Source organism: Bradyrhizobium oligotrophicum, assembly GCF_051168495.1.
Lineage (GTDB): Bacteria > Pseudomonadota > Alphaproteobacteria > Rhizobiales > Xanthobacteraceae > Bradyrhizobium > Bradyrhizobium oligotrophicum_A.
In genome coordinates this window covers 112,521-168,024 of sequence record NZ_JBNPVB010000006.1, presented here as the reverse complement: position 1 = coordinate 168,024, position 55,504 = coordinate 112,521, and the positions used below count along the sequence as shown (strand labels likewise).

53 protein-coding genes and 1 riboswitch (2 of these 54 only partly in view) are annotated in these 55,504 nt (G+C 66.6%); of the genes, 19 read left to right on the top strand and 34 right to left on the bottom strand.

What is annotated here, in order from left to right:
• From ACQR1B_RS14315 to ACQR1B_RS14305, 3 genes are all read right to left on the bottom strand, one after another.
• Positions 1-544, bottom strand: the 5' portion of a protein-coding gene (locus ACQR1B_RS14315; RefSeq protein WP_434833041.1) for a 2-hydroxychromene-2-carboxylate isomerase. 65 nt of this gene lie to the left of the window's left edge; only the first 544 of its 609 coding nucleotides appear in the window; it begins with the start codon at positions 542-544; its stop codon lies beyond the left edge, outside the window.
• A gap of 314 nt (positions 545-858) precedes the next feature.
• Complete coding sequence (locus ACQR1B_RS14310) at positions 859-2,169, bottom strand: MATE family efflux transporter (protein WP_434833137.1); 1,311 nt, start codon at positions 2,167-2,169, stop codon at positions 859-861.
• A 145-nt stretch (positions 2,170-2,314) separates the two neighbouring features.
• Positions 2,315-2,887, bottom strand: coding sequence for a DUF2239 family protein (locus ACQR1B_RS14305; RefSeq protein WP_434833136.1), 573 nt, complete (start codon positions 2,885-2,887; stop codon positions 2,315-2,317).
• A 179-nt stretch (positions 2,888-3,066) separates the two neighbouring features.
• Here ACQR1B_RS14305 and ACQR1B_RS14300 point away from each other — a divergent pair, with 179 nt between their 5' ends.
• The gene (locus tag ACQR1B_RS14300; protein WP_434833040.1) at positions 3,067-3,732 is read left to right on the top strand and encodes a glutathione S-transferase family protein; all 666 of its coding nucleotides are present in this window, start codon (positions 3,067-3,069) and stop codon (positions 3,730-3,732) included.
• 3 nt (positions 3,733-3,735) lie between these two features.
• On the opposite strand, the gene ACQR1B_RS14295 is transcribed toward ACQR1B_RS14300, so the two are convergent.
• Both ACQR1B_RS14295 and ggt read right to left on the bottom strand, forming a co-directional pair.
• Entirely contained in the window at positions 3,736-5,142 is a 1,407-nt protein-coding gene (locus ACQR1B_RS14295) for a serine hydrolase domain-containing protein (RefSeq protein WP_434833039.1), read from the bottom strand.
• A gap of 185 nt (positions 5,143-5,327) precedes the next feature.
• The gene (gene ggt / locus ACQR1B_RS14290) at positions 5,328-7,034 is read right to left on the bottom strand and encodes a gamma-glutamyltransferase (protein WP_434833038.1); all 1,707 of its coding nucleotides are present in this window, start codon (positions 7,032-7,034) and stop codon (positions 5,328-5,330) included.
• Between the two features lie 170 nt (positions 7,035-7,204).
• Here ggt and ACQR1B_RS14285 point away from each other — a divergent pair, with 170 nt between their 5' ends.
• The gene (locus ACQR1B_RS14285; RefSeq protein WP_434833037.1) at positions 7,205-8,608 is read left to right on the top strand and encodes an MFS transporter; all 1,404 of its coding nucleotides are present in this window, start codon (positions 7,205-7,207) and stop codon (positions 8,606-8,608) included.
• A gap of 37 nt (positions 8,609-8,645) precedes the next feature.
• On the opposite strand, the gene purH is transcribed toward ACQR1B_RS14285, so the two are convergent.
• The 3 genes from purH to ACQR1B_RS14270 all read right to left on the bottom strand — a co-directional run bounded on the left by purH (position 8,646) and on the right by ACQR1B_RS14270 (position 13,723).
• Positions 8,646-10,238, bottom strand: coding sequence for a bifunctional phosphoribosylaminoimidazolecarboxamide formyltransferase/IMP cyclohydrolase (gene purH, locus ACQR1B_RS14280; protein WP_434833036.1), 1,593 nt, complete (start codon positions 10,236-10,238; stop codon positions 8,646-8,648).
• 36 nt (positions 10,239-10,274) lie between these two features.
• A riboswitch (ZMP/ZTP riboswitch) is annotated at positions 10,275-10,355 on the bottom strand.
• Between the two features lie 55 nt (positions 10,356-10,410).
• On the bottom strand, positions 10,411-12,102 hold the full coding sequence (locus tag ACQR1B_RS14275; RefSeq protein WP_434833035.1) for a heparinase II/III family protein: 1,692 nt from the start codon (positions 12,100-12,102) through the stop codon (positions 10,411-10,413).
• 268 nt (positions 12,103-12,370) lie between these two features.
• A complete protein-coding gene (locus tag ACQR1B_RS14270) occupies positions 12,371-13,723 on the bottom strand; it encodes an RsmB/NOP family class I SAM-dependent RNA methyltransferase (protein ID WP_434833034.1) in 1,353 nt (450 codons plus the stop codon).
• A gap of 196 nt (positions 13,724-13,919) precedes the next feature.
• On the opposite strand from ACQR1B_RS14270, the gene ACQR1B_RS14265 reads away from it, so the two are divergent.
• On the top strand, positions 13,920-14,174 hold the full coding sequence (locus tag ACQR1B_RS14265; RefSeq protein WP_434833033.1) for a DUF1674 domain-containing protein: 255 nt from the start codon (positions 13,920-13,922) through the stop codon (positions 14,172-14,174).
• 30 nt (positions 14,175-14,204) lie between these two features.
• On the opposite strand, the gene cysN is transcribed toward ACQR1B_RS14265, so the two are convergent.
• The 6 genes from cysN to acs all read right to left on the bottom strand — a co-directional run bounded on the left by cysN (position 14,205) and on the right by acs (position 23,032).
• A complete protein-coding gene (gene cysN / locus ACQR1B_RS14260) occupies positions 14,205-16,100 on the bottom strand; it encodes a sulfate adenylyltransferase subunit CysN (protein ID WP_434833032.1) in 1,896 nt (631 codons plus the stop codon).
• The gene (gene cysD, locus ACQR1B_RS14255) at positions 16,100-17,068 is read right to left on the bottom strand and encodes a sulfate adenylyltransferase subunit CysD (RefSeq protein ID WP_434833031.1); all 969 of its coding nucleotides are present in this window, start codon (positions 17,066-17,068) and stop codon (positions 16,100-16,102) included. The genes cysN and cysD overlap by 1 nt, the downstream gene beginning before the upstream one ends.
• Positions 17,065-18,081, bottom strand: a complete 1,017-nt coding sequence (locus ACQR1B_RS14250) for a sulfotransferase family protein (RefSeq protein ID WP_434833030.1) — start codon at positions 18,079-18,081, stop codon at positions 17,065-17,067. Before ACQR1B_RS14250 ends, cysD begins: the two co-directional genes overlap by 4 nt.
• A 100-nt stretch (positions 18,082-18,181) precedes the next feature.
• Positions 18,182-20,212 carry a methyl-accepting chemotaxis protein gene (locus ACQR1B_RS14245; protein ID WP_434833029.1) on the bottom strand — a complete coding sequence of 677 codons (2,031 nt, stop codon included), beginning with the start codon at positions 20,210-20,212 and terminating at the stop codon, positions 18,182-18,184.
• Between the two features lie 153 nt (positions 20,213-20,365).
• Positions 20,366-20,833, bottom strand: a complete 468-nt coding sequence (locus ACQR1B_RS14240; RefSeq protein WP_434833135.1) for a L,D-transpeptidase — start codon at positions 20,831-20,833, stop codon at positions 20,366-20,368.
• 252 nt (positions 20,834-21,085) lie between these two features.
• Positions 21,086-23,032 (bottom strand): acetate--CoA ligase, encoded by a 1,947-nt coding sequence (acs, locus tag ACQR1B_RS14235; RefSeq protein ID WP_434833028.1) that lies wholly within the window; start codon positions 23,030-23,032, stop codon positions 21,086-21,088.
• 370 nt (positions 23,033-23,402) lie between these two features.
• Between acs and ACQR1B_RS14230 the strand changes: the two genes are divergently transcribed.
• Positions 23,403-24,590 (top strand): DNA topoisomerase IB, encoded by a 1,188-nt coding sequence (locus ACQR1B_RS14230; RefSeq protein WP_434833027.1) that lies wholly within the window; start codon positions 23,403-23,405, stop codon positions 24,588-24,590.
• Between the two features lie 12 nt (positions 24,591-24,602).
• Here the strand turns inward: ACQR1B_RS14230 and ACQR1B_RS14225 are convergent, their stop codons facing one another.
• Positions 24,603-24,986 (bottom strand): hypothetical protein, encoded by a 384-nt coding sequence (locus tag ACQR1B_RS14225; protein ID WP_434833026.1) that lies wholly within the window; start codon positions 24,984-24,986, stop codon positions 24,603-24,605.
• 476 nt (positions 24,987-25,462) lie between these two features.
• Between ACQR1B_RS14225 and ACQR1B_RS14220 the strand changes: the two genes are divergently transcribed.
• The 3 genes from ACQR1B_RS14220 (at position 25,463) to ACQR1B_RS14210 (ending at position 27,651) form a co-directional block, all read left to right on the top strand.
• Positions 25,463-26,017: a fasciclin domain-containing protein gene (locus ACQR1B_RS14220; RefSeq protein ID WP_434833025.1), complete on the top strand. Its 555-nt coding sequence runs from the start codon at positions 25,463-25,465 to the stop codon at positions 26,015-26,017.
• 207 nt (positions 26,018-26,224) lie between these two features.
• The gene (locus ACQR1B_RS14215; RefSeq protein WP_434833024.1) at positions 26,225-26,854 is read left to right on the top strand and encodes a cytochrome b/b6 domain-containing protein; all 630 of its coding nucleotides are present in this window, start codon (positions 26,225-26,227) and stop codon (positions 26,852-26,854) included.
• Positions 26,855-26,868: 14 nt separating this feature from the next.
• Positions 26,869-27,651 carry a molybdopterin-binding protein gene (locus ACQR1B_RS14210; RefSeq protein WP_434833023.1) on the top strand — a complete coding sequence of 261 codons (783 nt, stop codon included), beginning with the start codon at positions 26,869-26,871 and terminating at the stop codon, positions 27,649-27,651.
• A 386-nt stretch (positions 27,652-28,037) separates the two neighbouring features.
• Here ACQR1B_RS14210 and ACQR1B_RS14205 read toward each other — a convergent pair whose 3' ends face one another.
• The gene (locus tag ACQR1B_RS14205) at positions 28,038-29,228 is read right to left on the bottom strand and encodes a YbfB/YjiJ family MFS transporter (RefSeq protein ID WP_434833022.1); all 1,191 of its coding nucleotides are present in this window, start codon (positions 29,226-29,228) and stop codon (positions 28,038-28,040) included.
• Between the two features lie 277 nt (positions 29,229-29,505).
• Between ACQR1B_RS14205 and leuB the strand changes: the two genes are divergently transcribed.
• Positions 29,506-30,618, top strand: a complete 1,113-nt coding sequence (leuB, locus tag ACQR1B_RS14200; RefSeq protein ID WP_434833021.1) for a 3-isopropylmalate dehydrogenase — start codon at positions 29,506-29,508, stop codon at positions 30,616-30,618.
• Positions 30,619-30,688: 70 nt separating this feature from the next.
• Positions 30,689-30,820, top strand: a complete 132-nt coding sequence (locus tag ACQR1B_RS14195) for a hypothetical protein (protein ID WP_434833020.1) — start codon at positions 30,689-30,691, stop codon at positions 30,818-30,820.
• A gap of 780 nt (positions 30,821-31,600) precedes the next feature.
• Here ACQR1B_RS14195 and ACQR1B_RS14190 read toward each other — a convergent pair.
• Together ACQR1B_RS14190 and ACQR1B_RS14185 are read right to left on the bottom strand one after the other, a co-directional pair.
• Positions 31,601-31,987 carry a hypothetical protein gene (locus ACQR1B_RS14190; protein WP_434833134.1) on the bottom strand — a complete coding sequence of 129 codons (387 nt, stop codon included), beginning with the start codon at positions 31,985-31,987 and terminating at the stop codon, positions 31,601-31,603.
• A gap of 228 nt (positions 31,988-32,215) precedes the next feature.
• A complete protein-coding gene (locus ACQR1B_RS14185; protein ID WP_434833019.1) occupies positions 32,216-33,019 on the bottom strand; it encodes a hypothetical protein in 804 nt (267 codons plus the stop codon).
• 114 nt (positions 33,020-33,133) lie between these two features.
• On the opposite strand from ACQR1B_RS14185, the gene ACQR1B_RS14180 reads away from it, so the two are divergent.
• Entirely contained in the window at positions 33,134-34,168 is a 1,035-nt protein-coding gene (locus tag ACQR1B_RS14180; protein ID WP_434833018.1) for an aspartate-semialdehyde dehydrogenase, read from the top strand.
• Positions 34,169-34,314: 146 nt separating this feature from the next.
• Complete coding sequence (locus tag ACQR1B_RS14175) at positions 34,315-34,881, top strand: TIGR00645 family protein (RefSeq protein WP_434833017.1); 567 nt, start codon at positions 34,315-34,317, stop codon at positions 34,879-34,881.
• A gap of 74 nt (positions 34,882-34,955) precedes the next feature.
• Here ACQR1B_RS14175 and ACQR1B_RS14170 read toward each other — a convergent pair whose 3' ends face one another.
• Positions 34,956-35,600: a carbonic anhydrase gene (locus ACQR1B_RS14170; protein WP_434833016.1), complete on the bottom strand. Its 645-nt coding sequence runs from the start codon at positions 35,598-35,600 to the stop codon at positions 34,956-34,958.
• Positions 35,601-35,702: 102 nt separating this feature from the next.
• On the opposite strand from ACQR1B_RS14170, the gene ACQR1B_RS14165 reads away from it, so the two are divergent.
• Positions 35,703-36,581, top strand: a complete 879-nt coding sequence (locus ACQR1B_RS14165) for an HpcH/HpaI aldolase/citrate lyase family protein (RefSeq protein ID WP_434833015.1) — start codon at positions 35,703-35,705, stop codon at positions 36,579-36,581.
• Positions 36,582-36,602: 21 nt separating this feature from the next.
• Here the strand turns inward: ACQR1B_RS14165 and ACQR1B_RS14160 are convergent, their stop codons facing one another.
• From ACQR1B_RS14160 to ACQR1B_RS14140, 5 genes are all read right to left on the bottom strand, one after another.
• Positions 36,603-36,974: a c-type cytochrome gene (locus tag ACQR1B_RS14160; RefSeq protein WP_434833014.1), complete on the bottom strand. Its 372-nt coding sequence runs from the start codon at positions 36,972-36,974 to the stop codon at positions 36,603-36,605.
• Positions 36,975-37,005: 31 nt separating this feature from the next.
• Positions 37,006-37,422 (bottom strand): hypothetical protein, encoded by a 417-nt coding sequence (locus ACQR1B_RS14155; RefSeq protein WP_434833013.1) that lies wholly within the window; start codon positions 37,420-37,422, stop codon positions 37,006-37,008.
• A 106-nt stretch (positions 37,423-37,528) separates the two neighbouring features.
• The gene (locus ACQR1B_RS14150; protein WP_434833012.1) at positions 37,529-38,332 is read right to left on the bottom strand and encodes a hypothetical protein; all 804 of its coding nucleotides are present in this window, start codon (positions 38,330-38,332) and stop codon (positions 37,529-37,531) included.
• 88 nt (positions 38,333-38,420) lie between these two features.
• Positions 38,421-39,023 carry a 3-isopropylmalate dehydratase small subunit gene (leuD, locus tag ACQR1B_RS14145; protein WP_434833011.1) on the bottom strand — a complete coding sequence of 201 codons (603 nt, stop codon included), beginning with the start codon at positions 39,021-39,023 and terminating at the stop codon, positions 38,421-38,423.
• Between the two features lie 93 nt (positions 39,024-39,116).
• Positions 39,117-39,515: a metallopeptidase family protein gene (locus ACQR1B_RS14140; RefSeq protein ID WP_434833010.1), complete on the bottom strand. Its 399-nt coding sequence runs from the start codon at positions 39,513-39,515 to the stop codon at positions 39,117-39,119.
• Positions 39,516-39,652: 137 nt separating this feature from the next.
• Between ACQR1B_RS14140 and ACQR1B_RS14135 the strand changes: the two genes are divergently transcribed.
• The 3 genes from ACQR1B_RS14135 (at position 39,653) to ACQR1B_RS14125 (ending at position 41,839) form a co-directional block, all read left to right on the top strand.
• The gene (locus tag ACQR1B_RS14135; protein WP_434833133.1) at positions 39,653-39,967 is read left to right on the top strand and encodes a hypothetical protein; all 315 of its coding nucleotides are present in this window, start codon (positions 39,653-39,655) and stop codon (positions 39,965-39,967) included.
• Between the two features lie 259 nt (positions 39,968-40,226).
• A complete protein-coding gene (locus tag ACQR1B_RS14130; RefSeq protein ID WP_434833009.1) occupies positions 40,227-40,514 on the top strand; it encodes a hypothetical protein in 288 nt (95 codons plus the stop codon).
• Between the two features lie 665 nt (positions 40,515-41,179).
• Positions 41,180-41,839 (top strand): hypothetical protein, encoded by a 660-nt coding sequence (locus ACQR1B_RS14125; protein ID WP_434833008.1) that lies wholly within the window; start codon positions 41,180-41,182, stop codon positions 41,837-41,839.
• A gap of 84 nt (positions 41,840-41,923) precedes the next feature.
• Here the strand turns inward: ACQR1B_RS14125 and ACQR1B_RS14120 are convergent, their stop codons facing one another.
• The 7 genes from ACQR1B_RS14120 to ffh form a co-directional block, all read right to left on the bottom strand.
• Positions 41,924-42,139: a hypothetical protein gene (locus ACQR1B_RS14120; RefSeq protein ID WP_434833007.1), complete on the bottom strand. Its 216-nt coding sequence runs from the start codon at positions 42,137-42,139 to the stop codon at positions 41,924-41,926.
• A 201-nt stretch (positions 42,140-42,340) separates the two neighbouring features.
• Positions 42,341-43,747 carry a 3-isopropylmalate dehydratase large subunit gene (leuC, locus tag ACQR1B_RS14115; RefSeq protein WP_434833006.1) on the bottom strand — a complete coding sequence of 469 codons (1,407 nt, stop codon included), beginning with the start codon at positions 43,745-43,747 and terminating at the stop codon, positions 42,341-42,343.
• 354 nt (positions 43,748-44,101) lie between these two features.
• On the bottom strand, positions 44,102-44,482 hold the full coding sequence (gene rplS / locus ACQR1B_RS14110) for a 50S ribosomal protein L19 (protein ID WP_434833005.1): 381 nt from the start codon (positions 44,480-44,482) through the stop codon (positions 44,102-44,104).
• 107 nt (positions 44,483-44,589) lie between these two features.
• Positions 44,590-45,363, bottom strand: a complete 774-nt coding sequence (trmD, locus tag ACQR1B_RS14105) for a tRNA (guanosine(37)-N1)-methyltransferase TrmD (protein WP_434833004.1) — start codon at positions 45,361-45,363, stop codon at positions 44,590-44,592.
• Between the two features lie 202 nt (positions 45,364-45,565).
• The gene (rimM, locus tag ACQR1B_RS14100) at positions 45,566-46,147 is read right to left on the bottom strand and encodes a ribosome maturation factor RimM (RefSeq protein WP_434833003.1); all 582 of its coding nucleotides are present in this window, start codon (positions 46,145-46,147) and stop codon (positions 45,566-45,568) included.
• 128 nt (positions 46,148-46,275) lie between these two features.
• A complete protein-coding gene (gene rpsP / locus ACQR1B_RS14095) occupies positions 46,276-46,608 on the bottom strand; it encodes a 30S ribosomal protein S16 (RefSeq protein WP_434833002.1) in 333 nt (110 codons plus the stop codon).
• Positions 46,609-46,778: 170 nt separating this feature from the next.
• A complete protein-coding gene (gene ffh, locus ACQR1B_RS14090) occupies positions 46,779-48,329 on the bottom strand; it encodes a signal recognition particle protein (protein WP_434833001.1) in 1,551 nt (516 codons plus the stop codon).
• Positions 48,330-48,734: 405 nt separating this feature from the next.
• On the opposite strand from ffh, the gene ACQR1B_RS14085 reads away from it, so the two are divergent.
• Positions 48,735-49,727, top strand: coding sequence for an MBL fold metallo-hydrolase (locus ACQR1B_RS14085; RefSeq protein ID WP_434833000.1), 993 nt, complete (start codon positions 48,735-48,737; stop codon positions 49,725-49,727).
• A 213-nt stretch (positions 49,728-49,940) separates the two neighbouring features.
• Here the strand turns inward: ACQR1B_RS14085 and ACQR1B_RS14080 are convergent, their stop codons facing one another.
• Positions 49,941-50,651: an SIMPL domain-containing protein gene (locus ACQR1B_RS14080; protein ID WP_434832999.1), complete on the bottom strand. Its 711-nt coding sequence runs from the start codon at positions 50,649-50,651 to the stop codon at positions 49,941-49,943.
• Between the two features lie 5 nt (positions 50,652-50,656).
• Positions 50,657-51,400: a GyrI-like domain-containing protein gene (locus ACQR1B_RS14075; RefSeq protein ID WP_434832998.1), complete on the bottom strand. Its 744-nt coding sequence runs from the start codon at positions 51,398-51,400 to the stop codon at positions 50,657-50,659.
• A gap of 169 nt (positions 51,401-51,569) precedes the next feature.
• Between ACQR1B_RS14075 and dapF the strand changes: the two genes are divergently transcribed.
• The gene (dapF, locus tag ACQR1B_RS14070; RefSeq protein ID WP_434832997.1) at positions 51,570-52,436 is read left to right on the top strand and encodes a diaminopimelate epimerase; all 867 of its coding nucleotides are present in this window, start codon (positions 51,570-51,572) and stop codon (positions 52,434-52,436) included.
• Complete coding sequence (gene mtaB, locus ACQR1B_RS14065; protein WP_434832996.1) at positions 52,433-53,794, top strand: tRNA (N(6)-L-threonylcarbamoyladenosine(37)-C(2))-methylthiotransferase MtaB; 1,362 nt, start codon at positions 52,433-52,435, stop codon at positions 53,792-53,794. The genes dapF and mtaB overlap by 4 nt, the downstream gene beginning before the upstream one ends.
• 52 nt (positions 53,795-53,846) lie before the next feature.
• On the opposite strand, the gene ACQR1B_RS14060 is transcribed toward mtaB, so the two are convergent.
• Positions 53,847-54,689 (bottom strand): RluA family pseudouridine synthase, encoded by an 843-nt coding sequence (locus ACQR1B_RS14060; protein WP_434832995.1) that lies wholly within the window; start codon positions 54,687-54,689, stop codon positions 53,847-53,849.
• 60 nt (positions 54,690-54,749) lie between these two features.
• On the opposite strand from ACQR1B_RS14060, the gene ftsY reads away from it, so the two are divergent.
• Positions 54,750-55,504: the 5' portion of a signal recognition particle-docking protein FtsY gene (gene ftsY / locus ACQR1B_RS14055; RefSeq protein ID WP_434832994.1), read on the top strand. Its footprint extends 193 nt past the window's final position; only the first 755 of its 948 coding nucleotides appear in the window; it begins with the start codon at positions 54,750-54,752; its stop codon lies off the right edge, out of view.

The following is a 55,504-nucleotide window of genomic DNA, read 5'->3' as shown; positions in this document are numbered from 1 at the left end:
CGACGAAGAAGGTCGGCGAGCCGAACGCGCCGCGCTCGACCGCGGCCTGCGTGTTCGCCACGAGCTTCGCCTTCACCTCGGGCTCCTGAGCCCGGGCGAACAGTCTGGCGCCGTCGAGCCCCGATGAGGTGATCGCGGCGACCGCGATTTCCGGATCGTCCATCTTCTTCGGCTCGCGCCACATGTGGTGGAACGCCGCGTCGACATATGTTTCGAACACGCCTTCGAGCTGGGCTGCGATTGCCGCGCGCATCAGGTTCAGGGTGTTGACGGGGAAGTGCGGGTTCCAGACCCAGGGCTGGACGTGATAGCGCTTCAGGAAGCGCTGGGTCTCGATCTCATGGAACTCGCGCTTGTTCTTGATGCCGGCGAAGGCTTCGGCCGGAGATCGGTTGTTGGTCGCCTTGAAGATGCCGCCGAGCAGCACCGGCACATAGTAGAACTGCACGCCGATGCGCTTGACGATGGCCGGGATCGCCTCATGGCTGAGAAACGCATTGGGGCTGCCGAAATCGAACATGAACTCTGGCGCGGGTCGGCTCATGGGCAGTCTCCTCGGACGTTTCGTGCATTGTGGTCCAGCGAACGTGCCGCGTCCAGAGCTTTATGATGATCATCATATTGCGCGGCGTGGTACCCGAAGATCGCAAGGGCGATATGACGATCCTGGTTTCTGCATTCGCCCGCACCTCGTCATGGCCGGGCTTGTCCCGGCCATCCACGTCGCCCGGCGCCCTTGGAACGACGTGGATGCCCGGGACAAGCCCCCGGCATGACGGAGAAACTGATTAGCAGGCGTTCGTGCCGGAATTTGCTTCATATCGTCATATGCGATGGCCCTGCCGCAGATCGGAGAGATCAGACCATCTTCAGCACCGTGCGTTTGCGCCAGACCAGCAGATAGTAGCTCATCTGCAGCAGCAGCATTGCCGTGAACGTGATCGGATAAGCGAGCCAGACGCCGTCGAGCCCGATGTCGCGGCTGAGCCAGGTGGCGGCCGGCACCTCGATGACGGCGATGCAGAAGGCCGAGATCGCAAGCGGCATCCACACCGTACCGGAAGCGCGCATCGCCGCGGAGAAAGTGGTCGATAGGCCGAACAGCACCGAGCTCCACAGCACGATGTGCAGCGAGCGCTGCGCCACCTCGATCACGGCGGGGTCGGTGATGAAGAAGCCCATCAGCGTGCGCGAGAACAGATAGCCGATCGCGACCAGGCCGCCGGTCAGCACCAGGTTCATCTCGACGCCGGTGCGGACGATGCGGCCGATCTGCTCCGGGTTGCCGCGGCCGATCGCCTGGGCGCCGAAGATCGAGACCGAGATGGCGATCGACAGCGCGGGAAACTGCGCATAGCTCAGCACCTGGTTGACGGCGCCATAGGCGGCCGTCGCATCCGAGCCGAAGCCGTTGACCAGCCCGATCAGCACCATCTCGGCGACGGACATCACGATCATGCCGATCGCGGCGGGAATGCCGAGCCGCAGCACCATGCGCAACAGCCGGGGATCGGGCTGCATTCCCCGCAGAAATGCTGCATCGAAGGCCAGCGGGTGCTTGCGCATCCGCAGATGGACATGGAGCAGGGCCAGCGTGACCAGCGTCGAGATGGCCGAAGCCCAGGCGGCGCTGGCGACGCCGAGCTGAGGTGCGCCGAGCCAGCCGCGAATGAACACCGGCGTCAGCACCAGCCCGAGCGCGGTCGACGCGGCGAGCGCTGCGAGCGGCGTGACGGTGTCGCCGACCGCGCGCATCTGCGACGACAGCATGATGTAGGCGAAGGTCAGCGGCATCGTGATCATCATGATGCGGGCGTAGCCGGTGGCGGCGTCGAGGATGTTGGCGGGCGTGGCGAGCGCGATCAGCAGCTCGCGGCAATAGAGGCCGCCGAGCGCGATCAGGCCGCCGAGCAGCAGGGTGATGGTCAGCGTCGTGCCGGCGATCGCCTTGACCTTCGCGGGCTCCTTCGCGCCCCAGGCCTGCCCGATCAGGACGCTAGCGCCCGAGCCGAGACCCATGACGAAGGCGATGAAGAAGAACATCGCGGGAAAGAACACCGACACCGCGGCCAGCGCGTCGACGCCGATCATCTGGCCGAGATAGACGTTGTTGATCGTGCCGAACAGCGATTGCAGGATGTTGCTCATCATCATCGGCGCGACGAACATCAGGAACGGTTTGCGGAACGGGGCGGGTGACGACACGGCATGATCCTGTCGGCCGCCCTTCGATCGAGGCGCGGCCGCTCTTGAAGGAATTGAAACGCGAGCGAACCGCGAACGGCCGCTCTCGCTGGCGCTTTCGAATCAGGTCTCAGTCCGCGCGGTGGCGATGGGCGAGCGCTACGGCATGGTCACGAATGTCGGCCGGCCAGTCCGCGACCCGCGCCGCGAAGCGCTCGAGGTCGCCGGCGAACAGTGCCCTCGACGCCTCCTCGAACTGCGGCAAATGGCCGCCGATCGCCGACATGAAATGATAGGCGGCGTCGCGTGCCTCACGGGCGCGGTCGTTGTCGCCGTTGGCGCGGCGGGCTTCGTGCACCAGCTTGCGCAACGCGACCGAGGCGCCGCCCGGCTGCGCATTCAGCCATTCCCAATGTTGCGGCAGCAGGGTCACCTCGCGAGCCACGACGCCGAGCTTCGGCCGGCCACGGCCGCGCGGCTCGCTCGCTGGCGGGTCCGCAGCCGCGCCGGCGTCCGCCGGCAGGCGCGCGACGATCTCCCGGTCACTGCCGCGCAAATCCAGGTCGATGGGGTGGCCGGTGCGATCGCTGAAGATCGTGATCGGCGCGGTGGTCGGAGCAGCATGTTTAAGCACGAGCGCGACCTTGGGCAGTGGCCCGGTGGCGATCCGGACATGGCCGGCGAAGGCTGTATAGGTATCCATATCCATGATCCCGCTGCAAGATACCCTAAATAAGCCCGGGTAAAAATCAATGTCAATATTACCCGGATAATATATTCGGACATGGATCGGGGCCGGCCGAACATTCCCGCACTCGCCGAAGTCATCATCCACTGCTACGCAGCGGCGGCGCCCACTCGATCCGCCTTTTCGGGGACTTCATGCTGACCGTTCACCACCTCAACAATTCCCGTTCGCAACGCGTGCTCTGGCTGCTCGAAGAACTCGGCGTGCCCTATGAGATCATCCGCTACGAGCGCCAGCCCGACATGCGTGCGCCGAAGGCGCTGCGCGCCATCCATCCGCTCGGCAAATCGCCGGTCATCACCGACAACGGCATCACGGTCGCTGAATCCGGCGCGATCGTCGAATATCTCGTCGAGACCTACGGCGACGGACGGCTGATCCCGCCGCCGAAGACGCCGGAGCGGCTGCGCTACTCCTATTGGCTGCACTACGCCGAGGGCTCGGCGATGCCGCTGCTGCTGCTGAAGCTGCTGTTCAACATCATGCCCAAGCGCGCGCCGTCGCTGCTTCGTCCGCTGGTGCGCAAGGTCTCGAACCAGGCGTTGACCACGCTGGTCAATCCGCAGCTCAAGCAGCACATGGCATTCTGGGAGAGCGAGTTGCAGACCAGCGAGTGGTTCGCCGGCAACGACTTCACGGCCGCCGACATCCAGATGAGCTTCCCGCTGCAGGCAGCCGCTGCACGTGGCGGATTGGAGCAAGGGCATCCGCGGGCGATGGACTGGCTTGCCCGCATCGAGGCGCGGTCGGCCTACAAGATCGCACTGCAGAAGGGCGGTCCGTATGAAGTGGGTCGCTGAGCGCTATTTCGCGGCGGTCGCGGGCTGCTCGGTCGCCGCGATCACCTCGCGCACCAGCCGGGCGACGCCTCTGATGTCGCCGTCCGGATCGATGGAATCGCCGAGCCGGACCACCACCATGCGCTGGCTCGGCATGATGACGAGCCGCTGGCCGAGCAGGCCGAAGGCGAAGAAGGCGTCAGCGGGAATTCCGGCGCGAGCACGGCCCAGCGCGTGCACGTGTTCGCTCCTGTTGGTCCACAGCCCCGCGCCATAGTCGGTGTCGAGCGTGGCGGTGGCCGACATCGCCACCCAGCCCTCGGGCAGGATGCGTCGGTCGCCGACGACGCCGTCGCCGAGATAGAGCAGCCCGAGCCGCGCCCAGTCGCGCGCGCTTGCCAGCATGTTGGCGTGGCCCTGGATCGTGCCGGTGCCGTCATATTGCAGCGTCACGTGGCGCATGCCGAGCGGGTTGAACAGCTCACGCCAGGCGAGCGCGATGGTCTGCTCCGGCCCGCCCGCGGCATCGCGGATGATGCGGGCCAGGATCTGCGTGCTCGCGCTCGAATAGGCCCAGCGCTGTCCGGGCGGTGAGATCAGCGGAGCATGCGTGGCAAAGGCCGCCATGTCGCGATGGATCTCCATCTGGCTCGACGCATCGAAGCCGGAATTGGTCTCGTCCAGCGCCAATCCCGATGTCATGCGCATCAGCTGCTCGATCGTGATGTCGTGACGCGGATCGGCCGCTTCGCGCCATTCCGCGACCGGGGCCGGAATCGAGGGACTGAGCTTGCCCTGCCGGGTCAGGATGCCGAGCAGGGCATTGGTGACCGTCTTGGTCATCGAGAAGCCGATCAGGGGCGTGTCGCGGCCGATGTTCTGAGCATAGCGCTCGGCGATGACCTGGCCGTCCTTCACCACGACCACGGCCTTGGTGCGCCGGAACGGCGGGCTTGCCGGTTCCTCGAAGGCATGATCGAGCGCGGCTTTCAGCGCAGGGTCGCGGGGCTCGGCCTGCTCCGGCTCGACAAAATCCGGCAAAGCAGGCGACGGCCCGGCGGCACGCAGAGCGCCGACGTTGCTGCGCGGCACGTAAGGCGGCTTCTGGCCCTGCATCGAGACACAGCCGAGGCCGTCATGGAACGCTGCGCGGCTGGCGTGCAGGCCGAGCAGCGACGCCTCGACCGTCCGCATGTCCTGCTCGACCCGATAGCGCATCACGGCGCGCAGGCGGCGCAGCCCGGGCCGCTCCATGGTCTCGGCAAATGTCGTTTGCGGATCGAAGCCGGAGACGAAGGTCTTGGCGCAGATCATCTGGGCCACCGCCGATGTCGCCGCGCGCAGGGCCCGGTCGGGCCGATAGGTGAGCCAGCCCGCCACGAGCAGACCCGCGAACACCAGGAGGCCGACCGAAAATCTTCGCAAGTTCACCAGAACGCCTGAAATCGTCTCGCAGGCGAGCCACGCTGCGCCCTGGGATCTTTCTAACCCGGCTTCGGCACCTCGCCAACGGAGGGAAGCGCTGGAACACGCCCGCCGGGCGGCGGCAAATCGTCATCCGGGGCAAGGACATCCCTCGTCCAAAGTATCCGCCCGCGCCGCATACCGGCGCGCGGTCAGCGTCCGGCCGCAGTCGCCCCCCTGCTGCGCGGATCGGGGGCACCGACCAGCCCATCCGGCGTCACCAGGATCGAGTTGGCCGAGGTCCGGCCCATCGGTTCCTCGATCTTGTGGCCCCGCGCACGCAGGCCGGTGAGCACGTCGTCGGCAAAACCCTTCTCGACCCGCACCTCGTCTGGCATCCATTGATGATGCAGGCGCGGGACGCTGACGGCCTGGCGGATGTCCATCTGATAGTCGAGCACGTTGACGACCACCTGCAGCACGGTCGAGATGATCCGGCTGCCGCCCGGCGAGCCCGTGACCAGCACGGGCTTGCCGTCCTTCAGCACGATGGTCGGCGACATCGACGACAACGGCCGCTTGCCCGGGCCCGGCAGATTGGCTTCGAAGCCGACCAGGCCGAAGGCGTTGGAGGCGCCCGGCGCGGCGGTGAAATCGTCGAGCTCGTTGTTGAGCAGCACGCCGGTGCCCTCCGCGACCAGGCCAACGCCGTAGGGAAAGTTCAGCGTGTAGGTGTTGCTGACGGCATTGCCGTCATTGTCGACCACCGAGAAATGCGTGGTGTTGCTGCCTTCGCGCAGCGGCTGGATGTTGAGGACGTCGCCGGCGCTGGTGGCGCGCGCGGGGTCGATGCTCGCACGCTGCCGGGTGGCGTAGTCCTTCGACAGCATGGCCCTGACGGGTGCATCGACGAAGGCGGGGTCGCCGAGATAGCGGGCGCGATCGGCATAGGCGCGCTTCATCGCCTCGATCAGCAGATGCAGCGACGCCGGTGAGCCCTGCTTGAACTCGGCGAGCGGAAAGCCCTCGAGGATGTTCAGCATCTCGATCAGCACGGTGCCGCCGGAGGACGGCAGCGGCATCGAGACGATGTCATGGCCGCGGTAGGTGCCGCGCACCGGCATCCGCAGCACCGGATGGTAGGATTTGAGATCGTCCGCCGTCATGATGCCGCCGGCATCCTGAATCGCCTTGGCAAGCTTGTCGGCGACCGGCCCCTCGTAGAACCCGCGCGGCCCCTGCTCGGCGATGGCGGTGAGCGTTGCGGCGAGGTCGCGCTGGACCAGGCGGTCTCCCTCCTTGAGCACCGTGCCGTCGGGACGGATGAAGATCGCCGCCGATGACGGCCATTTCGCCAGCCGCGGCGCCATCATCGGCAGGGTGACGGCGACGTCGTCGGTGATGGGGATGCCGTCACGCGCCAGCACGATCGCCGGATGGACCAGCTGCGCCAGCGTGAATTTGCGCGAGCCATATTTCTCCAGGGCCAGCGCCAGACCCGCGACGGATCCGGGCACGCCGATCGAGAGCGCCGAGTCGCGCGACTTGGCATTGTCGGGCTTGCCGTCGGCGCCGAGGAAGATGTTGCGGGTCATGGCCGCAGGGCCGGTCTCGCGATAGTCGATCGCGATGTCCTCGTTGGTCGCGGCGAGATGAATCACCATGAAGCCGCCGCCACCGATGTTGCCGGCGACCGGATAGGTCACCGCCATCGCAAAGCCGGTTGCGACCGCGGCATCGATCGCGTTGCCGCCGAGCGCGAGAATGCGCTCGCCGACCTGGGCTGCGATCCGCTCCTGCGCCACCACCATGCCATGCGCGGGCGGCTGCGCCGGCGCGGTGACGCCAAGCGGCTGGGGGATATCGACGGCTTGGGCATCCAGCGCCCGCGCAGGCGAGCAGCCGGCCAGCAACAGCATGACACCTGCGAGGAGCCGTCGTCGATCAATCGTGAACATGGTCATCGGAGTTCCGCCGCTGCTGACATCCGCCTGCGATCGTCAGATGTTATAGGGCCGCGTCGCCGACGTAAAACGCGACACCGTGATCGTCGCCGGGTGCGGCGCCGTGACCGCACAGAGGATTTGCAATGGCCGTCAGCACGATCGAGACCTCCGGCGCGGCCGACGGCAGCCTCTATCCCGGGCGGGCGGCCGTCGTCAGCTGGATCTTCTTCGATTGGGCGGCGCAGCCCTATTTCACCCTGATCACGACCTTCGTGTTCGCGCCCTATTTCGCCACCCATGTCGCGCCGGACGCCGCCAGCGGCCAAGCACTGTGGGGCTTTGCCACGGCCGCAGCGGGGATCGTCATCGCGCTGCTGTCGCCGGTGTTCGGCGCGATCGCCGATGCGGCCGGACGGCGCAAGCCGTGGATTGCGGCGTTCGGGGCGATGCTCGTCATCGGTTCCTGCCTGATGTGGATCGGACGCCCCGGTTCGCCGGAACTGATCCCGCCGCTGCTCGCGGCTTACGTGATCGCCACCATCGGCGTCGAATTCGCCACCGTGTTCAACAACGCGATGATGCCGACCCTGGTGCCGCCCGATCGCATCGGGCGGCTGTCGGGTACCGGCTGGGCCACCGGCTATGTCGGCGGCATCCTCTCGCTCGTCCTCGTGCTCGGCTTCCTCGCGGCCAATCCCGACAGCGGCCGCACATTGTTTGGGCTCACGCCGCTGTTCGGTCTCGACCCCGTGACGCATGAGGGCGACCGCATCTCGGGGCCGCTCACCGGGCTGTGGTTCGTCGTGTTCGTGCTGCCGATGTTCCTGTTCACGCCGGACTTTCCGGCGCGGCACCGGCTCGGCGCGGCCGTCCGCGAGGGCATCGGCCAGCTGAAGGAGACCCTGCGCGGCCTGCCGCAGCAGCGCGACGTCGCGCTGTTTCTGATCGCCAACATGATCTATTCGGACGGCCTGGTGTCGCTGTTCGCGTTCGGCGGCATCTATGCCGCCGGCACGTTCGGTTGGAACACGATCCAGATCGGCACTTTCGGCATCATCCTGGCGGCGGCCGGCGTCCTCGGCGGCTGGCTCGGCGGCAAGCTCGATGACCGGCTCGGACCCAAGCGCGTGATCGCCGGCAGCATGACGCTGCTGCTGCTCGCGATCATCGCCATTCTCCTCGTCAGTCGCGATTCGATCCTGTTCATTCCGGTGGCGCCGGCCGTGCCCGGCGGGCCGTTGTTCGCCTCGTGGCCGGAGCGCGCCTATCTGCTGCTCGGCTGCATCATCGGCGCCTGCGGCGCGCCGCTGCAGGCGGCTTCGCGCTCGCTGCTGATCCGGATGGTGCCGAAGCAGCGCGTCGCGCAATATTTCGGCCTGTTCGCGCTGACCGGAAAGGTGACGTCCTTCATCGGTCCGCTCTTGATCGGCATCATCACCGCGGTCACCGCGAGCCAGAAGGCCGGCATGGCGGTGCTGGTGCTGTTCTTCGCGGCGGGGCTGGTGCTGCTGGCACGCGTCAACCCCGCTCGTCACGCCCGGGCCTGACCCACCTGCGTGGTCAAGCCGGGCATTGACGATCTGGTCAGTGCCGGAAGTGCCGGACGCCCGTCAGCACCATGGCGATGCCGTGCTCGTCGGCGGCCTTGATGACCTCGTCGTCGCGCACCGAGCCGCCCGGCTGGATCACGGCGGTGGCGCCGGCCTCGATGCAGGCCAGCATGCCGTCGGCGAACGGGAAGAACGCGTCGGAGGCGACCACCGATCCCCTCGTCAGCGGCTCGGCGAGCTTGAGCGCCTCGGCCGCATCGAGCGCCTTGCGCGCCGCGATGCGCGCCGAATCGACCCGGCTCATCTGTCCGGCGCCGATGCCGACCGTCGCCGAATCCTTGGCATAGACGATGGTGTTCGACTTCACGTGCTTGGCGACGCGGAAGGCGAATCGCAGATCGCGCAGTTCTGCCTCGGTGGGCGCGCGCTTGGTCACGACCTTCAAGGTCATGTCGTCGACGACAGCGTTGTCGCGGCTCTGCACCAGCAGCCCGCCGGCGACCGTCTTGGCGGTGAGGCCGGCCTCGCGCGGATTGGGCAGCGCACCGGCGAGCAATAGCCGCAGGTTCTTGCGCGCCGCGATCACCGCGATCGCCTCTTCCGTCGCGTCGGGCGCGATGATCACCTCGGTGAAGATGCCGGTGATGGCGCGCGCGGTGGCCGCATCGAGCTTGCGGTTCATCGCGATGATGCCGCCGAACGCCGACGTCGAATCGCAGGCCAGCGCCTTCTGATAGGCGGTGACGAGATCGGGTCCTTCCGCCACGCCGCAAGGGTTGGCGTGCTTGACGATGACGCAGGCTGCGGTGCGCGCCGGATCGAACTCGGCAATGCACTCATAGGCCGCGTCGGTGTCGTTGATGTTGTTGTAGGACAGTTCCTTGCCCTGCATCTGTCGCGCGGTGGCGACGCCGGGACGGCGGCCCGGCAGTGCGTAGAACGCCGCATGCTGGTGCGGGTTCTCGCCATAGCGCAGCGACTGGATCAGCTTGCCGCCGAAGGCGCGATAGTCGGGCGCGTCGTTCTGGATGGTGGCGGCGAACCAGTTCGAGATCGCGGCATCATAGGCGGCGGTGCGGGCATAGGCCTTGGCGGCGAGCCGACGGCGCAGCAGCAGCGTGGTCGCGCCGTCGTGGGTCGCGAGGTCCTCCAGCACGGCGTCATAGTCGTTGACGTCGACGACCACGGCGACATCCTCGTGGTTCTTCGACGCCGCCCGGATCATCGCCGGGCCGCCGATGTCGATGTTCTCGATGCAGTCGGTGAATGGCGCGCCGCGCTCGACCGTGGCCTCGAAGGGATAGAGATTGACCACCAGGAGATCGATCGGTGCGATGCCGTGGGTCTTCATCGCCTCCGCATGCTCGTCATTGCCGCGGATCGCGAGCAGGCCGCCGTGAACCTTGGGATGCAGGGTCTTGACGCGGCCGTCCATCATTTCCGGGAAGCCGGTCAGGTCGGAGACGTCCTTCACCTTGAGACCGGCGTCGGCGATCGCCTTGGCGGTGCCGCCGGTGGAAATCAATTCGATGCCGCGCACGGCGAGCGCGCGCGCGAATTCGACGAGGCCGGTCTTGTCGGAGACGGACAGCAGAGCGCGGTGAACGGGACGAAGCTGATTGGTCATGGCTGACATCCTTGGGCAGAGTCCTTGTGCAGGAGTTCAAATTGCCCAGGCGCACGGCGATCGATCCCGCGCTCCCCGATGGTGCTCCATCCAAAGTCGCCAGTCGCGCGAGAGCCGGCTCTTACCAGCTTTCCATCCGCGCGACAACGGGCAGTTCCTCACACCCTGCTGATCACAGCGGCAGTTCCGGCTCTCTCCGCGCGTTGCGGCGCGCATTGGTCTCGGCCGGTGAGGCCGAGGAGCGCACGAAGCTCCAGCGGATCGACGGCGCCTGCTGGGCATCCTGGCGGATCACGAGCTGAGTCGTGCGGCGCGGGCCGTCATTGCCGGCGAGGAACACGCTGTCCTCGAGGTCGACATTGTCCTCGAACGTCTCGAACGTCCAGACCTCGCGATTGGGCAGCACCAGCATGGCGCCGCGGCCGTCGCTGAGCCGGCTGGCCTTAACCGCCGGATGCAAATGGAAGCGCAGCGTGTAGTCCGAGCCGCCGCCGCGCAGCCGTGCGCCCTGCGCCGGCGTCACCGTGTCCTCGCCGTCGAGCCGCGAACCGTCCTCGGCCACGACCAGCACCCGGCGATGGATCAGGCCGAACTTCGCCGCGTAGCCGTTGTGCGAGGTCGACAGCACGGTGCCGTCGGGCACGATCTCGCGGAAATTCTCGACCCGGGTCGGGCCGGACACGATCGGCGCGCCGTGCAGCAGGCGCTTCATCGCCGACATCTCGACGAAGGTGCAGGACGAGGTGTTGTGATAGGTCAGCGTCGAATGCGCCACGGTCGAGCGCGCGAAGGTGCGCCAGTTGTCGCGGCCGGTCGACGGCATGCCGCAATTGATCACGATGCGGCTGGTCCCCGACGACAGCTCGAAGGCGAGGCAGCCGGCATGCGCCTCGTGGCTGAGATGCGGCGGCGGCGGCGCGCCGGTGTCGACGATGACCGTCATCTGGCCGGCGTCGAGCCGCTGGAAGCCGGAATGCGGCATGCTCGCCATCGGCGTGCCATGCGTGTCGTCATAGGCGAGCAGGGTCGCCAGCAGGTCCGACGGCGTGCCGCCCATGCCGTTGAACAGCGCCATGTTGCCGTCGCCGTGCCGGAAGAAGCGCAGCATCGGCATCATGCGGTCGATGGCGTTGAGCAGTGCCGGCGGCGGCGCGATGTTGCGCGCGGCGAAGGTCTGGCGCAGCGGCAGCAGGTCGATCAGGAGCTCGATCAGCGTGCCCGGATTGCGCGAGACGTGGCCGCCGTCGGGCAGGATCTGGCGCTGCAATTCGTCCGACAGCTTCCGGCTGGCGCTGCGGATGTGCTTGGCCTGGTTGGCGAGGCACAGCGCCGCGTAGCACAGCGCGATCAGCACCTGCAGCCGCGGCGCGCCATCGGGAATGTCGATGGTCGAATAGCGCAGATAGCGGATCTCGCGGGTCAGGCCGCGCAGGTAGCGGCGGTAGAACTTGCCGTCGGAATCGGCCAGCACCAGCGGCGCCTGCGACAAGAGCGAGATCACCCGGCGCGCCAGCACGTCGGCGCGGCGGCTCAGCGGGTGGCGGCCGATCTGGTTGGTGATCCAGTCGTCGACCAGGGCGCGGGCATTGGCGCGGGTCAGCGCGGTGTCGGCTGCGCGGAGATGCCGCAGCCAGCCGAAACCGAGCAGGGCGACCTCCCAATCCTCCGACGGCGGCTCGAGGTCGAAGATGGAGCGGCCGTGGCAGGTGACGATCTTGCCGGCGAAGACGAAGCGGCCGGCATAGATCTCGGCCGCCCGGGTGGCGTCCGAGGTGCGCAGATCATGCGGCGCAATGATCAGCCGATCGGCCCGCCCCGGCCACAATCCGGATACGGATACCGATACGCCGCTGACATTGGACATCAGGCTGCGCGCAAAGCGGCCCAAAACCAGCGTCGATATGCGTCTGCGTTGAGCGGCGGACACGCCATGCCTTAGGTCGAGAGGGGGGATTCGGTTGCGGACCCTTCATAGATCGCAAACGCCGCCGATACACCATTTTTAGCCCCGATGCAGCACCATCGCAGGACCGGAATCTGGTGCAAAATCAGGATTTAACGACAATATACGCCGACGCCTTCAACCGGCTACCGCCACCGCGTCGCCGCACATCGTGCGCACGATGCCACGCTCATGGCCGGCGCTCCAGCCTCGCGGCGTAAAAACCGTCGAGGCCGCCGAGTCGCGGATCCCCGTGCGGCAGGTGGCAGGGCAGGGTGCGCAGGTCCCCGGCCGGCGTCACCAGCTCGGTCAGCCCCGCCACCTCGTCGGGGGTGACCGGGACGCGGCGGAGTTCGGTGCTTGCGGCCAGAACGTGGTCGACCACGTGCTCGCCCTCTTCGGGCTCGAGCGAGCAGGTGCAGTAGACCAGGGTGCCGCCCGGCTTGAGCAGGCCGGCCGCTCGCGTCAGCAGCCGGGCCTGCTGGCCCGACAGCGCGGTGATATCGGCCTCGCTGCGCAGCCAGCCGACGTCGGGATGGCGGCGGATGGTGCCGGTCGAGCTGCAGGGCGCATCGAGCAGGATGCCGTCGAAGCCGCCGCTCTCGGCGGGCTGCCATTCGGCGGCGTCGGCCACGACGGTCTCGGCCGTGAGCTGCAGACGGGTCATGTTGTCCCGCAGACGGCTCATCCGGGCCGGCGACCGGTCGACGGCGGTGACGCGGGCGCCGCCATGGGCGAGCTGGGCGGTCTTGCCGCCGGGCGCGGCGCAGAGATCGGCGATGGCCTTATCCGTGACGTCTCCGAGCAGGCGGGCGGGCAGCGCCGCGGCGGCGTCCTGCACCCACCATTGGCCCTCGACGAAGCCGGGCAGCACCGTCACCGAGCCGTGCAGCAGGGTCCGCACGGTGCCGGTCGGCAACACCTCACCGTGCAGCCGCGATGCCCATTGTGTCGGGTCGGACTTGACGGTGAGATCGAGCGACGGCTCCTGACCAAGCGCCGCGGCAATCTCCATCGCGGTCGTCTCGCCATAATGCGCGACCCAGCGCTTGAGCAGCCAGGGCGCGATGTCGAGCGGCTGGCCCTTGGCATCGTCGAGCAGGCCGGTTCCCTCGCGCGCGCAGCGGCGCAGCACGGCATTGACGAGCCCGGCATATTTGGCGGCGCGCCGGTCGGCCTGCACCAGCCGGACCGACAGGTCGACGGCGGCGTGGTCGGGCACGTCCATCCACAGGATCTGGGCGGCGCCGATCAGAAGCGCGCTCTGCGCCCGCGGGGCGTCGGTCGGCACGCCACGATCGAGCAGCCGCGACAGCAGATGGCCGAGGGTGCCGAGACGGCGCAAGGTGGTGGCGACCAGCCGGCGCATCAGCGCACGGTCACGGTCGGCGAGCTGCTTCAGTCCGGGATGCGCACCGGGGCCATCGAGCTGGTCGTCGAGGGTGCGATGCTTGTGCAGCACTCCGTCGACGACGTCGGCAGCGATTCGCCGCGCCGCCAGGCCCGGGACTTCTGATGGGGTCGCAAAACGCGGCGGGGGCATGCCTGGAAACTACTCGCGAAAGGAAGAAAGGCAGTTCCGCGTCCATCGGGTGCATGCCATCAGCTTGCGGGTCCTCTGCCACGGGAATATGCCAAATGTAAGAATCGGCTCCGCTTTTTTTAGACCTGTTTCTTCGTATGTGCGCACACGATCTGATGAGGGCGGGAACGAACCGGTTCAACGGTGGAATGGTAAGATGAGCAACGAGCCCAAGAGTGAGCGTGAGAATGAGCTCCAGAGCGAGCCTGCGTCGCCGGTGGTCGCCGTGAACGACCCGCCGCGCAGGCCACTCACTCCGGCCGCGCAACGCGCGCTGGCCGAAGCCGAGGAGCGGCGCCGTCTCGCGGCCGACCAGGCGAGACCGATGCCGAAGGAATTGCGCGGCCCGACGGGTCCGGAACCCACCCGTTATGGCGACTGGGAGAACAAGGGCATCACCTCCGATTTCTGAGGCCATGGAGCCGCTCCTTCTATCGGACCGTCAGACGTAATGATGGTCGCGGAGATGGCGGACGATCAGCTCGGCGGCCTCGTCGGCCGACAAGGCCGCGCCATCGATGGTGATGTCCGGCGTTTCCGGCGCTTCATAGGGCTGGTCGACGCCCGTGAAGTTCGACAGCTCGCCGGCGCGCGCCCGCTTGTACAGCCCCTTGGGATCCCGCGCCTCGCACGCCGCCAGCGGTGTCGCGACATGGATCTCGATGAACTCGCCGCTGGCAAAGCGGCGGCGCGCCATATCGCGGTCGGCACGAAACGGCGAGATCAGGGACACCAGCGTGATCAGGCCGGCGTCGACGAACAGCGCGGCAATCTCGGTCACCCGGCGGATGTTCTCCACCCGCGCCTCCGAACTGAAGCCCAGGTCGCGGTTGATGCCGTGGCGGAGATTGTCGCCGTCGAGCAGCGCGGTGTGACGGCCGAGCTCGCACAGCCGCCGGTCGACCAAATTGGCGATCGTCGACTTGCCGGCGCCGCTCAGCCCGGTGAGCCAGAGCACGCAGGGCTTCTGCTGTTTCAGCCGCGCGCGCACCGATTTGTCGATCGTGAGCGGATGCCAGCTGATGTTGGCGGGCCGGCGCAGCGGCGCATCGATCAGGCCGGCGGCCACCGTCTGCCGGCTGAACGGATCGATCAGGATGAAGCTGCCGAGATCGCGGTTGTCGCGATAGGCATCGCAGACCAGCGGCCGGTCGAGAACGATGTCGACACAGCCGATCTCGTTGGCTTCCAGCGTGGACGCCGTCTCCTGCGCCATGGTGTCGATGCAGACGCGATGCGTCATGGCCGCGACCACGGCGCCGATCGTCGACGTTCCTGATTTGAGCAGATAGCGGCGGCCGGGCCGCATCGCCTCGTCGTCGAACCAGATCACGTGAGCCGCGATATGGTCGGCCACCATCGGCGGCGTGCCGGACGTGAGCACGTCGCCGCGGCTGGCATCGACCTCATCGGCGAGCAGCAGCGTCACCGACTGTCCGGCAATGGCCTGCTGCAGACGCCCGTCGGCGGTGACGATGCCGGAGACATGGCTCCGGCGTCCCGAGGGATGCACGACCACCGGGTCGCCGCAACTGAGCCTTCCGCTGACCACGCGGCCGCTGAAGCCGCGAAACTCCGCATTCGGCCGGTTGACCCATTGCACCGGGAAACGGAAGGGCTGGCTCTCGATGCCGTCGGACACGTCGACCGATTCGAGATGCTCCATCACACTCGGTCCGCTGTACCACGGCATGCGCGCGCTGGAGCGGAAGACGTTGTCGCCGTCGCGCGCCGCCACGGGCACGCATTGCACGTCGGCAATGCCGAGCTGCTCGGCCATGGTTCTGAATGCGACCGAGATGGTGGTGAAGCGGTCGGCATCGAAGCCGACGAGATCCATCTTGTTGACGGCCACCAGGACGTGACGCACGCCGAGCAGCGCCAGGATATGGCTGTGACGGCGGGTCTGGCTCACGACGCCCTTGCGGGCGTCGATCAGCACCACGGCGAGATCGGCATGCGACGCGCCGGTCGCCATGTTGCGGGTGTATTGGACGTGGCCGGGCGTATCGGCGACGACGAAGCGGCGGTGCCTTGTGGCGAAGAAGCGGTAGGCGACGTCGATCGTGATGCCTTGCTCGCGCTCGGCCTGCAGGCCGTCCACCAGCAGCGCGAAATCGAGCGCCGGCCCGGCGGTGCCGGCCCCCTTGCTGTCCGAGGTGAGCGCGTCGAGCTGGTCGTCGAGCAGCATCTTCGAATCATACAGCAGCCGTCCGACCAGCGTGCTCTTGCCGTCGTCGACGCTGCCGCAGGTGACGAGGCGCAAGGTCGGTTTGTCCTGGGCTTGCGTCCAGACCTGCTCGTGCGCCCGTTCGATGATCGCGTGGTGAATGGACATCAGAAATAGCCCTCCACCTTCTTGCGCTCCATCGAGGCTGCGTTGTCGCGATCGATGACGCGGCCCTGTCGCTCCGAGGTGCGGGACGCCGCCATCTCGCGGACGATCGCGGCGAGGTCGGACGCGCTCGACGGCGTCGCGCCGGTCAGCGGGTAGCAGCCGAGCGTGCGGAAGCGGATCGATCGCCATTGTGGCGCCTCGCCCGGCCGCAGCGGCATGCGCTCGTCATCGACCATGATGAGCGCGCCGTCGCGCTCGACCACCGGCCGCAGGCTTGCGAAATACAGCGGCACGATCGGGATGTGTTCGAGGTGAATGTATTCCCAGACATCGAGTTCGGTCCAGTTCGAGAGCGGGAAGACGCGCATGCTCTCGCCCGGCGCGAGCAGCGTGTTGTAGAGATTCCAGAGCTCGGGCCGCTGGTTCTTCGGATCCCAGCGGTGGGTGATGCTGCGATGGGAAAAGATGCGTTCCTTGGCGCGCGATTTCTCCTCGTCGCGGCGCGCGCCGCCGATGGCGGCGTCGAAGCCGTGCATGTCGAGCGCCTGTCGCAACGCCTGCGTCTTCATGACGTCGGTGTAGAGCGCCGAGCCGTGGCTGAACGGGTTGATGTCCTGGGAAACCCCCTCCGGATTGACGTGCACGAGGAGGTCGAGCCCCAGCTCGCGCACGCGCTGGTCGCGGAAGGCGATCATGTCGCGAAACTTCCAGGTGGTGTCGATATGCAGCAGCGGGAACGGCGGCTTGGCCGGATGGAACGCCTTCATGGCGAGGTGCAGCAGCACCGAGGAATCCTTGCCGATCGAATACAGCATGACCGGCTTGCGAAATTCGGCCGCGACCTCGCGCAGGATGGCGATGCTCTCCGCTTCGAGCCGGCGCAGATGGCTGAGCGCCGGTGGCCTGTGGGCGTCTGCTGCGGGCGCAAGCGAGGGCGCGCTCAGCGTCGGAAGATCCACGTCCGTCATGCCGCGACCTCGATGTTGGCGCCGAACACACGCTTGGACGTCGCCTCATCCAGCGCCAGATCGCGGGCGCAAGCCCTGACCGATGCGCGGTAGAGCTCGGTGAGCCCATAGCGCTCCAGCACGTTCAGCTGCGCGTCGGTCAGCGCGGCGGTGTGGCGCGCGCGATATTTGTAGGCGGTGTCGGCGCCGTGAAGACCGGGCAACTGGTAGACGGAAGGCTCGCTCGGAAAGGTGACTCCGGAGCTTTCGGACTCGATCAGTCCGCGCTCGTTCCACGCCGTCACGGCGCTCTCCGCAAAGCGGCTCGACAGGCCGAGGCGGTCGAACAGGCTGCGGACGGTGCCGGCCGCCTCCTTGCTGGCCTCGTAGACGAAATGGGTGACCGGAATGCCGTGCCGCGCGGCGAAATGCTCGACCCGCAGCTTGTTCAGGCTCGCGAGGACGTAGTTCTGCACCAGCCTGTCCGGTGCGACCCGCTCCGACCATTTGTCCAGCCATGATGCCAGCGAGCTGGCGGGATCGCGATCGAGCACGATGAGGTGCAGCCGGTCGATCGGATACCCTGCCATCACCAGCACCTCGACCGGCAGGAACAGCGCTTCCGCCAGCACGTAGGGACCGGAGGTCTCCTTGCTGAAGATCTGCGGCTGATGCTCGGCCAGCGGCAGCTCCCAGGGGGCGGCGGGATGATCCACCAGGAGATGGCGGAGCATGTTCTTGAGCGGCTGGTAGTAGGAGGGAATGCCGGCGAGACCGAACAGATTGTTGAGCGGCGTCGATCCGACCCGACAGCGACCCCAGCCGCAATAGAGGGTCGGGAAGTCCGCGTCTGCTCGGTTGCGGAAGCCGTGGGCGAGCACGTCGGCCGTCTCCCGCGTCAGAGCATCCAAGGTCGTGGCCCGGGTCTGAAACTTGCCGTCGGGCGGCATCGGGACTTCATCGAGCGTTGGATCGTTGCGGCGAACGAGGTCGGCAAGACGATCCGTCGCGTCCAGCGTGGTCGGCAGTGTCATGGCGCTCTCCGGTCATTTTTTTATTTTTAGAAAACGATTTGAACTAGAATTCGAAGTCGTCGTGATGCTCGCGGCCGTTCTTCGGCCGCGGGCTCGTTGATCAGGCCGCTCGCACGGTGTGGAGAAATCGCTCCACTTCCACCTTCAGATTGCTGCTCTGCGACGTCAGCGACCGTGCGGAATCCAGCACCTGGCCCGATGCCGTGCCGGTTGCGCTGGCGCCGCGGTTGACCTCCGTGATCCGCTGCGCGACCTCGGCCGTCCCCTTGGCGGCCTCGCCGACATTGCGTGCGATCTCGCGCGTCGCCGCGCCCTGCTGTTCGACGGTGGCGGCGATGGTTGCGGCGATGTCGGAAATCCGGGTAATGGTGGCGCCGATTTCCTTGATGGCGGCGACGGATTCCTCTGTCGCCGCCTGCATGCCGGCGATCTGCGTGCCGATGTCTTCGGTGGCCTTGGCGGTCTGGGCCGCCAGCGCCTTGACCTCGCTCGCGACCACCGCGAAGCCGCGTCCCGATTCACCGGCGCGGGCGGCCTCGATGGTGGCGTTCAGCGCCAGGAGGTTGGTCTGTTCGGCGATCGCCGTAATCAGCTTGACGACGTCGCCGATCCGGCCCGCGGCGGCCTGCAGCTCGTTGATGCGCGCGTCGGTGCGTTCCGCCTGCTTGACGGCTTCGTCGGCAATGCGGCTAGAATCGTGGACCTGGCGGCTGATTTCGGTGACGGATGCGCTCATTTCCTCCGTCGCGGACGCCACGGCGCCGACATTGGTCGACGCCTCCTCGGATGCAGCGGCCACCATGCCCGACAAGGATTGCGTCTGGTTGGCGGTGCCCGACAACGTGCCGGCGGCGCCCTCGAGCTGATGGGCCGCGGTGGATACGGTGGTGACGATGCCGCCGACAGCCGTCTGGAACGCGTCCGCAAGCTTCATCATCTCGGTCTTGCGCTGCTGTGCGGCGATCTTCTCCTGGTTCTTCTGCTCGAACTCCATCTGCTCGATGCGGATCAGATTGTCCTTGAAGGTGCGGGCGGCGCGCGCATTGTCGCCGACTTCGTCGCCGCGCTCGGTATAGGGGATGTCGACCGACTTGTTGCCGCCGGCGAGCTCGAGCAGGACTTCGCCGACGCGCCGGATCGGACGGGCAATCGTCAGTGACGAGAACGCGGCCGAGCCGATCAGGACGAGCACCACCAGCGCACCGACGGCGAGGGCCACGGTGCCGACGCGCTCGAGCTCGGCCATCAGCTGGCCTTGCCGTAGCGCCGTCATCTCGGAGCCCATGGCGACGGCTTCGCCGAGGCGCTTTGCAATGTCGTTGGCGGCGGCTCCGACATTGTCCTTGAACACCCGCTTGCTGGCTTCGTCAGCCTGCAAATAGTCGAGGGCGGCCGTCTTGAACGACGTCGCGATGTCGAGCAGCTCCTTGACGCCGGCCTGCACGTCCTTGTCGGTGGCAACATCGCGGGCGTGCTGCAAGGACTTGACCAGCATGTCGACGCCGCTGGTCACGCTCTCGCGCTGCGTCGCTTCGCCGGTGCTGGCAAATTGCCAGCTCGCCGCACGGACCGACGCCAGCGCCGCATCGGCCGCGCGCAGCTCGGCCTCGATGCTGAAATGATCGGGCGACGCCGTCAGACTGGGCAGGGCCAGGAGCTTCGCAAAGCGGCCCTGCCACGCCGCCGTGGCCTGACCGCGGATGTCGATCTTGGCGAGCACCTCGGCGCGCGCCTTGGCGTGCTCGGAGGCGGCGGCCGCGGCCTTGTCGACGGCCGATCGAATTCCGCCGTACAGCTGCTTGCCCACGGGGCGAGTCGCGCGATTGAACGCGGCGTCGGCTTCCTTGGCCGCTACCGCGAGCTCCGCCTGCAGTGACTGCAGGATGGCCTGCAGCTGCTCCGGCGAAGAAGCGTTCGCCATCTGCAGCGCGGCGATCTGTGCCCGCAACATCGCCGCTTCGGCGGCTTGCGCATTGGCCCTGTTGGACGTGTTGACGACGACCAGCTTGCTCGAGTCGGCGATCGACTGGTTGCCGATGATCTGGTTGGCCAGCATGCCGCCCACCAGAACCACGCCGAGGCCGGCCGTCAGTCCGAGCTTGGTGCCTATCCTGAAGCTGAAACCAAACATCCGCCAACCCCCAAAGTTGTCGGGGGGTAGTAGGCGCAACCAAGCTAAACAAGATATGAATAGCGCGCGCCGTACAACTACAGGTAAAACGTTCCAAGAACATATCGTTTGCGAGGAAATTCGTTCTGCTCGCGCAGGGAGAGCGCCGGCGCCTCAGCGCGTCACCACCACCGTGGTGCCGATCGAGACGCGTTCGTAGAGGTCGGTGATGTCGGTGTTGAGCATGCGGATGCAGCCATACGAGACGTAGCCGCCGACCGAGTTCGGCACGTTGGTGCCATGGATCGCATATTCACCGCCGGCGAGCGTCATCGCGGCGACGCCCATCGGATTCTGTGGCGAGCCGCCGGGAATGACGTCGGGAATGTTGGGCTTGTCGCGCTTGACGTCGGCCGGCGGCGCCCAGGCCGGGTATTTGTACTTGCCGTCGATCTTGGTGGTGCCGGCCCATTGCCGCCCGGCCTTGCCGACGCCGACCGTGTAGCGCATGGCGTGGCTGCCATCGAGCACGAGGTACAGCTTTCGCTCGCCGGTCCTCACCACGATCGTCCCCGGCGAATAGTCGCCGGCGATGCCGACCAGTTCGGGACGGGCCGACGCGGTTTCGGTCGTCGCCACCATGGCGCAGATCGCTGCCGCCGCCACGATCGCCGCCTTCGCAGCGGCCAGCCTGTTCGCCCCAGTCCGCATCGCCATTCCCTCCAGCCGCAGCTCCGCCGTCTGCTCCCGTCGGACTACACGGATGGCTCGAGGAAAGGAAAACTTCGGCCGCAAGTAAATGACTGAAAAACAACACTCCCGCGGAATCAACCGCGGGAGTGGGGCGATGCTGGACGAGGCGCCGAACTTGGCCCGTGCGCCGGGCCTGCTCGTCTAGGCCTGCTTGCGGTTCTGCCGGTGCTGCACGAGGTCGTCGACGACGCCGGGATCGGCGAGTGTCGAGGTGTCGCCAAGCGCGCCCGGTTCGTCCTCGGCGATCTTGCGCAGGATGCGGCGCATGATCTTGCCGGAGCGGGTCTTGGGCAGGCCCTGCGAGAACTGGATCTGGTCGGGCGAGGCGATCGGGCCGATCTCCTTGCGCACCCAGGCGACCAGCTCCTTGCGCAGCTCCTCGCTCGGCTGCTCGCCGGCCATCAGGGTGACATAGGCATAGATGCCCTGGCCCTTGATGTCGTGGGGATAGCCGACCACGGCGGCTTCCGAGACCTTGGCGTGGGCGACCAGCGCGCTCTCGACCTCGGCGGTGCCCATGCGGTGGCCGGAGACGTTGATGACGTCGTCGACGCGGCCGGTGATCCAGTAGTAGCCGTCGGCGTCGCGGCGGCAGCCGTCGCCGGTGAAGTACTTGCCCTTGTAGGTCGAGAAGTAGGTCATCTCGAACCGCGCATGGTCGCCATAGACCGTGCGCATCTGGCCCGGCCAGGAGCGGGTGAGGCAGAGATTGCCCTCGGTCGCCCCCTCCAGCGTCTTGCCGTCGGCGTCGACGATCTCCGGCACCACGCCGAAGAACGGCCGCGTCGCCGAGCCCGGCTTGAGCTTGGTCGCGCCGGGCAGCGGCGTGATCAGGATGCCGCCGGTCTCGGTCTGCCACCAGGTGTCGACGATCGGGCAGCGGCCCTCGCCGACGACGCGGTGATACCACTCCCAGGCTTCCGGATTGATCGGCTCGCCGACCGAGCCGAGCAGGCGCAGAGACGCGCGCGAGGTCTTCGTCACCGGCCCATCGCCGCCCTGCATGAGGGCGCGGATCGCAGTCGGCGCGGTGTAGAAGATGTTGACCTTGTGCTTGTCGATGACGTTCCAGAACCGCGAATTGTCCGGATAGTTCGGCACGCCTTCGAACATCAGCGTCACGGCGCCGTTGGCCAGTGGCCCGTACAGGATGTAGCTGTGGCCGGTGACCCAGCCGACGTCGGCGGTGCACCAGTAGACGTCGCCCTCGTGATAGTCGAACACGTATTGGTGCGTCATCGCGGCGTAGACGAGATAGCCGCCGGTGGTGTGCAGCACGCCCTTGGGCTGGCCGGTCGAGCCCGAGGTGTAGAGAATGAACAGCGGGTCTTCTGCGTTCATGGGCTCGACCGGGCATTCGGTCGTCACCATCTCGGCGGCCTCATGGTACCAGAGGTCGCGGCTCGGATTCATCTCGACCTTGCCGCCGGTGCGCTTGACCACGACCACCCAGTCGACATTGTCGACCTTGTTCAGGGCCGCATCGACATTGGCCTTGAGCGGCACCTTGCGGCCGCCGCGCAGGCCCTCGTCGGCGGTGATGATGATCTTGGAGTCGCAGTCCTTGATGCGCTGGGCGAGGCTGTCCGGCGAGAAGCCGGCGAACACCACGGAGTGGATGGCGCCGATGCGGGCGCAGGCCAGCATTGCATAGGCGGCCTCCGGGATCATCGGCAGATAGATGGTGACGCGGTCGCCCTTCTTGACGTTGCGGTTGCGCAGGATGTTGGCCATCCGGCACACTTCGTCATGCAGCTCGCGATAGGTGATGTGCTTGGACTGCGAGGGATCGTCGCCTTCCCAGATGATCGCGGTCTGGTCGCCGCGGTTGGCGAGGTGGCGGTCGATGCAGTTGTAGGCGGCGTTGAGGACGCCGTCCTCGAACCATTTGATCGAGATGTTGCCGGGGGCGTAGGAGACGTTCTCGATTTTCGTCGGCGCGTGAATCCAGTCGACGCGCTTGGCCTGCTCGGCCCAGAAGCCGTTGGGGTCCTTGATCGAGCGCGCGTACATCTCCTGGTATTTCGCGTCGTCGACAAAGGCGCGTTTCGTCCACTCGGCCGGAACGTCGTAGATCTTCTCGGACATCTCACACCCTCCACCATGCGGCCCGCGGTTGGTCCCCGTCCCAGGCCGTCGTTGTTTCCACTATGCGTCCGCGTAACCGGCGGCGACAAGGCAAGACAAGTAGAACCTTCGGCGGGGAGGCGGTCTGCGCAGGATCAAAGAAATGTGCGCTGAGGTTGTCGTCGCGATGCGCGGCAAGTCAGCCGGTCGTCAAGGTTACCCCGAATCAGAGCGTCGGACGGTACCTTAAAACCGTTTTGCCCAAATTTAGGGACTCGCTATCCGGTCCATGACGCCCTAAATCGCCCTCAAGCTGTGGATAACTCGACCGGAACCGAATCGGGGCCCGGGGCATTGAGCGGATGAGAACGACGGCAGGGCGTCTAACGTAATGATGGACCAGCAGAATTTCGAGAGTCCCAGGGGTGGCCCGGCCGCCCCAGAGGTGGCGCTCGCGAAGGCGCTGGGCCAGTGGCCGCCCAAGCCGCCCCGGCGCAAGCTCACTTTGAAGGATCTCGCTCACGCCAAGACCGCCGATGCGCAGGGCAACGCCAGGAGCTCGGTAGCGGATCTGGCCAAGCGGCTCGGCCTCAAGCTCGGCGACCAGACCGAGCTGACCATCCGCCGCATCAGGCGCGGCAAGAGCTATACCTTCATCCGCGCCAACGGCACCACGATCCGCCACGTCGGCACCATCCGCCGCCTGCACGCGATGGCGGTGCCGCCGGCCTATCGCGAGGTGCGTTACGCCGCCGATCCGAGCTCACATTTGCAGGCGGTGGGGCGCGACGCCGCCGGCCGGCTGCAATACCGCTACCATGCCGATTGGGAAAAGGTGCGCGAGCACACCAAGGCGCATCGCCTTGCCCGGCTGGTCGGCGCGCTGCCGCGCATCCGCCGTGCCGTCTCCAAGCATCTCGCCGGTGACGAGCCGACGCGCGAGTTCGCACTGTCGGCCGTGATCGAGCTGATCGCGCGCACCGCGATCCGTCCCGGCAATGAATCCTATGCGCGGCTCAACGGCACCCGCGGCGCCACCACGCTGTTGAAGTCGAACGTCATGCTCGAAGACGACTGCCTGGTGCTGACCTTCAAGGCCAAGGGCGGCAAGGCCGTGCGCAAGGAGTGCGACGCCGCCAAGCTGGTGCGCGCCGCCGGCATTCTGCGCGGCGTGCCCGGCCGGCGCATGTTCCAGTATCGCGATGCCCAGGGCGTGGTCCGCGCGGTCTCGACCACCCAGGTCAATGCCTTCCTGCGCGAGATCGCCGGCATCAAGATCTCGCTGAAGGATTTCCGCACGCTGATGGCGTCGGCGGTGGCCTTGGAGACGTTGTCGCGGATCACGCCGGCGGCGAGCGCGCGCGGCCGCAAGAAGCAGATCCTCGAGGCGATCCGTGCCGCCGCCGACGAACTCACCAACACGCCGGCGATCTGCCGGCGGAGCTACGTGCACGACACCATCGTCACCGCGTTCGAGGACGGCATTCTCGAGCGCTTCGCCGCCACCATGAAGGGCCAGCGCTCGCAGACACGTCGTGAGCAATTGCTGGCCCAGGTGGTCACGGCCGTCTCGGCCTAGTTCGACTCAACGTCAAGCCTGGCAGCGCGGCCCGATCTTGGCCTGTGCGAGGAAGCGCGCGATCGGATCGAGCTGGCGGCACGGCACGGCGGTGGTCTTCACCGGTTGCGGATTGCGCTTGCCCGGCCGCAGCACGGCCGCCTTGGCGGGCACCTTCGTTCGACGCGTCACCGGCGAGCCACGCCCGTCCATCCGCACGGACTTCGAGACCAGTGGCAGACGTGCGGCTTCGTTGAGCTCGATCGGCTGAGCTTCGAAGCTTCGATCGCTCTCGCTCAACGTATCGATGCCGGGAACGGGTTCGCGGATCAGCGACGATGTCGTCTCGCCCGCCATGTCGGTTGGCGACACCGCCGCCAGCACCATCTTCGTTGCAAGCAGGCAGCAGATTATCACGAGGCAGAACCCCGCAATCCAGATCGTTCTTTTCACTGTAGGAGACCCCCGCCGATCGCGCCGGACATTGCAGGACATCCCCTTCCTGCAACCGGTGTCGCGCCGACCAATCAACCTTAAGAAAGTGTTACTCGCAATATTTTCGGCAGGTCTGGCCGACCTCGCATCGCATTGTAGTTAATGGCGGAAGGCGATGGGTGCGGTACAACGGTGTCGGCCAATGACCGACATGATGCGATGAGTTCCGCATGGCTGCGACAAGGCCGCGCGCGACATCTGGGCCAATGAGTCGGTGCGAGACGATCTCGATGGCGCTTGGTTTCACGGATCACGTTAAATTATGAGGCGAAACTCGCTTCCCCGAGGCGGCGTAGCTTGGCCCGACACGACGCAAGAACGAACGTTCAGCATCGCATCGATGTCGCAGTCGAACTGATCACGCGGCCCATGCCGCCACCTTCATTAGGGAGCCATCCATGTCCAAGCGCATTGCCTATCTCGCTGCCGCCGCCTTCGGCGCGCTGTCGCTGACCTCGACCTTCGTTGCGCCCGCGCGCGCCGAAGAGAAGACCGTGATGGTCGGCGGCGCGGCGATGTATCCGTCGAAGAACATCATCCAGAACGCGGTCAATTCGAAGGATCATACGACGCTGGTCGCCGCGGTGAAGGCCGCCGGCCTCGTGCAGACGCTGGAGGGCAAGGGCCCGTTCACGGTGTTCGCGCCGACCAACACCGCGTTCGGCAAGCTGCCGGCCGGCACCGTCGATACCCTCGTCAAGCCGGAGAACAAGGCGACCCTGACCAAGATCCTCACCTATCACGTCGTGCCGGGCAAGCTCGAGGCGGCCGACCTGAAGGACGGCCAGGTGCTGAAGACGGTCGAGGGCGAGCAGCTCACCGTCAAGCGCGACGGCAAGAGCGTGATGATCATGGACGCCAAGGGTGGGACGTCGATGGTGACGGTCCCCAACGTCAACCAGTCGAACGGCGTGATCCATGTGGTCGACACCGTGCTGATGCCGGCCTCCTGATCGGAGCCGCAGACACCGGACACATCCGTTTCTTCCTCCTCCTCGCGGATGTGACCAGGAGCGAGCCGGGGCCACCCCCGGCTCGCTTTTTTGTGAGAGCCCGGGCCGCGAAAGCATCGATTTGCCCGTTTGAGCCCGTAACGAGAGGCCAGCCTTTCGCGTATATCTGCTTGCAACCCGCGACCGCCACGAACCACCGAGCCTGCCATGTCCAGCATCGCCGCCGCCGATACGACGATCAGCGCCCAAGGAACCAAGGTGATCCAGCCGGCCTGGGTCCGTGTCATGCATTGGATCAACGCGGTCGCGATGATCATGATGATCATGTCGGGCTGGCAGATCTACAACGCCTCGCCGCTGTTCGACTTCCGCTTCGACAAGAGCATCACGCTGGGCGGCTGGCTCGGCGGCGCGCTGCTGTGGCACTTCGCCGCGATGTGGCTCTTGATGCTGAACGGCCTCGCCTATCTCGTGACGGGCCTCGTCACCGGCCGGTTCCGCAGAAAACTGCTGCCGATTTCGCCGGCGTCCGTCGTCGCCGATCTCAAGGCCGCGCTGACCTTCAAGCTCGCGCATGACGATCTCACCGCCTACAACGCGGTGCAGAAGCTGCTCTATCTCGGCATCATCCTGGTCGGCATCGTGATCGTTCTCACCGGCCTGTCGATGTGGAAACCGGTCCAGCTGCACTGGCTTGTGATGCTGTTCGGCGACTATCCGGCGGCGCGCTACGTCCATTTCGTCTGCATGGCGCTGATCTGCGCTTTCCTGGTGATCCACATCGTGCTCGCGCTGCTGGTGCCGAAGAGCCTGCGCGCGATGATCACGGGCCGCTGAGAGGAGAGAGAAACATGGCCAAGCGTCCTTTCCTCATTCCCGGCGTCGACAAGCGGCTCCTCATCAAGGATTCGCTCAAGGCGATGCCCGATCTCACGCGGCGCCGCTTCATCACCGGCGGCGCCAGTCTCGGCGCACTCACGCTGCTGACCGGCTGCGACGTCGTCGACGGCGACACGGCGGAGGAGCTGTTGAAGAAGGTCTCCAAGTTCAACGACGCCGTGCAGTCCTGGATCTTCAATCCCGACGCGCTGGCGCCGACCTTCCCGGAGAGCGCGATCACAAAACCGTTCCCGTTCAACGCCTACTACACGCTGGACGAGGCGCCGGAGATCGATGCCGCCGACTGGAAGCTCGAGGTCCGCGGCCTCGTCGACAACAAGAAATCATGGACGCTGGATGAGTTGCATGCGCTGCCGCAGGTCACGCAGGTGACGCGCCACATCTGCGTCGAGGGCTGGAGCGCGATCGGCTCCTGGACCGGCACGCCGTTGCGCGATTTCCTCAAGCTGATCGGCGCCGACACCCGCGCCAAATATGTCTGGTTCAACTGCGCGGACTCGCAGGGCTATAATTCGCCGCTGGACATGCGCACCGCGCTGCATCCGCAGACCCAGATGACGTTCAAGTTCGCCGACCAGATTCTGCCGCGCGCCTACGGCTTCCCGATGAAGATCCGCGTCCCCACCAAGCTCGGCTTCAAGAACCCCAAATACGTCGTCGCGATGGAAGTCACCAACGACTACAAGGGCGGCTATTGGGAAGACCAGGGGTACAATTCGTTCAGCGGGAGCTGAGCGTCGCTCCTAGCATTATCGCACGATCTTCACCGCATCCCCGATCTGTAGGCAGAACTGTCTGCATATGAAGATGCCGGTACGTCGCAACGAGCGACTCCGCGAGTGAGTTGCTCCGTCATGCCCGGGCTTGTCCCGGGCATCCACGTTGTTCTCAGCCTGCCGGTCGACGTGGATGGCCGGGACAAGCCCGGCCATGACGACGCGGAAAGAGATGAGCGCCAAGCTTCGACGGTCAAATGCGATAGAACGTAGTCTGTAGGTTGGGCAAAGCAGCCGCCCGCAGGGCGGTCGCGTGCCCACCATGTCGCGCCGGGCAAGAACGGTGGGCACGGCGCGAAGCATCTCGCAACATTCCGCCGGCGTGCCTCGCGCCTTTGTCTACCCTACGGTTTTCGCGCAAGCTTGCCCTGCATCGCCGCCATGACCGCCCCCAGCAGCAGCAGCGCCGCCGAGACGTTCAGCGCGTAGGTCAGGCTCCCCATCGCATCGGTGATCGCGCCGACGGCGAACGGGCCCAAGGTCTGGCCGACGCCGAACGAGATGGTCAGCGCCGCGATCGCGCGCGGCCACGCTGCCTGCGGCAGGTTGAAGCGCACGAATGCCGTCGTCGCGGTGGTCACCGTCGAGAACGCGATGCCGAACACAGCCGCCGACAAGGTCAGCATGGCCGGCGAATGGCTGAGCGAGGGCAGGGCGGCGCCGATTGCATTCACCGTGAGGATCAGCGCGGTCGGCCAGCCGCCGCGGTCGAGCGCCAGCACGCGGCGCCACACCCAGGGTGTTGTGAAACCGGCGAGGCCAATCAGGCACCAGAAGCCGGATTGGGCCGCCGCGCCGCCGCCGAGATCGCGCACATAGGCGATCATGAAGGTGAGATAGGCGATGTAGCCGGCCCCGTAGAGGAAGTAGCCGAACAGATAGATCGCCATCGGACGCAGCGACACGCGGTCGGCGCGCGATTCCGGCATGGCGGCGTTCGATGGCAGCCGCATCAGCAGGAGCGGCACGATCAGCACCATACTGACGCCTGCGAGCACCGCCCACACGATCCACCATGAGCCGGGCCCGAATGCCTGCAGCACGAACGGCGCGATCAGGCCGGAGACGACGATGCCGAGCGGAGGCCCGGCATAGAACAGGCTCAGCACAAAGCTCGCCTGCGCTGGCCGTGCCAAGGCGACCCGTGCCGCCAGCGCACCGCCGACGACCAGTGCCACGCCGGCACCGATCCCCGTTACCAGCCGCGCCATGCTCAACGCAACGAAGTCGCCGGTCATGGCGCAGACCACCAGCGAGGCCAGCGCCGCGATGGTACCGCCGCGCACCGCGGCGAGGCCGCCGAACCGCCGCGCCGTGTGCGACGCGATGAGCGCGCCGATCAGGTAGCCGGCGGCATTGACGGTGTTCATGAAGCCGGCGGCCGAATACGACCAGTTCAAGGTGTCGCGCATGTCCGGCAGCACCAGCGCATAGGCGAAGCGGCCGATGCCGAGACCGATGATGGGGCCGAGCGACAGCGTCAGATTGGTCAACGCCGGGTGGCCCGGAGTCGAGGCGGAGGGTGAGTTTGGCAAGAAATGCTCCGGCGCGGCGAATGTCCGGCAATTCATGCTGTCCGGCTGCCATTTCAGAGCACCGTATAGCCTGGCGCCGCGCTACAGAAGACGGGCAGCGGCAATGGTGGCTTGCCAACCACGCAGGAGGGCTTTAGCACTCCGCCGATTTTGCAACTCTCGTCGTTGCCGGGCTGCCGTCCCCGATCCATCGGGGCGAGCCGGCAATCCAGCCGAGAGATGATGGAGGCCCGGGCTCAGGCCCGGGCATGACAAAAGCCCTACGAGGACAACGACCATGGCGACCCATAAGCTCCTTCTGCTGCCCGGCGATGGCATCGGCCCCGAAGTGATGGCCGAGGTGAAGCGGCTGATCGGCTGGCTCAACGCCAAGGGGCTCGCCGCGTTCGAGACCGAAGAGGGTTTGGTCGGCGGTTCCGCCTATGACGCCCATGGCGCGTCGATCTCGGAAGCCGACATGGACAAGGCGAAGGCGGCGGATGCGATCATCTTCGGCGCCGTCGGCGGTCCGAAATGGGACGGCGTGCCCTACGAGGTCCGTCCCGAAGCCGGCCTCTTGCGCCTGCGCAAGGATCTCGGCCTGTTCGCAAACCTGCGTCCCGCTGTGTGTTATCCGGCGCTGGCCGATGCCTCCAGCCTGAAGCGCGAGATCGTCGAAGGCCTCGACATCATGATCGTGCGCGAGCTCACCGGCGGCGTGTATTTCGGCGAGCCCAAGACCATCACCGATCTCGGCAACGGCCAGAAGCGCGCGGTCGATACCCAGGTCTACGACACCTATGAGATCGAGCGCATCGCCCGCGTCGCCTTTGACCTTGCGCGCAAGCGCCGCAACAAGGTGACGTCGATGGAGAAGCGCAACGTCATGAAGTCGGGCGTGCTCTGGAACGAGGTCGTCACCGCGGTCCACGCGCGCGAGTACAAGGACGTCACGCTCGAGCACCAGCTCGCCGATTCCGGCGGCATGAACCTGGTGAAATATCCGAAGATGTTCGACGTCATCGTCACCGACAATCTGTTCGGCGACATGCTGTCGGACATTGCGGCGATGCTGACCGGTTCGCTCGGCATGCTGCCGTCCGCCTCGCTTGGCGAGGTCGACGCCAAGACGCACAAGCGCCGCGCGCTGTATGAGCCCGTGCACGGCTCGGCGCCGGACATCGCCGGCAAGGGCCTGGCGAATCCGATCGCGATGCTGACCTCGTTCGGCATGGCGCTGCGCTATTCGTTCGACCTCGGCAGCCTCGCCGACAAGCTCGACGCCGCCATCGCCGCCGTGCTCGCCTCCGGCCTGCGCACCGCAGACATCAAGGCCGAGGGCTCGACCCCGGCGTCGACCACGCAGATGGGCGAGGCGATCATCAAGGAGCTGGAAAAGCTCACCTCGTAATCGGAGCGAATCCGCCGCTGCCGCGCTGGCAGTCTGCCCCCTCCCCGCAAGGGGGAGGGGGAGCGCACCGATGCTGGCGAAGCAGCTCGATCAACTCATCAGTACGGGCTCGAACGCGCCTTCGCGCGAGGCGCAAGCCGGGCCGCTCGTCGGGCAAATCAGTTCGTCATCTTGCGCGATCGGCGTCGATCGGTCGTCTTGACTACGCGTCTTTCTCCTCGGAATCCGTTGCGCCGAAAAACTCATTTCGCCCGCACGATCAGGCCGATGCGTTCATCGGCCCGGCTGTCGCCAAAAATTCCTCTTTCGCCTTTCCAGAATTCATGTTTCTCTCCTCTCATCCCGCTTCGCCGGTAAGGGGCGTTTCGCGATCGTCACGAGGCGTGAGGTGGGGATGCGGTGGCCGCGAGGGCTCGCAGCATGTCCTTTGCGGCGTGCGGACGAACGATGCACTTGCGGACGTGAAGCTGCGTGGTCCTGGCGCCCCGATGCTGGCGCCAAGCCGGCGGGTGATGATCCCAATGGCGACGGTGGCTATCAAGCCGGACACCGGGGAGAGCGCAGAGTAAGCGTGAAGCCCACCGCGCAGGGAGGGCCGGATCGTCCGGCTGGACCTGTGGTACCTGCCGCCTGCATTTTCTTTCGCAGGCGGGCCACGGGCCTCAGTCGAGGTCCGGCCTTCCCTGCGCCCTTGCTTCCGAAGAGGGCGAAACCGATGGCATCACCCGGACGCGGGCAGCGTTGCGGGACGTCGTTCGCATGCTTCTCGATCGTCATGCCCCGCGCAGGCGCGGCATCCAGCACGCCGCGGCCTCTCGGTCGATATTCGCCGCCGCTGGACTACGGGATCCCCCGGTCGAGCCGGGCGATGACAGCGTGAGTTGATTGAAGGCGCCGAATGACCAAAACTCCTGGACGACCCACACCAAAAACAAAAAGCCGGGCAGAGCCCGGCTTTGGTGATCGGATGATGCCGGGGCCCTCAGTACGGGATCGGAATCCGGGTCGGGTAGCCGCCGAGATCGGTCGGCGCCATCAGCGGCTGGCGATCGATCGGGCGGTTCAGGTTTTCGCGGGCGAACGATGGATAGCCGACGGCCGGCGGGAAGGCATAGTCGCTGAACTTGCGGTCGCCCGGCAGCACCTCGGTGCCGCCGTCGAGGAACGAGCGCTTGCTCACATAGATGCGGGTGCGCGGGCCGGACTGGTAGGAATAGTTCGGGCTGTTGCTGGACGAATAGACCACCGTGGTGCGGCGCTTGCTCGGGGCGGCATCGGCGGACGTGACGGCGAAAGACGTGACGGCAAGACCGGTCGCGGCGATCACCGCCAGGGTCAGGGCCCGGGTTGCGGCAGAAATTTCAATCATCACGTCCTCTTCCTCGCGCCTGTAGGGGCGGGCGCTCGCCATGCGCATGATCCGGCCCGCACAATATCTGCGTCGGCTGTGGCATCACAAGGTCATTCCCGCGACGCCGCGCAAGATAAATTCCCGCTGTGGCGGGAAAGTTGCATCAATATCCGTCACTTGGCGGCAGCGACCATGGCCCGATCATGGCGCCGGGGCGTCCCGCAACATGCAGACGCAAATCGCCGGTCAGAAGGTGCCGCGCAGCCTGGGATTGTCGAGCGCGGAGATCCAGTCGGTCAGGGTCTTGCCGCTCCCGGGCGCGTCGCAATCAGCCCGCCGCGGCTCGGTCCGGGCGAACAGCTCGGTCAAAGCGGGGTCATGACCGGACGCCGACAGCAGGGTCAGGCGGTTCAGCATGCAGCCGATGGCGGCGCGCCGGGTCGGCGCGGCGACGCCCTGGCAGGACCAGCCGGAGATCTGCAGGGCGGGCACCGCAATGGTCTTCAGAAAGGCGAGGCAGGCGCCGGCGCCGTCCGGGGTGCCGGCCTGGCGCAGCAGGCTGACGGGGCCGAACCGGCTGTCGATGATTCCCGCGGCCTCGAGCTCGGGGGCGGGGCGCCCCATGCGGGCCACGAGATGCCCGATCGGGTTGCGCAGGCCGTCGCGTTCCGGGCCGATCCGGTAGACTTCGATCTCGGCCGTCGGGCGGTCCGCCCGCTCGCCCCAGCGCAGCACGTCCTTGCGGCCGCCGGCCGGGTGAGTCAGCACGGTATAGGTCGCCGTTCTGTCGGGCTGGTCGGTGAGGCGCAGCGAAAACGCCGGCACCGCGGCGTCGGCGAGCGTCCAGCCAGCCCTGGGCGCGCTCGTGTCGTCAGCATCGTCGATCCGGTTCCACGCGGCGACGCCGAGCATGGCGATCAGCGCCAGCGCCCCCACATAGGCGATCAGGCGCGCGAAGGTGCCGCAGATCTCGTCCGCCACGGCCTCGAGCGCCGACGGGATGCGAGGACTGCGGGTCGTGGCGGCTGTGCTGGCCGAATCGGAATGCATCGAAGGCGAGACATCGTGGTAACGTTGTGTCAGGGACGTTTCTCGCATAGAAGCGCTGCCGCTTCCGTTTCCGCCTGGTTGCGCGGTCGGCCAAATTTCTTCGGAGAGTGAACGATGGGTTACAAAGTCGCAGTGGTCGGCGCGACCGGCAATGTCGGACGGGAAATGCTCAATATTCTCGATGAGCGCAAATTTCCCGTCGACGAGGTCGTGGCGCTGGCCTCACGCCGCAGCGTGGGCGTCGAGGTGTCCTATGGCGATCGCACGCTGAAGGTCAAAGCACTCGAGCACTACGATTTTGCCGACGTCGACATCTGCCTGATGTCCGCGGGCGGAGAGGTCTCGAAGGAATGGTCGCCGAAGATCGGCGCCGCCGGCGTCGTCGTGATCGACAATTCGTCGGCCTGGCGCATGGATCCCGACGTGCCGCTGATCGTGCCGGAGGTGAATGCCGATGCGGCTGCCGGCTTCAAGAAGAAGAACATCATCGCCAACCCGAACTGCTCGACCGCGCAGCTCGTCGTCGCGCTGAAGCCGCTGCACGACAAGGCCACCATCAAGCGCGTCGTGGTCTCGACCTATCAGTCGGTGTCGGGCGCCGGCAAGGATGCGATGGACGAGCTGTTCTCGCAGACCAAGGCCGTCTACACCAATCAGGAACTGGTCAACAAGAAGTTCCCCAAGCGCATCGCCTTCAACGTCATTCCGCAGATCGACGTCTTCATGGAAGACGGCTTCACCAAGGAAGAGTGGAAGATGATGGCGGAGACCAAGAAGATCCTGGATCCGAAGATCAAGCTGACCGCAACCTGCGTGCGCGTGCCGGTGTTCGTCGGCCATTCCGAAGCGGTCAATGTCGAGTTCGAGCAGCCGATCACGGCCGACGAGGCGCGCGACATCCTGCGCCGCGCGCCGGGCTGCCTCGTCATCGACAAGCACGAGCCCGGCGGCTATGCGACGCCCTACGAGGCGGCCGGCGAGGACGCGACCTATATCAGCCGCATCCGTGAGGACGGCACGGTGGAGAACGGCCTCGCGTTCTGGTGCGTGTCGGACAATCTGCGCAAGGGCGCGGCACTGAACGCGATCCAGATCGCCGAGGTGCTGATCAATCGCAAGCTGATCACCGCCAAAAAGAAGGCGGCCTGAGAGCTGACGGTGCGCCCCCTCTCCCCGTCCTTACGGGGAGAGGGTTGGGGTGAGGGGCCGCCGCACGGGTGGTGTGCGTAGTGAAACTAATTTCCCTCACTCGATGACGTAGTGGACGAAAAAGCGAATTCGGGGTGGGGCCGCGCGTGGCTGAGAGCAGCAAGACCGAGCCGGCATCGGCGCAAACGCCCGCGACGTCCAAGCACGCGCCGGGTCCGCTCGAGCGTGGCCTGGAAGGTCTGCTGTTCAAGAGCCGCTGGCTGATGGCGCCGTTCTATGTCGGCCTCGTCGTCAGCCTCGCCGTGCTGCTGTTCAAGTTCGTGCTGCTGCTGTGGGAGAGCGTCGTCCATCTCCCCGCCGCCAAGGAGAGCGACATCATCCTTGGTGTGCTCAGCCTGATCGACGTCTGCCTCACCGGCAATCTGGTGTTGATCGTGGTGTTCTCCGGCTATGAGAACTTCGTCTCGCGGATCGATCCGAACGGTCACCCGGATTGGCCGGAATGGATGACCAAGGTCGATTTCGCCGGGCTGAAGCAGAAGCTGCTTGCCTCGATCGTCGCGATCTCGGCGATTCAGCTGCTGAAGGCCTTCATGAATCTCGATGCCGGCTACGACTCGGTCAAGCTCGGCTGGCTGGTCGGCGTGCACATGACGTTCGTGGTGTCGACGGTGATGCTGGCGCTGGCGGACCGCTGGTCGGGCGAGCATTGATGGGGGGCGAATAGCGAGTGGCGAATAGAGCCTATGAACTCCTCGCCACTCCCCATTCGCTATTCGCTCGCGTGCTATTCGCCAGCGCGCGCGCTGCGAAATTCCTTCGCGGCCTTGTCGAGCACGAACAACGAGCCTTCGGCGACACCGAAATAGGCGCCGTGGAGCTGCAGGGCGCCGGCATCGACCTGCTCCTGGACGAACGGAAAGGTCATGAGATTTTCGAGGCTGCGGAACACCGCCGCCTTCTCGATGCGGACGACGAAGTCCTGGATGCTCTCATGATCGCGCTGCTCGACGATCTCGCCGGGCTTGATGAACATGTCCATCCAGCGGCCGATGAAATGGCCGGGCGACAGCGGCGCGATCTTGTCGATGAAGGCGCGAATGCCGCCGCACTGGGCATGGCCGAGCACCACGATGTGTTTGATGCGGAGCACGTTGACCGCATATTCCAGCGCCGCGGAGACGCCGTGAACGCCGCCATCGGCCTCGTAGGGCGGGACCAGATTGGCGACGTTGCGCACCACGAACAATTCGCCGGGTCCGGCATCGAAGATCACTTCGGGCGAGACACGGGAGTCGCAGCAGCCGATCACCATCACTTCGGGGGATTGTCCGCGCTCGGACAGCTCCAGATAGCGGCTCTGCTCGGTCGGCAGGCGGTTGGCGGAGAAGGCGCGATAGCCTTCGAGCAGGCGATGCGGAAACGAGTTCATGGGCGTTGCCTAAACACATGCTGCGGATGGGGACAAGCCTTTCGGCCCGACGGCCGAAATGGTATCGCGAGCCGCTCCAATAAACCAAGGGAAACGCTGCAAATGATCCGCCCGCGCCGCAGTCTTCTGTTCATGCCTGGCTCCAATGCGCGGGCGCTGGAGAAGGGACGGAACCTGCCGGCCGACGGGCTGATCCTCGATCTCGAGGATTCGGTTGCACCCGATGCCAAGGCCGCCGCACGCGAGCAGATCGCCAAGGCGGTGGCCGCCGACGGCTATGGAAGGCGGGAACTGCTGATCCGCATCAACAGCCTGGACACGCCCTGGTGGAGCGACGACGTCGCCATGGCCGGGCAGGCGGCGACCGACGGCGTCCTGGTTCCCAAAGTATCGACGGTCGAGGACCTGCGCATGGTCACCGACCGCCTCGCCGAGGTCGGCGCCGACCCGGCGCTCAAGGTGTGGGCGATGATCGAAACCGCGCGCGCCGTGCTCGATGCCGACCGTCTCGGGGCGACGGCGCATGAAGCCGGTTCTCGGCTCGCGGGCTTCGTGTTCGGGCCCAACGACATTTCGCGTGAAACCCGCATCCGCATGCTGCCGGGCCGCGCCACCATGCTGCCGATGATCAGCCACTGCATCCTGGCGACCCGCGCGCATGGGCTGGAGATCCTGGACGGGCCCTACAGCGACTTCGCCAATGCCGACGGCTTCTCGCAGGAATGTATCCAGGCCCGCGATCTCGGCTTCGACGGCAAGACGCTGATCCATCCCGGCCAGATCGACGCCTGCAACGCGATCTTCACGCCACCGCCAGCCGAGGTTGCCGAGGCCCGCAAGATCCTCGCGGCCTTCGAACTGCCCGAAAATGCCTCGCGCGGCGCGATCCAGATCGATGGCCGCATGGTCGAGCGGCTGCATGCCGAGATGGCGCGGCGGACGATCGAGATTGCCGATGCGATCGCGGCGATTGGGAAGTAGGAGAAATGAGGAATGGCGCGGTCAGATGCGCTTGAGGCTGAGGATGTAGTTGACGAGGTCGCCGCGTTGCTCGGTCGTCAGGATGACGTTGGGCATCGTCGGGTGGCTGCTCTGCAGGAACACCTTGAGCGACAGTTCGGTCGCCGACGGCATGTTGGCGACCGCGGCGAAATCGGGCGCCGTCGTGGTCTGCGCGCGCGCCCCACCGGCATCGATGGCGTGGCACGGACTGCACCAGGCCTCCGCCAGCTTGCGGCCGGCCTGCACGCTCTCCGCGGCCGGCGTGGCGCCGTTCGCATAGTGCATCCGGATCAGCAGCATGGCGGCGAGCGCGAGCAGGAGCGCGGCGCCGACATGGAGCCAAAGGTTGCGGTGCAGGTTCGGCAGGTTCATGGCGTTGCTCCGCTCGGGCCGGGAGGGGCCGTCAGTGCTTGACGGCGGCGACGCCCAGGTGGTCGATGGTCGGCGCGTTGAGGCAGTAGTCCTCATAGTGCTCGCCGGCCTTGCCCGCGGCGAGATCGCGATGGCAGCGCGGCTTGTCCTTGCACATGGCGCAGACCCGCTCCATGTCCCGCAGCACCACCGGCTCGGCGCGCGACAGCGCGGCCTCGTCGATGCCGAGCGCCTTCAGCATCAGCGGCAGCTCGTCGGCGGCGTGCTCGCCGTGGCGAACCAGCGCGTCGAGATCGGCCGGCGTGACCTGCAGGTCCGTCGCGATGCGCTCGAAATCGTCGCGGTCGAGCTGCCGGAGCTCGCTGAGCTCGCGCCGGTGTCGCAGCCATTGTGCGAACGTATCGATCAGGAACTGGACCCGCGGGTAGGGCTTGGACTGGGCAGGCATGGCACGTCTCCGATGATCGCCTGCAATCAATCACCGGGCCGCCAAGCGGACGTTGCGGTAGATCAAGCAGCGGCACGCCCCGGCGCTTGCGCGCGGGGCTGGCACGTCAGCTGCGCAGGCCGAAGCGGTCGGCGGCCCACGCATACAGGCTGCCCGGCGCAGGCTGCTCGCCGCCGCGGCCCTTCGGCGAGACGTGCAGGCCGATGATCGCGGGATCGCGGATCAGCCCGGAGAAATCGGACGGATCGAAGAACGCCTTCGGCTCGGCATGGACGGCATAGAAGCTGCGCTTCGGCATCGCGTGGCGCAGCGAGCCGTGGCGGCGGGCGAGCGCCGTCAGCGCGGCGGGGCCAAAGATCGCAACGCGGATGTCGGACAGGCGCTTCGAGCCGCCGCGCAGCCGGCGCAGCGCAAAGGTCAGCCGGTGGCGCAATGCCAGCCAGTTCGGCGTCAATTCGTCCTGCGCCATCAGCGCGTCGAATTCGGCGACGATCGGATCGTCCGGCGGCAGATAGAGCACGGAGTTGCCGAGCTGCCGCGGGCGCTCCCAGGCGAAATAAGGCAGGGCCGGATCGATCTCGACCGGGCGCAGCAGCAGCACGTCGGCGTCGAGCCAGAGCCCGGCGCGCTGCGCCATCAGCCGCATGCGGAAGAAGTCGCTGAACTGCAGCGTGGTCCAATCGCGCCAGCTGCCGTCGGGCTGCGGCGGCCGCAGCCGCTCCGAGAATGCGTAAGGCAGGACCGCCTCGGCCTCGGCATTGCCGATCCCGTCGGGCAGGCCCGGCAGCGGATCGAAGCTGTAGACGGTGACCTTGTGGCCGGCGGCGAGCTGCGAGCGCAGGCAGGTCTGGCGCAACCGGTCCAGCGGCCCGCGCCAGAACGTCACGATCTCGGGCAAGACGCGCGGCAACGGCGGACCTGTTCGAAGGCGGGGGGACTCGAAACAAGGCCCCGGACGGTGGTCCAGGGCCCTGCGACATCGGCTGTTCAGCGCCGGCTCAGGCCCAGGCGCGCTCGGCGAGCTTGGCCTCGTAGCTGTCGATCGAGGCCTTCTTCTCCAGCGTCAACCCGATGTCGTCGAGGCCGTTCATCAGGCAATGCTTGCGGAACGGATCGATCTCGAACTTGACGGTGCCGCCGTCGGGGCCGCGGATTTCCTGGGCGGCGAGATCGATCGTCAGGGTCGCGTTGGCGCCGCGCTCGGCGTCGTCGAACAGCTTGTCGAGATCGGCCTGCGACACGCGGATCGGCAGGATGCCGTTCTTGAAGCAATTGTTGTAGAAGATGTCGCCGAACGAGGTCGAGATCACGCAGCGGATGCCGAAATCCAAGAGCGCCCAGGGTGCGTGCTCGCGGCTCGAGCCGCAGCCGAAATTGTCGCCGGCGACCAGGATCTTGGAATTGCGGTAGGCCGGCTGGTTGAGCACGAAATCCGGGTTCTCGCTGCCGTCGTCCTTGTAGCGCTGCTCGGAGAACAGGCCCTTGCCGAGCCCGGTGCGCTTGATGGTCTTGAGGTACTGCTTGGGGATGATCATGTCGGTGTCGACATTGATGATCTTCAGCGGCGCGGCGACGCCTTCCAGCGTGGTGAACTTGTCCATCGGGGAGCACCTTCGAGAGTATCGGCAGGCCGCTGTTTAGCCCGATTGGCGCAACGGATAAAGTCAAAATCCCTGGAAAGGCGGCCCCTCCGGTCAGTCCGCGGCGGCCTCGATCGCCTCCATGTCGTCGTCGGACATTCCGAAATGATGGCCGATCTCGTGGATCAGCACGTGGCGGACGATGTAGCCGAGGCTCTCGTCGTGCTCCGCCCAGTAGTCGAGGATCGGACGGCGGTAGAGCCAGATCATGTTGGGCAGGCGGGGCAGGTCGTCATTGCTGCGGAACGGCAGCCCGGTGCCCTGGAACAGGCCGAGCAGGTCGAACTCGCTCTCGGCCTCCATCTCGTCGAGCACCTCCTCGGTCGGGAAGTCGTCGACCCGGATGATGACGCCCTCGCACATCTTGCGAAAATGTTCGGGCAGCCGCTCGAAGGTCTCATGCGCCATGGCTTCCATGTCGGCGAGCGACGGCGCTTTCAGATCTGTCCACATTGCCGCCTTCTAGCCCGGCTTTGATCATGTTGCATCCTGGTTTATGCCATCGGCAGCGGTTGACGCGGACAGTGAAAACGGCGACCGTCCGCGGCGCGTGATTTGGGTTTGGGGGACGCATGCGACAGATGTCGATGATGCTGGCCGGGACGGCGCTGGCCGCGGCGATCGTGATCTCGGTGTCGGCCGCAGCCCGGGCGGAGTCGTCCACCCGCGAGGAACTCGGTGCCGCGCGCAGCGACCGGACGACCGACGTGTCGGCGCAGCGGCGTCCGCGGCGCATCCCGATCTATCCTCGTCGCGAGGAAGGGCATTGGGAGCCCGACGTGGTGCCACGCTACAATCCGGGCCCCAACGCGGTGCGCGTCTGCGCAGCGTCCTATGTTCAGGAATACAGGCCGAGCGGCACCGTGATCGTGCCACACATGAGCTGCGTCTGGCGGCGCGGCTGATCCTTCAACTCCTGAGGCGAGTGCAGACGCGGCATGGTGCCGACCTGACACAGTGCCGATATGTCGCGTGGTGCGGCGGAACCGCACGCGACAGTCCGGCATTCTGCTCCGGCGCAGGTCTTCATGCCCCATTCACGTCGCTCGTTCGAGACTGACCTGCGTCGCGCTGCTGCGACCGCCATTCAGGCAGCTGATCAGGCGGGCGTACGGTGCCGGACGTGATGTCAGGTGATCGCTTCGGCGATCGAAGGAGAAGTTCATGACTGTGATGAAGCTGTTGGGCATCGCGGCGGTTGGCGCCGTTCTGGCGCTGGCTGCCCCCGCCGAACGCGCCCAGGCGCTTTCGCTCAGCAATCCGGCTGCTGCGGCGGCGGTGCAGCAGAGCACGGCTCAAGAGACCACCCAGGCGCATTGGCACGGCCGTCGCCACTTCCATCCGCGCCGCCACTTCCATCCCCGGCCTCACTACTATCCGCGGCATCACTTCCACCCTCGGCATCACGGGCGCCCGCATCACCATGGGCATCGCCATCACGGCCGCTGGTGAGCCACGCGTCCCGGCGCGACCCAAAGCATGTTCAAAATCATACAGGCCCGCTTGGCGGGCCTGTATGTTGATGGTGGACCGAAAATGGGGTTGCCATGAAATCGTCCGTCAACAGGACCCGGCTTGGCATCGCCGTGGTCGCGATGCTTGCAAGTTCCGCCGTGGCGTCGCCCGTTCCGGCAGCTCCCGCGGGTGCGGCAACGAAGCAAACTGCAGCCGCAACAGATCTTGGTTCGCGGCGGCACGTTGGTCGGTGGCAGCGTGCACGGGCTATGGTCGTGCCGCCATCCTACTATGGCCGTCCGCGCGATTACGCTCCAGCGTACCCTGCGGGTCCCATCGTCCTGTTCACTCCGTTCTTCGATTAGCTGCGGCAGGCAAGTCGCTCGGTCACATCGACGCCAAGTCGGTCATGAAGGCCGGCACGAGCGATACCATTCGTCATCTCGTGTTAAATGACACTTCGATGTTCACTGGCCACTCTTCGGCCGCGACGCCACGCCGCAGATGCCCACGCGCGGGGCATCGTCGACGGGCATCATTCATGCCGCATTCACGTCGCTATCTCTACGTTCATGTCGGGGGTGCGCCAATCCATCGATTCGGACGACCAGCATCGGCGCTGCATGGGTCCATCGTTGCACAGCATTCAGGGAGAAGGGACCATGATGAGGATGAAGGACCAGCGCGCTGGTCTTGCTCGTCGCCTTAGTCTTGCGGCGGCGGCACTGTTTGTCTTAGCGGGCGCGTCGGGCCGGCCTGCGCTCGCAATGTCACCGGTCAGTCCTGGTGCTCTGCCTGCGACACAGGGAGCGTCCGATGCACTGACCATTCAGGTCCGTGGCCCCGGCGGTCATGGCGGAGGTGGTGGCGGCGGTCACCATGGCGGCGGCGGTGGTTTTCATGGCGGCGGCGGCTTCCGCGGCGGCGGACCGGCGTTCCACGGCGGTGGAGGAATGTTCCGTGGCGGCGGCGGTCCCGCCTTCCATGGCGGTGGCGGACACGCCTTCGGAGGCGGTGGTCCGCGACCCGTGTTCCATGGCGGAGGTCCGGCGTTTCACGGTGGAGGTCCGCGTCCAGTGTTCCATGGTGGCGGCGGCTACTATCACCGTCCCCATTACGGCTATCGGCCGTACTTCCACCATCACCGGCGTCACTTCTACGGCTATCGCAGCTACTACACGCCAGCCTACACGACGTCCTACTACTATCCCTATCGCCGCTGCCGTGTGGTCTGGACCCATTACGGACCGCGCCGCATCTGCCACCATCGGCACTGGCGCCATCATCATCGTCATCACCGCCACCACTGGCGCTACTACTGACGACGCCGAGAGCTCGAACGGGACAAAGAAGGACGCCGAACGGCGTCCTTCTCTCGTTTCAGGGAATTGAGTTTGCCGCAGCCGTCAGAGCCAGTCCTTGAACTGCCAGTTCTTCACGCTCAGCTTCCACGGCACCAGCGTCTCCAGTCGCCATTTGGCAAAGCGCCCGGGCGGCCAGTTCGACAGCCGCCGTTCGTCCTTCGGTGCTTCCGGCTGGGCGATGATCTTCGCCGGCGGCGTCTTTCGGCGTTGGCGCGTCGCGTCTCGGATGAGGTCGACGTATTCCGGCTTGTCGGCCATGTCAGGCTCCTCGGCACGTTCCTCTGCAGGACGCCACGCGTCCGGCGGTAGGATTGTGCGTGACGAGGTTTAAGAATCTCTTCCCGAGCTGCATCGATGTTTAGGTGAAATTAAAAAGCGATGGCTTCGTCGAAGCCATCGCCTTGCTTTGTCGGCTGATCGATCGCCGTGCAGCGCTGCTGCGTCAGCGAGGTGAGGAGATCAGCGCCAGTCGCGCACGTCGACGAAATGGCCGGCGATCGCGGCGGCTGCGGCCATCGCGGGCGACACCAGATGGGTTCGGCCCTTGAAGCCCTGGCGGCCCTCGAAGTTGCGGTTCGAGGTCGAGGCGCAGCGCTCTTCCGGCGCCAGCTTGTCCGGGTTCATGGCGAGGCACATCGAGCAGCCCGGCTCGCGCCACTCGAAGCCGGCCTTGATGAAGATCTTGTCCAGACCTTCGGCCTCGGCCTGCTCCTTGACGATGCCCGAGCCCGGCACGACCATCGCGTTGACGTGGCCGGACACGGTCTTGCCCTCGGCGATCTTCGCAGCCGCGCGCAGGTCCTCGATGCGACCGTTGGTGCAGGAGCCGATGAAGACGCGGTCGAGCTTGATGTCGGTGATCTTCGTGCCCGCGGTCAGGCCCATGTATTTCAGCGCGCGATGCTTGGAGATGCGCTTGGCCTCGTCGGCGATCTTGTCCGGATCGGGCACCGCGCCGGTCACCGAGATCACGTCCTCGGGCGAGGTGCCCCAGGTCACGATCGGCGGCAGCTTCGCGGCATCGAGACGCAACTCGTGGTCGAAATGCGCGCCCTCGTCGGAGCGCAGCGTCTCCCAATAGCGCATCGCCGCATCCCAGGCCGCGCCCTGCGGCGCCTTCGGCCGGCCGCGCAGGAAGTCGTAGGCCTTCTGGTCAGGCGCGACCAGGCCGGCGCGGGCGCCGCCCTCGATCGACATGTTGCAGACGGTCATGCGGCCTTCCATCGACAGCGCGCGGATCGCCTCGCCGGCATATTCCAGCACGTAGCCGGTGCCGCCCGCGGTGCCGATCTCGCCGATGATGGCGAGGATGATGTCCTTGCCCGTCACGCCGTCCGGCAACACGCCGTCGACCGTGACGCGCATGTTCTTGGCCTTCTTCTGGATCAGCGTCTGCGTCGCCAGCACGTGCTCGACCTCTGAGGTGCCGATGCCGTGCGCCAGCGCGCCGAAGGCGCCGTGGGTCGAGGTGTGGCTGTCACCGCAGACGATCGTGGTGCCGGGCAGCGTAAAACCCTGCTCAGGGCCGATGACGTGGACGATGCCCTGGCGGCGGTCGAACTCGTTGTAATATTCGATGCCGAATTCCTTGGCGTTGTCGGCCAGCGTCCTGATCTGCTCGATGCTCTCCGGATCCGGGTTGGGTTTGGAGCGGTCGGTGGTCGGCACGTTGTGATCGACCACGGCCAGCGTCTTCTCCGGCGCGTGCACCTTGCGGCCGGTCATGCGCAGGCCTTCGAACGCCTGCGGCGAGGTCACCTCGTGAACCAGATGGCGGTCGATGTAGAGCAGGCAGGTGCCGTCGTCGGCTTCGTGCACCAGATGGTCGTTCCAGATCTTGTCGTACAGCGTGGTCGGTTTCGACATGAGCGAATGCTCCCGGGAATTTGAGGTTTGAAACGGGACGCGTGGCGGACACGCGGGAACAGGCGAAGAGGCGAGGCGCTGCGGCTTACAGCGCGCGCCTAAGCTCTGACGTGGCCGAGGTGGCGAAACGTCCGAAGAACCGCCCGGGCAGCCGGCGGCGATCGTCGATGACGACGCGGCGGCAGGCCATGCTGGTACGATCTAGAACCATTCGAGGGCGATATATAGCACGCAGCCGCTGAAGTGCGAGATGCGTTTGTGGCGGCCCTCAGTGCGAGCGCAGCGACGTGATGCTGAAAAACAAAAAAGCGCGGGGCCAGCCCGCGCTCTTCGTCAATCCCATGGAAGCAATGATTACGAGTTGACCGCGGTCTGCCGGTCCTGCTTCTCGACGATGCGGGCCGACTTGCCGCGCAGCTGGCGCAGGTAATACAGCTTGGCGCGACGCACCTTGCCGCGGCGCACGACCTTGATCGAGTCGATCATCGGGGACAGGATCGGGAACACACGCTCCACGCCCTCGCCGTAGGAGATCTTGCGCACCGTGAAGCTCTCGTTGATGCCTCCGCCGGAGCGGCCGATGCAGACGCCCTCATAGGCCTGAACGCGGGTGCGATCGCCTTCGACCACCTTCACGTTGACGATGACGGTGTCGCCCGGGCCAAACTCCGGAATGGTCTTGTTGGCGGACAGCTTGTCGAACTGCTCTTTTTCGAGCTGCTGAATCAGGTTCACGGGTAAATCTCCATCGGCGGCGCGCCCAGCCGGGTCACGCGGGCTGCGCTTGTTCCTGCCGTCACTTGCGGAATTGGGCGCTCCTATAAGCCAAAGCGCGAGGCTTGTCACCCGTCTGTCGTGTTTTTTGGCGCTTTTTGGCCGGTCCCCGTTTGTTCTCGGCCTTGCCGGGCGCGCCATTCGGCCCACAGATCCGGCCTGCGCGCCTCCGTCAGCGCCTGCGCCTGCTCCCGCCTCCAGGCTGCGACCTTGGCGTGATCGCCCGATGTGAGCACGTCCGGGATGGTCCGGCCCTCGAACAATTGCGGGCGGGTGTATTGCGGGTACTCGAGGAGGCCGTCGGAAAAGCTCTCGTCGGCGCCCGATTCGAGCTTGCCCATGACGCCGGGCAGCAGCCGGACGCAGGCGTCGATCAGCACCAGCGCCGCGATCTCGCCGCCCGACAGCACATAGTCGCCGATCGAGACCTCGATCAGCTCGCGCGCGTCGATGACGCGCTGGTCGATGCCTTCGAAACGGCCGCAGACGATCAGCGGCCCGGGGCCGGCGGCGAGTTCGCGGACCATCCCCTGGGTCAATGGCCGGCCGCGCGGGCTCATCAGCAGCCGCGGCCGCTCCGGCGCGATGTCGGCCGCGTCGATGGCGGCGGCCAGCACGTCGGCGCGCAGCACCATGCCCGGCCCGCCGCCGGCCGGCGTGTCGTCGACGCTGCGGTGCCTGTCGGTGGCCGAAGCCCGGATGTCGCGCGCCTCCAGCGCCCAGATGCCGGAGGTCAGCGCCCGGCCGGCCAGGCTGACGCCGAGCGGCCCGGGAAACATCTCGGGGAACAGGGTCAGCACGCTGGCGCGCCAGGGCGCGGCGGTCGGAGGTGAAGCGGTCATGATGCTCTGTTACGGCACCTGCGCGATGAGATCGAGCCCTGGATCAGTGCGGCCTCCGCTGCTCGTGCGGTCCCATCCCCGGTGTCGTCCCGGACAAGCCGTGACGCGCACCGCGCGTCGCGGTGCCGATCCGAGACCCATACTGCGTGATCTCGGGAATGGGCACGCGGCCAGTCCCGCGTAAGCCAATCAGCTGCGGTGGCTATGGGTCCCCGCTTTCGCGGGGACGACAAGCCGAGTTTGAGGCGGCAGCGTCGTCTTGATCCGAGGCCGCTTCGTCCTCGCCCTCGATCTCACTCGGCAGCTCGATGATCACACGGCCGCCGGCAAGGTCGACGGTCGGCACCACGGCGTTGGTGAAGGGCAGCAGCAGCGTGCTGCCGGAGGGCGGGGCGATCTCGATGATGTCGCCGGCGCCGAAATTATGGATCGCGAGGACGCGGCCGAGCGGCGCGCCGGCGGAGGTCTCGGCGGCAAGGCCGATCAGGTCGGCGTGGTAGTATTCGTCGTCATCGGTCTCGGGGAGACGATCGCGCGGCACGTAAAGCTCGAGGCCGTTGAGGCGCTCGGCGGCGTTGCGGTCGGTGACACCTTTGAAGCTCGCGACGAGATGATCCTTCGCTTCCCGCGCCTTGGCGACTTCGAACGCGCGGCTGGCGTCCTTGGTCGTGAGCGGGCCGTACTGCAGCACCGCAAGCGGATCCTCGGTGAAGGTCCACAGCCGAACCTCGCCGCGCACGCCGTGCGCGGCGCCGATCCTGGCGACGCAGATCAGTTTGGACATCAGAAGGCCTCGTCCTTCGAGACGCGCGCAAGGGCGCGCTCCTCAGGACGAGGAGCCTGTTCCTCATGCCGAGGAGCACGGCGCCAGCCGCGCGTCTCGAAGCATGAGGCTATCAGCGTCAAGGGACCTTAGCCCTTGGCGGCGGCTTCGGCCTGCGCCTTGCGCTCCTTGCGCGGCACGGCCTTGATCGGGTTCTGGCGGGCTTCGCGCTTCTTGACGCCGGCGGCATCGAGGAAGCGGGCGACGCGGTCGGACGGCTGTGCGCCCTTGGCGAGCCAGCCCTTCACCTTCTCCATGTCGAGCTTGAGGCGCGCCTCGTTGTCCTTCGGCATCAGCGGATTGAAATGGCCGAGACGCTCGATGAAGCGGCCGTCACGCGGAAAGCGCGAATCGGCGACGACGACGTGATAGACCGGGCGCTTCTTGGTGCCGGCACGGGCGAGACGGATGACGACGGACATGTAGGTTCTCCTGAGTGTCGTGTGATGAGTTGATGTCAACTAAGCCGTCATTCCGGGGCACCGCGAAGCGGTGAGCCCGGAATCCACAACCACGATCGGGCGTATGGATTCCGGGCTCGCGCTGCGCGCGCCCCGGAATGACGAATGGAGAGAGGAGCGTGTGATCCTCATTATTTCTTCTTCCCCGGAGGGAGGCCGAGGCCCGGCAGCGTCGGCTTGCCGCTGAGGCCGGTGAGGCCCGGAAGATTTGGCAAACCGCCGCGCAGGCCGGCGGGCAGATCCTTCGGCAGGTTCGGAAGTCCGCCGCCGGGCATGCCGCTCGGCATCTTCTCGGCCATCGCCTTGAGCTGATCGGGCGAGGGCATGCCGCCACCGCCGCCGAAACCCATCGCCTGGGCGATGCCGGCCAGCGGGCCGCGCTTGCCGGAGCCCACGGCCTTCATCACGTCGGCCATGTTCCGATGCATCTTGAGCAGCTTGTTGACGTGCTCGACGCTCTGGCCGGCGCCGGCGGCGATGCGCTTCTTGCGGCTGGCCTTCAGCAGGTCGGGATGCCTGCGCTCCTCGCGGGTCATCGAATCGATGATCGCGACCTGGCGCTTGAGGATCTTGTCGTCGATCCCGGCGGCGGCGATCTGGTTCTTCATCTTGGAGATGCCGGGCATCATGCCCATCAGCCCGCTGATGCCGCCCATCTGCGCCATCTGCTGCAGCTGTTCGCGCATGTCGTTGAGGTCGAACTGGCCCTTGCGCATCCGGTCGGCGGTGCGCGCGGCCTTTTCGGCGTCGATGTTCGCCGCCGCGCGCTCGACCAGCGAGACGATATCGCCCATGCCGAGGATGCGGCCGGCGATGCGCGAGGGATGGAAATCCTCCAGCGCGTCGGTCTTTTCGCCGGTGCCGATCAGCTTGATCGGCTTGCCGGTGACCGCGCGCATCGACAGCGCGGCACCGCCGCGGCCGTCGCCGTCCACCCGCGTCAGCGCGATGCCGGTGAGGCCGACGCGCTGATCGAACGAGCGGGCGAGATTCACCGCGTCCTGCCCGGTCAGCGAATCCGCGACCAGCAGCACCTCGTGCGGGTTGGCGACCGCCTTGATCTCGGCGGCCTCCTTCATCATGTCCTCGTCCAGCGTGGTGCGGCCGGCGGTGTCGAGCAGCACGACGTCATAGCCGCCGAGCTTGGCGGCCTCGATGGCGCGGCGCGCGATCTGCGGCGGCATCTGGCCGGCGACGATTGGCAGGGTCGGGATGTCGAGGTCGCGGCCGAGCACCGCGAGCTGCTCCATGGCGGCCGGACGGTAGACGTCGAGCGAGGCCATCAGCACCTTGCGCTTGTCGCGCTGGACCATGCGGCGCGCGAGCTTGGCGGTGGTGGTGGTCTTGCCGGAGCCCTGCAGGCCGACCATCATGATCGGCACCGGCGGTACGGCGTTGAGGTCGATGGTCTGGCCGTCGTCGCCGAGCGTCTTGACCAGCTCGTCATGGACGATCTTGACGACCATCTGACCGGGGGTGACCGACTTGACGACGGTGGCGCCGATCGCCTGCTCGCGCACGCGCTCGGTGAAGCTGCGGACAACCTCCAGCGCGACGTCGGCCTCGAGCAGCGCCCGGCGGACCTCGCGCATCGCGGCGTCGACATCGGCCTCCGAAAGCGAACCGCGCCCCGTCAGCCGATCGAGAATGCCGCCAAGCCTTTCCGACAGATTGTCGAACAATGCCGTAATCCTTTGTCCTTGCGGACGCTGCCTATGTCTTTCACCGTCATGCCCCGCGCAGGCGGGGCATCCAGTACGCCGCGGCATCTCGGGTCGAGCCGCGCCGTCTCGGAGTACTGGATCACCCGCCTTCGCGGGTGATGACAGCGTGTGTCTCAGCAGATAGTGCCGAAACGGAAATCCCAAACAATTTTGCGCCCGAGGGCGCACAGCGCTGTCGGGCGGTGACCTCCGGCCTCCAGGGCCGGGCGGTGGCTCGAAAAGACGAAACTTTCCGAAATTCGGCTGGGTTAAACCTCCCGGAAGCCGAAAAGTCAAGGAAACTTGCGCCCGGCGTGCCGTTGCCGGATCCCGGCGGGCCGCTTACCTCTTGTGGCAGTTCAGCTTTCTCTCGCGAGGATCCCTTTGCTGCGCCGTTCCAGGACCTATTCCGGCCCCGTCACCGACCATTTCGACGGCAAGCGCTTCTACGATCCCGATGGCGTTCCGCCCAAATCCCTCACCGACGTGCTGCGCTGGCAGTTGGACCGCGGCCGTCAGCGCGTCCTGTGGCCGGCCCGGGCGCCGAGTCCGCATGCCGACACGCCGCCGCACAAGGTAGATGGCGAAACGGTGCGGCTGTCGTTCGTCGGCCATGCCAGTTGGCTGATCCAGACCGGCGGGCTCAACATCCTGGTCGACCCGGTGTGGTCGGAGCGGGTGTCGCCGGTGTCCTTTGCCGGGCCGAAGCGCTGCAACGATCCCGGCATCGCCTTCGAGGCGCTGCCGCACATCGACGTCGTGCTGGTCACGCATGGGCACTACGACCATCTGGATATCAGTACCCTGTCGAAACTGACCGCGCGGTTTGCTCCGCGCGTCGTGACGCCGCTCGGCAACGACCTCACCATGACCGACGCGGATGCGAAGATCCGCGCCGAGGCCTATGACTGGCACGACCGCGTGCCGCTGAACGACGAGGTCGCGGTGACCCTGGTGCCGACCCGGCACTGGACGGCGCGCGGCGTCTTCGACCGCAACAAGGCGCTGTGGGCGAGCTTCGTCTTGGAGACGCCGCGCGGCCGGCTCTACATCGTCGGCGATTCCGGCTACGGCACCGGCTCGCATTTCCGCCGCGTCGCGGAAGCGCACGCGCCGATCAGGCTCGCGATCCTGCCGATCGGCGCCTACGAGCCGCGCTGGTTCATGCGCGACCAGCACATGAACCCGGAGGACGCCGTGCAGGCGTTGCAGGACTGCGGCGCCGAGACCGCGCTGGCGCACCACCACGGCACGTTCCAACTGACGGATGAGGCCATCGACGCGCCGGTGCATGCGCTGCATGCCGCACTCGACCAGGCCGGCATCCCACGCGAGCGCTTCGGTGTGCTCAAGCCGGGGCAGGTGGTGGAGATCTAGCCAGGCTGCCGCACCAACAATGGTGTCGTCCCGGCCTCGAGCCGGGACCCATAACCACCGAACGCTATGTTGCGAAGGCTGGCAGCTCCATCTGGCGCGACCACGTCCGCCGCGGAGTATGGGTCCCGGCTCAAGGCCGGGACGACACTGAATGTGTAGTCGGGTCGTCGGCTCACAACGCCATGTGAATGCGCCGTGCTGACGTGTGGCGCGCTACTGCGCCGCCTTGATCGCCCAGGTCACGTTGACCGTGATCGACAGCGTCTCCTCGCCCTGCGCCACCGGGGTTGGCGTCGCCGCCATCGGCGCGGCGAAGCTCTTGGCGCGGAACACCGGCGCGGGCGCGCCGTCCTCGGCGATGGCGAGCGGCTGGCCCAGCGTCACGCCGGCGGCCTTGGCGTAGATCTCGGCCTTGCGACGGGCGTCGGCGACCGCCTTCTCGCGCGCCTGGTCGAGCAGCCTGGAGGGCTCGGCGACGCTGAAGAAGACGTTGCCGACATCGTTTGCGCCGGCCGCCACGACGGCGTCGATCACGTTGGCCACCTTGGCGACATCGTGCAGCTTGATGGTGACGCGATTGGACGCGCGATAGCCGGTGACCGTCGTCTGTCCGGGCTTGTTCGGCTGATATTGCGGCTGCAGCGACAGCCGCGAGGTCTGGACATCCTTGTCGGCGATCCCCGCCGTCTTCAGCGCCTGCAGCACCTTGGCCATCGCCGCATTGTTGGCTTCGGCCGCCTCGCGCGCGGTCTTGGCGTCAGAGGCGACGCCCGCATCGATCTGCGCCAGGTCCGGCGGCGCCGACACGCTGCCCTCGCCGCTGACGGTGATCGCCGGCGTGTCCTGCCGGGCGATGTCGTCCGCCAGCGCGGGCATTGCGACAGTGGCCGCAAGCGCGGCCGCGAGGATCGGTCTGATCATCATGGCCCTCACTTCAGCGGCACGTAGACGTTGATGACGAGCTTGTCCTCGGCCGTCTTCAGGGGATCGGTCAGGTACTCCTCGATGAAGGTGTCCTTGGCTTCCAGCCTCCGCTCGTCGAGATGGTTGGTGATTGCCTCGTAGGTGTTGTCCATGTTGTCGTACGAGCCGCGGTGCACGAATTTCAGCGCCTTGCCTTCGGGCGACTGGCCGATGCTCATGCCCTTGCCGAGCGTCTTCGGCTCCTGCTCGACCGGAATCTCGGCGAAGAAGGTGAAGCCGTTGTCGTCGGTCGAGGTGTAGACGATCATGCCGTTGCCGGCCGGCTTGACGCCCTGCTTGTCCAAGGTGGTGGACAGCGCCTTGAACGAGTCGATCAGCGTGTCGAACGCATTGTCCCAATTGGCGGTGCCCTTGACCAGGACGACCTTCTTGGCCTCGAGCTTGATCTCATCGCCGAAGCTGTCCGTCGTCTGCGCGGGCGGCGTCTGGGCCGTGGCGGGGGGTGTCGCGGCCGGAGCCTGGGCTGCGGCTGGCGCCGATGATGGCGCCGGGCTCGCGCCGGCTGCGGGAGGTTGCGTCGCGGCCGGGTCCGATGCAGGCGCGGTCGGGGCCGCCGGAGCCTGTGTGGTCGGAGCTTGTGCGGCCGGAGCCTGCGCGGCCGCCGGCGCCTGCGCCCGGACCACGGTGCCGCCCAGTGCGAACGCGACCGCGCTCACGGCCAGAACAAGGCGGAAAGTGCTGAGATTCATTCGACTATTCTCCAGTGGCCGTGCGGCGTGGCCCGGTTCGTGCCGGCGAATGGCTGGTACTAACATGCCCCGCGGCGCGGCGTCCCATGACAGATGCGTCATGTCCCCCTGCGGACTGGTCAAGGCCACGCCTGTGGCCATATAAAGCAGGCACAATTGGGATATTTTGATGAGCGCGCTCGCCGACCACAGCTTCGTCAAGATGAACGGCATCGGCAACGAGATCGTCGTGCTCGACCTGCGCGACGTGAAGCACGTCGTCACGCCGGACGAGGCGCGCGCGGTGGCGTCCCGCGTGCCCTACGACCAGCTGATGGTGCTGCAGCCGCCGCGGCTGGACGGCACCGAGGCCTTCATCCGCATCTACAACAATGACGGCTCGGAATCCGGCGCCTGCGGCAATGGCATGCGCTGCGTGGTCCGGCAAGTGTTCGGGAAGACCGGGCAGGCCAGCGCGACCTTCGAGACGCGGGCCGGTCTGTTGAACTGCTGGCAGGGCCCGGCGCCGGATCTCTACACGGTCGACATGGGCGCGCCGAAGTTCGGCTGGCGGGACATTCCGCTCGCCGAGGAGTTTCGTGACACCCGCTACATCGAGCTGCAGATCGGGCCGATCGATGCGCCGATCCTGCATTCGCCGTCGGTCGTCAGCATGGGCAATCCGCACGCGGTGTTCTGGGTCGAGGACGTCCACGCCTATGATCTGGAGCGGTTCGGGCCGCTGCTCGAAAACCATCCGATTTTCCCGGAGCGGGCGAACATCACGCTCGCGCACGTCGTCGATCGCGACCACATCACGATGCGGACCTGGGAGCGCGGCGCCGGATTGACGAAAGCCTGCGGCTCGGCCGCCTGCGCGACCGCCGTCGCCGCCGCCCGGCTCAAGCGCGCCAACCGTATCGTCCAGATGGCGCTGCCCGGCGGCGAGCTGACGATCGAGTGGCGCGAGCGCGACGATCACGTGCTGATGACGGGGACGGCGACGTTCGAGTTCGAGGGGCGGTTCGAGCCGCAACTGTTCGCCAGCGTCGCATGAGCGTCGATGTCGTCACCTTCGGTTGCCGGCTCAACGCCTTCGAATCCGAGCTGATCGCGCGGCACGCCGAGGCTGCGGGCGCTGACGACACCATCGTGATCAACAGCTGCGCCGTCACCAACGAGGCGGTGGCTCAGGCCCGCCAGTCGATCCGCAAATTGAAGCGGGAGCGACCGGCGGCGCGCATCGTGGTGACCGGCTGCGCGGCGCAGACGCAAAGCGCGATGTTCGCCGCGATGCCCGAGGTCGACCGCGTCATCGGCAATGACGACAAGCTGCAGCCGGACACGTGGCGCGCGACCGCGCAGGCGCTGGCGGTGCCGCGCTTCGGCATCGACACGTCAGAGAAGATCGCCGTCTCCGACATCATGGCGGTGACGGAGATGGCGCCGCATCTCGTCGACGGCTTTCAGCGCGGCCTGCCGCGCGTGTTCGTCCAGGTGCAGAACGGCTGCGATCATCGCTGCACCTTCTGCATCATCCCCTATGGCCGCGGCAATTCGCGCTCGGTGCCGATGGGGGCCGTGGTCGACCAGGTGCGCGCGCTGACCGAGCGCGGCCATGCCGAGATCGTGCTGACGGGCGTCGATCTCACGAGCTATGGCGCGGATCTGCCGGGTGCGCCGAAACTCGGCCGGCTGGTGAAGCAGATTCTGCGTCATGTGCCCGAGCTGAAGCGGCTGCGCATCTCCTCGATCGATTCGATCGAGGCCGATGCCGACCTGCTCGATGCGCTCGCCGATGATGCGAGGCTGATGCCGCATCTGCATCTGTCGCTGCAGGCGGGAGATGATCTGACCCTGAAGCGGATGAAGCGGCGGCATTCCCGCGCCGATGCCATCGCGTTCTGTGACCAGGTGCGGCGGCTGCGGCCGGACATCGCGCTCGGTGCCGACCTGATCGCGGGCTTCCCGACCGAGACCGAGGAGATGTTCACGCGCTCGCTCGATCTGGTCGAGGAGTGCGGCCTGACCTTCCTGCACGTCTTTCCCTATTCGCCTCGCCCCGGCACGCCGGCCGCGCGCATGCCGCAGGTCGACGGCGCCGCCATCCGCGATCGCGCACGGCGGCTGCGGGCAGCCGGAGACGCGGCGTTTCGGCGGCGGCTGGATGCCGAGATCGGCTGCACGCGTGAGGTGCTGATGGAGAGCGCGACGCAGGGGCGGACGGAGCATTATCTGCCGGTGGCAGTCAGCGGAGCCGAGCCGGGCACCGTGCAGCGGCTCGTCATCGTCGGACATGATAGTACGCGGCTATTGGCCCTGAACTCCGTCATGCCCGGGCTTGACCCGCCTGCGGGGCCGGAGCCACTTCGGCGCGGCGAAGGCCCGGGCATCCACGCTGTTTCCGATAACTGAGGCGTGGATGGCCGGGACAAGCCCGGCCATGACGAATGGAGAGAGCGGCGCCTCACTCCCCGTTCCACCCGCACAGTCGCAGCCGCTCATGCATGTGCGCCGGGGCCGGGGCCACGACCTGCACCGGTGGCTTGTTCTTCGACAGCGGAATCGAAATCTCGCGCGCGTGCAGATGCAGCCGCGGCTCGCCGAAGCGCGGGCCGTTGCCGTAGATGTTGTCGCCGACGATCGGCCAGCCCTGGGATGCTGCATGCACACGGAGCTGGTGGGTGCGGCCGGTGATGGGTTCCATGGCGAGCCAGGTGAGTCGCGGACCAGTGGCGTGAACTTTCTCACCGCTCGACAGGTGCGCTCCCTCCCCCCTTGCGGGGGAGGGTTGGGGTGGGGGGTCCACACGGGCAGTCTTTGCTGGGACTCCCACCCCCGACCCCTCCCCGCAAGGGGGAGGGGAGAAGAACGACCGCCCCAGCACGCGCCATTTCGTCACCGCCGGCTGGCCTTCCGGGTCCGGCTTCTGCCACCAGCCGCGCTCGGCGTTGAGCCTGCCTAGCGGCAGCTCGATCACGCCCTCGTCAGCCTCCGGGCCGCCCTCGACCACGGCCCAGTACGTCTTCGAAATCTTGCCGTGCTTGAACAAAAGCCCGAGCGAGGCCGTTGCCTTGCGATGACGGCCGAGCACCAGACAGCCCGAGGTTTCCTTGTCCAGCCGATGTGCCAGCACCGGCGGGCGCGGCAGGCCGAAGCGCAGGGCGTCGAACGAGGCTTCGAGGTTCGGGCCGCCCTTCGGTCCCTTGTGCACGGGAATGCCGGCCGGCTTGTCGATCACCAGCATCAGTCCGTCGCGGTGGAGCACGCGGGCCAGCATCTCCTCATCGGAAGGTTGGTTAATGTCCATGGAAACCGTATTGCGGGTGCGAGGCTTTCGTTTGCGGGAGGAAAGGGCTAACACCACGCCATGAACGATACCACCTCCGAAACACCCAAGCTGTCGTGGTGGCGGCGGCTGTCGGCCGGCCTGAAGCGCACCTCCGGCGCGCTCGGCACCGCCGTGGCCGATCTCGTCACCAAGCGCAAGCTCGACCGCGCGATGCTGGATGACATCGAGGACGTGCTGCTGCGTGCCGATCTCGGCACCCAGGTGGCGGCGCGGATCGCGGAGGCCGTCGGCCACGGGCGCTACGACAAGGCGATCAGCGCCGACGAGGTCAAGGCGGTGGTCGCGACCGAGGTCGAGAAGGTGCTGTCGCCGGTGGCAAAGCCGCTGGAGATCGCGCCCGGCCACGAGCCGTTCGTCATCCTCGTCGTCGGCGTCAACGGCTCCGGCAAGACCACGACCATCGGCAAGCTGGCGCAGAAATTCGCCTCCGAAGGCAAGCAGGTGATGCTGGCCGCGGGCGATACGTTCCGCGCCGCCGCCATCGAGCAGCTCAAGGTCTGGGGCGAACGCACCAAGGCACCGGTCATCGCCGGCGCGCAGGGCTCGGACTCCGCGGGCCTCGCCTTCAACGCGCTGACCGCCGCGAAGGAGCAGGGTCGCGACATTCTGCTGATCGACACCGCCGGTCGGCTGCAGAACAAGGCCGAGCTGATGAACGAACTCGAAAAGGTGGTGCGAGTCATTCGCAAGGTCGACGCCTCGGCGCCGCATGCGGTGCTGCTCGTGCTCGATGCCACCGTGGGACAAAATGCGCTGTCGCAGGTCGAGGCGTT

What these genes read in the sequence shown, in the direction of transcription:
- ACQR1B_RS14310 (WP_434833137.1), bottom strand. Translation starts at nt 2,169, where the DNA reads ATGTTCGTCGCGCCGATGATGATGAGCAACATCCTGCAATCGCTGTTC.
- ACQR1B_RS14305 (WP_434833136.1), bottom strand. Translation starts at nt 2,887, where the DNA reads ATGGATACCTATACAGCCTTCGCCGGCCATGTCCGGATCGCCACCGGG.
- ACQR1B_RS14300 (WP_434833040.1), top strand. Translation starts at nt 3,067, where the DNA reads ATGCTGACCGTTCACCACCTCAACAATTCCCGTTCGCAACGCGTGCTC.
- ggt (WP_434833038.1), bottom strand. Translation starts at nt 7,034, where the DNA reads ATGCTGTTGCTGGCCGGCTGCTCGCCTGCGCGGGCGCTGGATGCCCAA.
- ACQR1B_RS14285 (WP_434833037.1), top strand. Translation starts at nt 7,205, where the DNA reads ATGGCCGTCAGCACGATCGAGACCTCCGGCGCGGCCGACGGCAGCCTC.
- purH (WP_434833036.1), bottom strand. Translation starts at nt 10,238, where the DNA reads ATGACCAATCAGCTTCGTCCCGTTCACCGCGCTCTGCTGTCCGTCTCC.
- ACQR1B_RS14275 (WP_434833035.1), bottom strand. Translation starts at nt 12,102, where the DNA reads ATGTCCAATGTCAGCGGCGTATCGGTATCCGTATCCGGATTGTGGCCG.
- ACQR1B_RS14270 (WP_434833034.1), bottom strand. Translation starts at nt 13,723, where the DNA reads ATGCCCCCGCCGCGTTTTGCGACCCCATCAGAAGTCCCGGGCCTGGCG.
- ACQR1B_RS14265 (WP_434833033.1), top strand. Translation starts at nt 13,920, where the DNA reads ATGAGCAACGAGCCCAAGAGTGAGCGTGAGAATGAGCTCCAGAGCGAG.
- cysN (WP_434833032.1), bottom strand. Translation starts at nt 16,100, where the DNA reads ATGTCCATTCACCACGCGATCATCGAACGGGCGCACGAGCAGGTCTGG.
- cysD (WP_434833031.1), bottom strand. Translation starts at nt 17,068, where the DNA reads ATGACGGACGTGGATCTTCCGACGCTGAGCGCGCCCTCGCTTGCGCCC.
- ACQR1B_RS14250 (WP_434833030.1), bottom strand. Translation starts at nt 18,081, where the DNA reads ATGACACTGCCGACCACGCTGGACGCGACGGATCGTCTTGCCGACCTC.
- ACQR1B_RS14245 (WP_434833029.1), bottom strand. Translation starts at nt 20,212, where the DNA reads ATGTTTGGTTTCAGCTTCAGGATAGGCACCAAGCTCGGACTGACGGCC.
- ACQR1B_RS14240 (WP_434833135.1), bottom strand. Translation starts at nt 20,833, where the DNA reads ATGGTGGCGACGACCGAAACCGCGTCGGCCCGTCCCGAACTGGTCGGC.
- acs (WP_434833028.1), bottom strand. Translation starts at nt 23,032, where the DNA reads ATGTCCGAGAAGATCTACGACGTTCCGGCCGAGTGGACGAAACGCGCC.
- ACQR1B_RS14230 (WP_434833027.1), top strand. Translation starts at nt 23,403, where the DNA reads ATGATGGACCAGCAGAATTTCGAGAGTCCCAGGGGTGGCCCGGCCGCC.
- ACQR1B_RS14220 (WP_434833025.1), top strand. Translation starts at nt 25,463, where the DNA reads ATGTCCAAGCGCATTGCCTATCTCGCTGCCGCCGCCTTCGGCGCGCTG.
- ACQR1B_RS14215 (WP_434833024.1), top strand. Translation starts at nt 26,225, where the DNA reads ATGTCCAGCATCGCCGCCGCCGATACGACGATCAGCGCCCAAGGAACC.
- ACQR1B_RS14210 (WP_434833023.1), top strand. Translation starts at nt 26,869, where the DNA reads ATGGCCAAGCGTCCTTTCCTCATTCCCGGCGTCGACAAGCGGCTCCTC.
- leuB (WP_434833021.1), top strand. Translation starts at nt 29,506, where the DNA reads ATGGCGACCCATAAGCTCCTTCTGCTGCCCGGCGATGGCATCGGCCCC.
- ACQR1B_RS14195 (WP_434833020.1), top strand. Translation starts at nt 30,689, where the DNA reads ATGCTGGCGAAGCAGCTCGATCAACTCATCAGTACGGGCTCGAACGCG.
- ACQR1B_RS14190 (WP_434833134.1), bottom strand. Translation starts at nt 31,987, where the DNA reads ATGATTGAAATTTCTGCCGCAACCCGGGCCCTGACCCTGGCGGTGATC.
- ACQR1B_RS14185 (WP_434833019.1), bottom strand. Translation starts at nt 33,019, where the DNA reads ATGCATTCCGATTCGGCCAGCACAGCCGCCACGACCCGCAGTCCTCGC.
- ACQR1B_RS14180 (WP_434833018.1), top strand. Translation starts at nt 33,134, where the DNA reads ATGGGTTACAAAGTCGCAGTGGTCGGCGCGACCGGCAATGTCGGACGG.
- ACQR1B_RS14170 (WP_434833016.1), bottom strand. Translation starts at nt 35,600, where the DNA reads ATGAACTCGTTTCCGCATCGCCTGCTCGAAGGCTATCGCGCCTTCTCC.
- ACQR1B_RS14165 (WP_434833015.1), top strand. Translation starts at nt 35,703, where the DNA reads ATGATCCGCCCGCGCCGCAGTCTTCTGTTCATGCCTGGCTCCAATGCG.
- ACQR1B_RS14160 (WP_434833014.1), bottom strand. Translation starts at nt 36,974, where the DNA reads ATGAACCTGCCGAACCTGCACCGCAACCTTTGGCTCCATGTCGGCGCC.
- ACQR1B_RS14155 (WP_434833013.1), bottom strand. Translation starts at nt 37,422, where the DNA reads ATGCCTGCCCAGTCCAAGCCCTACCCGCGGGTCCAGTTCCTGATCGAT.
- leuD (WP_434833011.1), bottom strand. Translation starts at nt 39,023, where the DNA reads ATGGACAAGTTCACCACGCTGGAAGGCGTCGCCGCGCCGCTGAAGATC.
- ACQR1B_RS14140 (WP_434833010.1), bottom strand. Translation starts at nt 39,515, where the DNA reads ATGTGGACAGATCTGAAAGCGCCGTCGCTCGCCGACATGGAAGCCATG.
- ACQR1B_RS14135 (WP_434833133.1), top strand. Translation starts at nt 39,653, where the DNA reads ATGCTGGCCGGGACGGCGCTGGCCGCGGCGATCGTGATCTCGGTGTCG.
- ACQR1B_RS14130 (WP_434833009.1), top strand. Translation starts at nt 40,227, where the DNA reads ATGACTGTGATGAAGCTGTTGGGCATCGCGGCGGTTGGCGCCGTTCTG.
- ACQR1B_RS14125 (WP_434833008.1), top strand. Translation starts at nt 41,180, where the DNA reads ATGATGAGGATGAAGGACCAGCGCGCTGGTCTTGCTCGTCGCCTTAGT.
- ACQR1B_RS14120 (WP_434833007.1), bottom strand. Translation starts at nt 42,139, where the DNA reads ATGGCCGACAAGCCGGAATACGTCGACCTCATCCGAGACGCGACGCGC.
- leuC (WP_434833006.1), bottom strand. Translation starts at nt 43,747, where the DNA reads ATGTCGAAACCGACCACGCTGTACGACAAGATCTGGAACGACCATCTG.
- trmD (WP_434833004.1), bottom strand. Translation starts at nt 45,363, where the DNA reads ATGACCGCTTCACCTCCGACCGCCGCGCCCTGGCGCGCCAGCGTGCTG.
- rimM (WP_434833003.1), bottom strand. Translation starts at nt 46,147, where the DNA reads ATGTCCAAACTGATCTGCGTCGCCAGGATCGGCGCCGCGCACGGCGTG.
- rpsP (WP_434833002.1), bottom strand. Translation starts at nt 46,608, where the DNA reads ATGTCCGTCGTCATCCGTCTCGCCCGTGCCGGCACCAAGAAGCGCCCG.
- ACQR1B_RS14080 (WP_434832999.1), bottom strand. Translation starts at nt 50,651, where the DNA reads ATGATGATCAGACCGATCCTCGCGGCCGCGCTTGCGGCCACTGTCGCA.
- ACQR1B_RS14075 (WP_434832998.1), bottom strand. Translation starts at nt 51,400, where the DNA reads ATGAATCTCAGCACTTTCCGCCTTGTTCTGGCCGTGAGCGCGGTCGCG.
- dapF (WP_434832997.1), top strand. Translation starts at nt 51,570, where the DNA reads ATGAGCGCGCTCGCCGACCACAGCTTCGTCAAGATGAACGGCATCGGC.
- mtaB (WP_434832996.1), top strand. Translation starts at nt 52,433, where the DNA reads ATGAGCGTCGATGTCGTCACCTTCGGTTGCCGGCTCAACGCCTTCGAA.
- ACQR1B_RS14060 (WP_434832995.1), bottom strand. Translation starts at nt 54,689, where the DNA reads ATGGACATTAACCAACCTTCCGATGAGGAGATGCTGGCCCGCGTGCTC.